Origin of the sequence: Enterococcus sp. 6D12_DIV0197, assembly GCF_002174385.1 — a bacterium.
Lineage (GTDB): Bacteria > Bacillota > Bacilli > Lactobacillales > Enterococcaceae > Enterococcus_D > Enterococcus_D casseliflavus.
The window spans coordinates 1340777-1398447 of record NZ_NIBN01000001.1; the positions used below are offsets into that span (position 1 = coordinate 1340777).

Annotated in this window: 47 protein-coding genes (2 of these 47 running past the window's edge); 34 read left to right on the forward strand and 13 right to left on the reverse strand. The window is 45.4% G+C overall.

From position 1 onward, the window contains the following. The 8 genes from A5867_RS06300 to A5867_RS06335 form a co-directional block, all read left to right on the forward strand. Window positions 1–504, forward strand: partial view of a sugar ABC transporter permease gene (locus A5867_RS06300; protein ID WP_005234717.1) — the 3' portion only. The gene continues 408 nt to the left of window position 1, outside the view; the window shows 504 of its 912 coding nt (coding positions 409–912); the start codon falls outside the window, past its left edge; it ends in the stop codon at window positions 502–504. Beyond that, the gene (locus A5867_RS06305; RefSeq protein WP_087627142.1) at window positions 504–1364 is read left to right on the forward strand and encodes a carbohydrate ABC transporter permease; all 861 of its coding nucleotides are present in this window, start codon (window positions 504–506) and stop codon (window positions 1362–1364) included. The genes A5867_RS06300 and A5867_RS06305 overlap by 1 nt, the downstream gene beginning before the upstream one ends. After that, a complete protein-coding gene (locus A5867_RS06310) occupies window positions 1361–1963 on the forward strand; it encodes a hypothetical protein (RefSeq protein ID WP_087627143.1) in 603 nt (200 codons plus the stop codon). The genes A5867_RS06305 and A5867_RS06310 overlap by 4 nt, the downstream gene beginning before the upstream one ends. Before the next feature lie 141 nt (window positions 1964–2104). Next, window positions 2105–3139 (forward strand): LacI family DNA-binding transcriptional regulator, encoded by a 1035-nt coding sequence (locus tag A5867_RS06315; RefSeq protein ID WP_016621049.1) that lies wholly within the window; start codon window positions 2105–2107, stop codon window positions 3137–3139. A 100-nt stretch (window positions 3140–3239) separates the two neighbouring features. After that, window positions 3240–4574 carry a PTS transporter subunit EIIC gene (locus tag A5867_RS06320; protein ID WP_015509292.1) on the forward strand — a complete coding sequence of 445 codons (1335 nt, stop codon included), beginning with the start codon at window positions 3240–3242 and terminating at the stop codon, window positions 4572–4574. 52 nt (window positions 4575–4626) lie between these two features. Next, window positions 4627–5115 carry a hypothetical protein gene (locus A5867_RS06325; RefSeq protein ID WP_087627144.1) on the forward strand — a complete coding sequence of 163 codons (489 nt, stop codon included), beginning with the start codon at window positions 4627–4629 and terminating at the stop codon, window positions 5113–5115. Beyond that, window positions 5102–7339 (forward strand): alpha-galactosidase, encoded by a 2238-nt coding sequence (locus A5867_RS06330; RefSeq protein WP_087627145.1) that lies wholly within the window; start codon window positions 5102–5104, stop codon window positions 7337–7339. Before A5867_RS06325 ends, A5867_RS06330 begins: the two co-directional genes overlap by 14 nt. Beyond that, entirely contained in the window at window positions 7336–9390 is a 2055-nt protein-coding gene (locus A5867_RS06335; RefSeq protein ID WP_087627146.1) for a beta-galactosidase, read from the forward strand. The genes A5867_RS06330 and A5867_RS06335 overlap by 4 nt, the downstream gene beginning before the upstream one ends. Before the next feature lie 74 nt (window positions 9391–9464). Here A5867_RS06335 and A5867_RS06340 read toward each other — a convergent pair whose 3' ends face one another. Then, on the reverse strand, window positions 9465–10301 hold the full coding sequence (locus tag A5867_RS06340) for an NAD(P)H-hydrate dehydratase (protein ID WP_087627147.1): 837 nt from the start codon (window positions 10299–10301) through the stop codon (window positions 9465–9467). 159 nt (window positions 10302–10460) lie between these two features. Here A5867_RS06340 and pepV point away from each other — a divergent pair, with 159 nt between their 5' ends. Further along, window positions 10461–11885 (forward strand): dipeptidase PepV, encoded by a 1425-nt coding sequence (gene pepV / locus A5867_RS06345; protein WP_005225493.1) that lies wholly within the window; start codon window positions 10461–10463, stop codon window positions 11883–11885. Between the two features lie 172 nt (window positions 11886–12057). Continuing rightward, window positions 12058–12351 (forward strand): hypothetical protein, encoded by a 294-nt coding sequence (locus A5867_RS06350; RefSeq protein WP_087627148.1) that lies wholly within the window; start codon window positions 12058–12060, stop codon window positions 12349–12351. A gap of 143 nt (window positions 12352–12494) precedes the next feature. On the opposite strand, the gene A5867_RS06355 is transcribed toward A5867_RS06350, so the two are convergent. Continuing rightward, a complete protein-coding gene (locus A5867_RS06355) occupies window positions 12495–12701 on the reverse strand; it encodes a hypothetical protein (RefSeq protein ID WP_015509297.1) in 207 nt (68 codons plus the stop codon). A gap of 128 nt (window positions 12702–12829) precedes the next feature. Beyond that, complete coding sequence (locus tag A5867_RS06360) at window positions 12830–13138, reverse strand: DUF5960 family protein (protein WP_008378984.1); 309 nt, start codon at window positions 13136–13138, stop codon at window positions 12830–12832. Window positions 13139–13298: 160 nt separating this feature from the next. Between A5867_RS06360 and A5867_RS06365 the strand changes: the two genes are divergently transcribed. After that, window positions 13299–13649 carry a hypothetical protein gene (locus A5867_RS06365; protein ID WP_087627149.1) on the forward strand — a complete coding sequence of 117 codons (351 nt, stop codon included), beginning with the start codon at window positions 13299–13301 and terminating at the stop codon, window positions 13647–13649. Window positions 13650–13768: 119 nt separating this feature from the next. On the opposite strand, the gene A5867_RS06370 is transcribed toward A5867_RS06365, so the two are convergent. After that, complete coding sequence (locus A5867_RS06370) at window positions 13769–14512, reverse strand: NADPH-dependent oxidoreductase (protein ID WP_005225498.1); 744 nt, start codon at window positions 14510–14512, stop codon at window positions 13769–13771. Window positions 14513–14861: 349 nt separating this feature from the next. On the opposite strand from A5867_RS06370, the gene A5867_RS06375 reads away from it, so the two are divergent. Next, window positions 14862–17513 (forward strand): cation-translocating P-type ATPase, encoded by a 2652-nt coding sequence (locus tag A5867_RS06375; RefSeq protein WP_016608271.1) that lies wholly within the window; start codon window positions 14862–14864, stop codon window positions 17511–17513. A gap of 58 nt (window positions 17514–17571) precedes the next feature. Here A5867_RS06375 and A5867_RS06380 read toward each other — a convergent pair whose 3' ends face one another. From A5867_RS06380 to A5867_RS06400, 5 genes are all read right to left on the reverse strand, one after another. Beyond that, a complete protein-coding gene (locus tag A5867_RS06380; protein WP_087627150.1) occupies window positions 17572–19710 on the reverse strand; it encodes a transglutaminase-like domain-containing protein in 2139 nt (712 codons plus the stop codon). After that, entirely contained in the window at window positions 19707–20750 is a 1044-nt protein-coding gene (locus A5867_RS06385) for a DUF58 domain-containing protein (RefSeq protein WP_087627151.1), read from the reverse strand. The genes A5867_RS06380 and A5867_RS06385 overlap by 4 nt, the downstream gene beginning before the upstream one ends. Before the next feature lie 2 nt (window positions 20751–20752). Continuing rightward, the gene (locus tag A5867_RS06390; protein ID WP_005225502.1) at window positions 20753–21691 is read right to left on the reverse strand and encodes a MoxR family ATPase; all 939 of its coding nucleotides are present in this window, start codon (window positions 21689–21691) and stop codon (window positions 20753–20755) included. A 191-nt stretch (window positions 21692–21882) separates the two neighbouring features. After that, window positions 21883–23724 carry an FAD/NAD(P)-binding protein gene (locus tag A5867_RS06395; RefSeq protein ID WP_087627152.1) on the reverse strand — a complete coding sequence of 614 codons (1842 nt, stop codon included), beginning with the start codon at window positions 23722–23724 and terminating at the stop codon, window positions 21883–21885. Between the two features lie 37 nt (window positions 23725–23761). Beyond that, window positions 23762–24757 carry an ROK family protein gene (locus A5867_RS06400; RefSeq protein WP_087627153.1) on the reverse strand — a complete coding sequence of 332 codons (996 nt, stop codon included), beginning with the start codon at window positions 24755–24757 and terminating at the stop codon, window positions 23762–23764. Window positions 24758–24929: 172 nt separating this feature from the next. Here A5867_RS06400 and A5867_RS06405 point away from each other — a divergent pair, with 172 nt between their 5' ends. Beyond that, window positions 24930–25736 carry a Cof-type HAD-IIB family hydrolase gene (locus A5867_RS06405; protein WP_015509304.1) on the forward strand — a complete coding sequence of 269 codons (807 nt, stop codon included), beginning with the start codon at window positions 24930–24932 and terminating at the stop codon, window positions 25734–25736. An 85-nt stretch (window positions 25737–25821) separates the two neighbouring features. On the opposite strand, the gene A5867_RS06410 is transcribed toward A5867_RS06405, so the two are convergent. Together A5867_RS06410 and A5867_RS06415 are read right to left on the reverse strand one after the other, a co-directional pair. Further along, window positions 25822–27972, reverse strand: coding sequence for a GH92 family glycosyl hydrolase (locus A5867_RS06410; protein ID WP_087627154.1), 2151 nt, complete (start codon window positions 27970–27972; stop codon window positions 25822–25824). A 5-nt stretch (window positions 27973–27977) separates the two neighbouring features. Next, window positions 27978–29030 carry a GntR family transcriptional regulator gene (locus tag A5867_RS06415; protein WP_087627155.1) on the reverse strand — a complete coding sequence of 351 codons (1053 nt, stop codon included), beginning with the start codon at window positions 29028–29030 and terminating at the stop codon, window positions 27978–27980. 155 nt (window positions 29031–29185) lie between these two features. Here A5867_RS06415 and A5867_RS06420 point away from each other — a divergent pair, with 155 nt between their 5' ends. The 17 genes from A5867_RS06420 (at window position 29186) to A5867_RS06500 (ending at window position 50184) form a co-directional block, all read left to right on the forward strand. After that, on the forward strand, window positions 29186–30475 hold the full coding sequence (locus A5867_RS06420) for a glycoside hydrolase family 125 protein (RefSeq protein ID WP_087627156.1): 1290 nt from the start codon (window positions 29186–29188) through the stop codon (window positions 30473–30475). A 73-nt stretch (window positions 30476–30548) separates the two neighbouring features. Next, a complete protein-coding gene (locus tag A5867_RS06425) occupies window positions 30549–33227 on the forward strand; it encodes an alpha-mannosidase (RefSeq protein ID WP_087627157.1) in 2679 nt (892 codons plus the stop codon). Between the two features lie 3 nt (window positions 33228–33230). Continuing rightward, a complete protein-coding gene (locus tag A5867_RS06430) occupies window positions 33231–34106 on the forward strand; it encodes an ROK family protein (RefSeq protein ID WP_081091708.1) in 876 nt (291 codons plus the stop codon). Beyond that, complete coding sequence (locus A5867_RS06435) at window positions 34099–35490, forward strand: glycoside hydrolase family 1 protein (RefSeq protein WP_016608260.1); 1392 nt, start codon at window positions 34099–34101, stop codon at window positions 35488–35490. Before A5867_RS06430 ends, A5867_RS06435 begins: the two co-directional genes overlap by 8 nt. A 240-nt stretch (window positions 35491–35730) precedes the next feature. Continuing rightward, window positions 35731–36612, forward strand: coding sequence for a sugar ABC transporter permease (locus A5867_RS06440; protein WP_086294872.1), 882 nt, complete (start codon window positions 35731–35733; stop codon window positions 36610–36612). 13 nt (window positions 36613–36625) lie between these two features. Then, window positions 36626–37546 (forward strand): carbohydrate ABC transporter permease, encoded by a 921-nt coding sequence (locus A5867_RS06445; RefSeq protein ID WP_005225516.1) that lies wholly within the window; start codon window positions 36626–36628, stop codon window positions 37544–37546. 27 nt (window positions 37547–37573) lie between these two features. After that, window positions 37574–39043 (forward strand): ABC transporter substrate-binding protein, encoded by a 1470-nt coding sequence (locus A5867_RS06450; protein WP_005225517.1) that lies wholly within the window; start codon window positions 37574–37576, stop codon window positions 39041–39043. Between the two features lie 278 nt (window positions 39044–39321). After that, the gene (locus A5867_RS06455) at window positions 39322–39942 is read left to right on the forward strand and encodes a DUF624 domain-containing protein (RefSeq protein WP_074535016.1); all 621 of its coding nucleotides are present in this window, start codon (window positions 39322–39324) and stop codon (window positions 39940–39942) included. Beyond that, window positions 39935–41683 (forward strand): sensor histidine kinase, encoded by a 1749-nt coding sequence (locus tag A5867_RS06460; RefSeq protein ID WP_087627158.1) that lies wholly within the window; start codon window positions 39935–39937, stop codon window positions 41681–41683. Before A5867_RS06455 ends, A5867_RS06460 begins: the two co-directional genes overlap by 8 nt. Continuing rightward, window positions 41676–43160: a response regulator transcription factor gene (locus A5867_RS06465; protein ID WP_005225520.1), complete on the forward strand. Its 1485-nt coding sequence runs from the start codon at window positions 41676–41678 to the stop codon at window positions 43158–43160. Before A5867_RS06460 ends, A5867_RS06465 begins: the two co-directional genes overlap by 8 nt. Before the next feature lie 107 nt (window positions 43161–43267). After that, window positions 43268–43867 carry a YitT family protein gene (locus A5867_RS06470; RefSeq protein ID WP_005225521.1) on the forward strand — a complete coding sequence of 200 codons (600 nt, stop codon included), beginning with the start codon at window positions 43268–43270 and terminating at the stop codon, window positions 43865–43867. 188 nt (window positions 43868–44055) lie between these two features. After that, window positions 44056–45276 (forward strand): MFS transporter, encoded by a 1221-nt coding sequence (locus tag A5867_RS06475; protein WP_010747782.1) that lies wholly within the window; start codon window positions 44056–44058, stop codon window positions 45274–45276. A gap of 123 nt (window positions 45277–45399) precedes the next feature. Continuing rightward, on the forward strand, window positions 45400–46731 hold the full coding sequence (locus tag A5867_RS06480; protein ID WP_087627159.1) for an amino acid permease: 1332 nt from the start codon (window positions 45400–45402) through the stop codon (window positions 46729–46731). Further along, the gene (locus A5867_RS06485; protein ID WP_087627160.1) at window positions 46728–47687 is read left to right on the forward strand and encodes a D-2-hydroxyacid dehydrogenase; all 960 of its coding nucleotides are present in this window, start codon (window positions 46728–46730) and stop codon (window positions 47685–47687) included. Before A5867_RS06480 ends, A5867_RS06485 begins: the two co-directional genes overlap by 4 nt. 168 nt (window positions 47688–47855) lie before the next feature. Continuing rightward, window positions 47856–48887, forward strand: coding sequence for a YibE/F family protein (locus A5867_RS06490; RefSeq protein WP_087627161.1), 1032 nt, complete (start codon window positions 47856–47858; stop codon window positions 48885–48887). Beyond that, the gene (locus A5867_RS06495) at window positions 48884–49645 is read left to right on the forward strand and encodes a YibE/F family protein (protein ID WP_087627162.1); all 762 of its coding nucleotides are present in this window, start codon (window positions 48884–48886) and stop codon (window positions 49643–49645) included. The genes A5867_RS06490 and A5867_RS06495 overlap by 4 nt, the downstream gene beginning before the upstream one ends. A 17-nt stretch (window positions 49646–49662) precedes the next feature. After that, window positions 49663–50184 (forward strand): GNAT family N-acetyltransferase, encoded by a 522-nt coding sequence (locus tag A5867_RS06500; protein ID WP_087627163.1) that lies wholly within the window; start codon window positions 49663–49665, stop codon window positions 50182–50184. Between the two features lie 82 nt (window positions 50185–50266). On the opposite strand, the gene A5867_RS06505 is transcribed toward A5867_RS06500, so the two are convergent. After that, window positions 50267–51265 carry a LacI family DNA-binding transcriptional regulator gene (locus A5867_RS06505; RefSeq protein ID WP_010747788.1) on the reverse strand — a complete coding sequence of 333 codons (999 nt, stop codon included), beginning with the start codon at window positions 51263–51265 and terminating at the stop codon, window positions 50267–50269. Window positions 51266–51518: 253 nt separating this feature from the next. Here A5867_RS06505 and A5867_RS06510 point away from each other — a divergent pair, with 253 nt between their 5' ends. The 4 genes from A5867_RS06510 (at window position 51519) to A5867_RS06525 (ending at window position 57097) form a co-directional block, all read left to right on the forward strand. Beyond that, entirely contained in the window at window positions 51519–52790 is a 1272-nt protein-coding gene (locus A5867_RS06510; RefSeq protein ID WP_087627164.1) for an extracellular solute-binding protein, read from the forward strand. Window positions 52791–52929: 139 nt separating this feature from the next. Next, window positions 52930–54165 carry a sugar ABC transporter permease gene (locus A5867_RS06515; RefSeq protein ID WP_087628164.1) on the forward strand — a complete coding sequence of 412 codons (1236 nt, stop codon included), beginning with the start codon at window positions 52930–52932 and terminating at the stop codon, window positions 54163–54165. A gap of 1 nt (window position 54166) precedes the next feature. Continuing rightward, the gene (locus A5867_RS06520) at window positions 54167–55021 is read left to right on the forward strand and encodes a sugar ABC transporter permease (RefSeq protein WP_081116596.1); all 855 of its coding nucleotides are present in this window, start codon (window positions 54167–54169) and stop codon (window positions 55019–55021) included. A gap of 9 nt (window positions 55022–55030) precedes the next feature. Then, window positions 55031–57097, forward strand: coding sequence for a beta-galactosidase (locus tag A5867_RS06525; RefSeq protein ID WP_087627165.1), 2067 nt, complete (start codon window positions 55031–55033; stop codon window positions 57095–57097). An 83-nt stretch (window positions 57098–57180) separates the two neighbouring features. Here the strand turns inward: A5867_RS06525 and A5867_RS06530 are convergent, their stop codons facing one another. Then, window positions 57181–57671, reverse strand: partial view of a flavocytochrome c gene (locus tag A5867_RS06530; RefSeq protein WP_010747793.1) — the 3' portion only. 1024 nt of this gene lie beyond the right edge of the window; 491 of the gene's 1515 nt are visible here — the last part of the coding sequence; its start codon lies off the right edge, out of view; its stop codon occupies window positions 57181–57183.

The window sequence follows — 57671 nt, forward strand, 5'->3', positions numbered from 1 at the left end:
GGATTGATCAATACCTTCTTGAGCTGGTTCAATATCAAAGGTCCAGCATGGCTGTTTGATCCCGAATGGACGAAACCAGCGTTGATTTTGATGAAGATTTGGAGTTCGGGGGGCGCGATGCTCTTGTATCTAGCTACCTTGCAAAATATTTCACCGACGCTGTACGAATCGGCTGAGATCGATGGGGCGGGAGTCTGGGCGAAATTCAAAAATATTACGATCCCTTTGATCACGCCAATCATCTTCTATGATGTGATTACTTCAACGATCGGTTCTTTTCAAATTTTCCAAGAAGCATACGTGATGACCAAAAATGGTACCGGCGGTCCTGCAAATTCGCTGCTCTTCTATAATTTGCATATGTGGAACAAAGCCTTCGTCGCCTTTGATATGGGCTATGCGATGGCCATGTCGATGATCTTGTTCTTGATCGTCTTAGTCTTGACCTTTATCAATCTCAAGCTGGCACCACGCTGGGTTCACTATACCGGAGGTGGCAGCTAATGGAAATGACGACAATAACACGAAGCAAATCAAGCCAACAGCGAGTCAAAAAAATCATCAGCTATGTGGTGATGTCGATCATCGGGATCGTGCTGCTGATTCCGTTGCTATGGATGGTCTTTACGTCATTGAAACCGATGGAGGAGATCGTGCGTTACCCGCCGACCTTTTTCCCAGAAGAAATCAATCTTGGCAATTATTTGGAGACCATCAACGCCTTTCCTTTTTGGCAGTATGCAAAAAACACCTTATTCATTACTGTCTTAGTAGTCTTCGGGAATGTCTTATCAAATTCCTTCATTGCCTACGGGTTTGCAAAATTGGCCTTTCCAGGAAAAAATCTGATCTTTGCCCTCGTCTTGTCTACCATGATGATTCCTGGCTTTGTGACGATGATCCCGCAATATGTCTTGTTTTCCAAAATCGGCTGGGTCGGCACCTATCTGCCGCTGATCGTTCCAGCGTTTTTCGGCAACGCCTTTAACATTTTCTTGATGCGGCAGTTTTACTTGTCTGTCAACAATGAATTGATCGAAGCCGCTAAGATCGATGGCGCCAATCATCTTTATATTTGGAGCCATCTAATGATCCCATTGACGAAACCCGCGCTGATCACGATTGCCATCAACTCCTTCAATGGGGCGTGGAATGATTTCTTAGGACCATTACTGTATATTCAAAACCAAGAAAAGTACACGCTGCAGATTGGCCTGCAAGTTTTCCAAAACCAATCAACGACCCAGTGGAACTACTTGATGGCAGGAGCAACGCTTGTGCTATTGCCGACGATCTTGCTGTTCTTCCTCGCTCAACGCTACTTTATTGAGGGAATGGATCTGACGGGAGGCTCCAAAGGATGAGAACAAAAGTTACCCCGCAACGCTTAAACCAAGCGCTGTTGACTGGCATCAACTGGCTTCCGCATTTACTGGTTTTACAAGGCATGTGGCTGTTGTATTCCTTGCCTTTGATCACGAGTACCACCGCTAGTCGAGCATTGATCGAGACGTTGACGGAACTGCGGAACGATGGCTTGGAGGCAAGCAGCAAAGCTCGTTTTCAGCAGGCATTTCATCAACAGTGGACAACAAGAAAAGGGCAAGACCGTTTGCTCAGTCTATTCTTCCTGCTGCTTTTGGCGGACAGCTTTATCTTTAGCCGTTTGCAGCACCCGCTGTTTCAGATCGCTAGTTACGCGTTAGCGTTCACCTTTGGCTTGTTTTGCTTGGTCTTACTTTATCAAACGAGGCTGCTTCACACCTATCCGCAGCAGCCCAGCTCATTGTTTTATAGTTTTTATCAGTTTACTCGTTCACCCAAACGAGTACTGGCGCATCTTTTAGCAACAGTGACGCTTGTCTTGACCTTTTTGCTGTTTGGTCCAGTCTACTTATTGGTCTTAGGAATCAGCACCTTGTATTTAGTCAATGTCGTGCTCTGTGACCAAGCGCTCAAATAGAAAACAAATGGGTATCCCGAAACTTCCTTAGTGAAAAGCTAAGGAGTTTCGGTTTTTTTGTGAAAAGAAGGTTGACAGAGCCAAAAATTATGCCTATGCTGAATGTAAATTTAGTAAACAGTAAACAGATGAGGTGCAGCTATGGCAAGTATGAGAGATATCGCGAAATTAGCCGGGGTGTCGGTAGCAAGCGTTTCTAGAATCCTTAACAATGATGAAACCTTCAGTATCAATGAACACACGCGTCAACGAGTCATTGAGATCGCCAACCAAATGAATTATTCAAAAGAAAAAAATCAACCCCATTCCCGTGAAGTCGGCGACCAAAACACGATTGCCATCATTACCCGCCACGATCGAGAGTCGGAAAGAAACGATCCGTATTTTATGATGATCCGCAATGGGATCGAAAAAGAAGCGGCGAAGTGGCGCTTAAAAACGATTCGGGCCTTTTCCATGCGGGAGCCTCAAAAAGATTTGGCACAATTGGCGAAGTATGGCGCAGTCATTATTATTGGAGAGATGACCAGCGATGCTTTGGCAGAGATCAGTCAGCAAAATGCCAATATTATCCTGGTGGATAATTATAGTGAAGCACCCAGCTACGATTGCATCCAAACCGATTTTGCCCAAAAGACTCACCAGATCCTCACGTTGTTAAAAGAGAAGGGCCATGAGAATATTGCCTTTGTGGGCGGTGTTGCCAGCCGAGTGACGATTTCTGGCGAAGTCGTTTACGATGAACAAGAGATTCGAGCAGAAAATTATCGCCAATGGATGCTGCTCAATAAATTGGAAAAGTTCACAACCGTGCTGCAGGGGAAATGGTCACCAGAGACTGGTTTGCATTTTGGTCAGCAGATCGCGCAAATGAATCCTCGCCCCACAGCGATCGTCGTTGCCAGCGATCCTATGGCTGTCGGGGTTTACAAGGCACTCGCTGAAGCGGGGCTATCGATTCCTAAAGATGTGTCAGTCGTTAGTTTTGATGATATCGAAATGGCGCAATTTATGACGCCCGCACTGTCTTCCGTCAAGATGAAAGCTGAAGAGATGGGGCAGATGAGTGTCGAATTAGCGAAAAATAAAATCCTTGGGGTGCGGACGATGCCTGTTCGCGTCGTTTGTGGCAGTGAATTGATCATTAGAGAATCGATTGCCGAAAAAGATCAGTGACGTCTGATCTTTTTTTATTTTAGGGGTTGTGTAAACATTAACTAAACAACTATACTGATTGTAGTAAACGTTTACAGTTAAAAATAAAGGAGAAAACGAAATGAAGTTTATTGATAAATTAGCCGAAAAGATGGTGCCTTTTGCTCAGATCATTGCCAACAACAAATACTTGTTAAGTCTTCGTGATGGGTTTATGGTCGCTTTTCCTGCAACAATGTTTGCGTCAATTATGATTATTATTCAAAATCTGCCTGCTACTTTCGGACTCTCGGAAAAACTTCCAGAGGGATTCATCACGTTTCTAAACGACTTTTTTGGTCCTATCGGAAATGCGACCATGAGTATCACCGCTATTTTCGTTGTTTTTGGGATCGGCTATCAGTTGGCTGGCAAGTATGGACAAGCCAAATTATTTGCGGGTGCCATCTCACTGTCTTCGTTTTTGATGCTGCTGCCTTTTGGCTCATCCGAAGAGTTAGGTACAGTGATCCCCTTGTCGAAATTAGGGGCTGAGGGAATGTTTGTCGGAATCATCACGGCCATTATCGCTACGCAGATCTATTGCAAAATCAGTGCGGCTGGGCTGACGATCAAAATGCCAGATTCGGTTCCGCCAATGATCGCAGAATCATTTGTCGCCATCATTCCTGGGGCGGCACCGTTGTTCCTTTTCAATTTGATCCGCTACTTGTTCACCTTTACTTCATGGGGCAATGCCGTTGATTTCGTTTATGAGATTTTGCAAAAACCATTGATGGGCTTAGGCGGTACGTTGCCAGCAGTACTGATCGCCGTCTTGTTCACCCAATTCTTCTGGTGGTTTGGGATTCACGGGACACTAGTGGTCAATGCGGTGATCGATCCAATCATGAATGCGTTAGCGATTGAAAACTATGAAGCTTACAAAGCAGGGGCTGAACAATTGCCCCATATCATTAACACTACGTTTATGGGCGTGTTCGTCAATCAAGGAATGCAGCTGGGGATCTCGATTACAATGGCCTTCTTTATCGCTCGTTCGATTCGGATGAAAAAATTAATGAAGACGGTGATCGCTCCATCTGTTTTCAACGTATCTGAACCGATGACCTTTGGTTTGCCGATCGTCTTGAACCCGATCGCTTTTGTCCCATGGATCTTAGCGCCATTAGCCAGTACGACGATCTCTTACTTTGCGATCGCCGCAGGCTTGGTGCCGCGGCCAATCGGAGCAACGGTGGTTTGGACGACCCCTGTTTTCTTATCTGGTTGGTTAGGCACGGGTTCTGTTGCCGGCGCAATCTTACAGTTAGTGACGGTTGCCGTAATGACCTTGATTTGGGTGCCATTCTTGATCGTAATGGATCGCGGGTACTTGAAAGAAGAAAAAGCGGAAGCGGCATTAAATGAACAAGCGACATCTGAAACGATCAATCAAAGGGTAGAAGAAAGATAAGCCCAGAAACGGAAAGGAATGCAATAGCGCACCCTTTAGAAAGGAATTTGTGATGAGAACCGATACATTGTCTTGCAGTTATCAAATGAATACCACACCTACGGACTTTTCCCGTGTGTTATTGGCGGAACAAGAGAAATTCTTTCTAGCCAAACAAGCCCAAGAACCGTTCGGGGAAGGCTGCCGTATTGAAACGATGATCCAAACCAAAACCGCCCCGCGGTTGGTACCTGCCGTCATGACGGTCAAAAAAATTGCCTCGGATGAGCTGTGGCTTCGTACGACCCATGAAGAAGGAGTGATCGATCAACGGTACAGTTTTGCTCCAGGACGAAAAGGGAAGCTGCAAGTCACGTATTCGGAACAAAGCCGTTTTGAGCAGCAGAAAACAACCTACAGTTTTATGCTGGCGGCGCTGTTTTATAAATTCTTTTTCAATCGCGGCGTCAAAAAACGCTTGCGTTATCTTGAAGCAGCTTGTCAACGAGCAGGGACAAATGAAAAAAATGGGGAAATTGAGGATAGCAATGATAGAAATTAGGAATGAACAACTCTTTCACTTATACAATGAAAAAATCAGTTATATCATCAATGTGTTACCAAATCAGCAACTGGGTCATGTCTATTTTGGGCCATCTCTAGGCACACTGGCGCCATTTGATCAAGCGTACCTTGAGAAAAAAGAGAATAAATCGGCAGGAACCGTCAAATTTTTTGAAGCAGACAATCTTTTTACCTTGGCGGACCGTTTTCAAGAATTGCCAACGTATGGGACTTCTGATTTTCGAGAAGGGGCAGTGTCGGTTTTTGAGGAAGAAACCCCACTTTATGTTGATTTTAAACTTGTGGCTTTTCACTGTTTTGAGGGCAAAGAACGAAAGCTGGCGCAACCAGCCAGCTTTGCTTCTGCTGATGAAAGCCAAAGCATCGTCTTTGAATTAGTAGATCAAGAGCGGCAGCTGGAAATGGCGATCACCTATACGATCTTCAAAGGATCAGGAACCATCACGCGGCAGCAAACACTGACCAATACGGGGAGCAAGCCTAGAACCATCCAGCGCTTTTTGAGTGGTGTCTTGGAGCTGAAAAATCGCGATTTTGAACTGCTGCATCTTTCAGGCGCATGGCTGAAAGAACGGCATATCAAGACGGTCCCTTTGACCCAAGGGACGATCAGTGTCGGCTCGTTAAAAGGAGCGTCTGGTCATCAGCACAATCCTTTTGTCGCCTTAAAAGAACAGCAAGCCACCAATGACACTGGTCACGTCTATGGTGCCAACCTGATTTATTCGGGCAACTTTTTGGCGCAAGCGGAAATGGATGAATGGGACAACGTTCGATTGATGTTGGGGATACATCCTGAGCATTTCAGCTGGCAGCTTTCACAAGGAGAAACTTTTGAAGCCCCAGAATGCCTCTTCACCTTCACCGCTGCTGGTCTGAATGGCTTGAGTCAAGAATCCGCCCAATTTATCGAAAAGCATGTGATTGCCCCTTATTGGCAAAAGCGGCAGCGGCCGATCGTCTTTAATAATTGGGAAGCGACTTATTTTGATTTTAATGAAGAGAAGCTGTTGACCTTAGCCCATGAAAGCAAGGCGTTAGGGATGGAGTGCTTTGTGCTTGACGATGGTTGGTTTGGAAAACGCAACGACGACCGCAGTTCATTAGGCGATTGGGTGGCGGACCCTGCCAAATTTCCAAAAGGAATCGGGTCTTTTGCTGAGAAAATTCATGCCATGCAGCTGCAACTGGGGATTTGGTTTGAACCAGAAATGGTTTCGCCAGATAGTCAGTTGTACCAAGAGCATCCTGAGTGGGTAGTCAAGCATCCTTATGAGCGGATCTCTGTGGGGCGCGGGCAATACGTGTTGGATTTTGCCAATCCAGCAGTGGTTGAGGCGATTTTCGAAGCGATGCAAAAAGTGATCCTTGAAACCAAGCTAGATTACATCAAATGGGATATGAACCGCAATATCACTGAAGCTTACTCTCCCTATTTAGCAGAACAGGGTATTTCTCAGACGGAGTTTTATCATCGCTACATTTTAGGTCTTTATCGCTTATATGAAAAAATCTTAGCTGCGTTTCCGACCCTTTTGATCGAAGGCTGTGCTGGCGGCGGGGGCAGATACGATTTAGGGATCTTATTTTACAGTCCGCAGATTTGGCCTAGTGATGATAGTGATGCAGTGGAACGTTTAGCCATCCAAAGCGGAACGTTGTTAGGATATCCTTTGTCCTCCTTCAGCAATCACGTGTCGGCGGCACCAAACCACCAAGTCGGCCGGGCAACGTCTTTAGCCTTTCGGCAAACCGTCGCAATGTTTGGGCCTTTGGGGTATGAACTCGATCTCTTTCACTTGTCTGAAGCTGAAAAGCAGGCGATCAAATCCCAAATCGTCTTTTATAAAAAACAGCGGCAATTGCTGACCTTTGGCACTTTTTACCAGCTGCAGCAGTTGGACCATGCCAATGAAACGACTTGGGCAGTGTATGATCCGCAAAACGAAGAAGCCTTGATTGCTTTCTTTCGCGTGTTGGCACAAGCCAATCCGACGGCGGAAGACTTTTTGCCCGCAGCCTTTCTTAATGCCCAACAGGTGTATCAGATAAATGGCGAAACTGTCTCTGGTCAGCTGTTAAGGCAATTAGGGTTGCGTAAACCCTATCAGTTTAATGCCGTCAACCATGGAACAGCGCAAGTCACTGGCGATTTTCAATCATTTGTCTACCATTTACAAGCCAAAAAAGGAGTAGAATGATGAGCAATCAATTGTTTGATCAGCAGTTTATGCATGGCGGGGATTACAACCCCGATCAATGGCTGGCTTATCCAGAAATCTTGCAAAAGGATCTTGCCTACATGCAGCAAGCCCATGTCAACACCGTCACATTAGGGGTGTTTGCTTGGAGTGCCTTAGAGCCGCAAGAAGGCGTTTATCAGTTTGACTGGTTGGATCGAGTGTTTGATCAGATCCATGGCATCGGCGGCAAAGTCATTTTGGCCACTCCTAGCGGTGGGCGGCCTCAATGGCTAAGCCAAAAGTATCCTGAAGTCAATCGGACCAACGCCCAAGGGCAAAAACATACCCATGGGTTTCGCCACAATCACTGTTACTCTTCACCGATCTATCGGGAAAAGGTGACGCAAATCAATCAGCAGTTGGCAAAACGTTACGGCAAGCATCCGGCATTAGCCATGTGGCATATCTCCAATGAGTACTCTGGGGAATGCTTTTGCTCCTATTGTCAGGAAAACTGGCGCAGCTGGCTGCAAAAAAAATATGGTGATTTAGCCACGTTGAATCATGCCTGGTGGACTTCTTTTTGGGGCGGTACGTACTCTGATTGGTCGCAGGTTTTACCACCTTCACCTTTAGGGGAACACAAAGTGCATGGCATGGATCTTGATTGGAAACGATTTGTCACAGATAGGACGATCGATTTTTATTTGCATGAATGTGCGCCGATCCGTCAGCTGACACCGGACATTCCTGTGACGACGAATTTTATGGCGGAAGGACATGCTACTCAAGATTTTATTCCTTTAGAAGGCATTGACTACAGCAAGTTCGCTCGTCATGTGGACATCGTTAGCTGGGATAGTTACCCTGATTGGAACAACAACTTTGAATCCTTGGCAGCGACAGCGATGAAATCCGCCTATGTACATGATCAATACTGGTCATTGAAGAAACAGCCCTTTTTAGTGATGGAATGCACGCCGAGTTTTGTTAACTGGCATTCCTTTAATAAAGCGAAAAAGCCTGGTGTCCATCAGTTGAGTGCTATGCAGCAGATCGCTCACGGCTCAGATAGTACCTTGTATTTTCAATGGCGCCAATCCCGCGGCAATTCAGAAAAATTCCATGGAGCAGTCGTGGGACATGATGATTCCACGGAGAATCGGGTCTTCAAAGAAGTTGCGGCTTACGGCAAGCGCTTGGAAAAAATCAAAGAGATTCAAGGAACCACAAGAAAAAAAGCAGTGGCGATCCTTTTTGACTGGGAAAGCAACTGGGCATTGAAGCGAGGCGGCGGGTTTGGTCGACCAACCAGACGGTATCCGCAAACGTTGCAGGAGCATTATCGTTATTTCTGGGAACAAGACATCGCTGTCGATATTTTGACGCCAGAGCAAGATTTTTCTGACTATCAGTTGGTGATCGCTCCAATGCTTTACTTGATGACATCAGAGACGATGGCAAAACTTTGCCAGTATACACAAGCCGGTGGTACCTTGATTTCCAGTTACTTTAGCGGCATGGTCAATGAAACCGACCTGTTGTATCTGGGGGGCTTGCCACAGCCGTTGCGAGGGTTATTAGGCATCAACGTGCTGGAGCTGGAAACTCTTTTTGACACTGAACACAATCAAGTGGTTTTTCAAGGACAGCCCTTTGAAACACGGGACTATTCTGCAATCATTGAAGCCGAAACAGCGGAGGTGCTAGGGGAGTATCAAGCGGATTTTTACCAAGGAACACCTGCGATCACCAAAAATGCCTTTGGTGCAGGCACTGCCTACTATCTGGCGGCTCGCACCAACTATGACTTTTTCGAACAGTTTTATGCCTCTTTGGTCGGTGAGCTGTCCTTGGCAGAGGAAAGGATCGCGCATGCCAATCCTGCAGTCTCGATCCAAGGCAGGATCAGTCCAGAACGAACGTACTTTTTCATCATGAATTTTTCTGAGAAAGAGCAGACATTGGACTTGATCAAAGAAGTCGTTGATTTAGAGACCAATCAAGCAGTCCCTCAAACAGCAACCTTGGCGCCGTATGAAGTGCGAGTGGTTTATTTTAACAATTAGCTGACCATTGGAAAAAACGTCCCTTTCGATAAATGCAGAAAGGGACGTTTTTTTGATGAATGGTTTATCAGAAATCATTCTAGATCGGATGCTTGGTGCTTTTTCATCCATTGAGGCAATGCGGCACTGATTTGTGTCGGCAAAACGACATAGTGCTCTTTTGCCAATGCTTCGCCAATCAGGCTATGGAGATAGACAGCCGCGTGGATCGTTTCCTCTGTTTTTTCAAACTGTGCCAAAAAGCTGGTGATCATGCCTGCCAGCGTATCACCCATGCCGCCAGTCGCCATTGCGGGTGTTCCGAGGGGATTTTGGGCGATGCTGCTGCCGTAAATTTGTGTGCGATGGCTTTTTAAGACTACCAGACTTCCGAGTTTTTGTTGGGCTTGCTGGTTGTTTTCCTCTGTCTGGTCGGCAATTGCCAGTCCGCTGAGCCGTTGCCATTCCATCTGATGCGGCGTGAAGACGACTTGTTCAGGAAAGGGGATGATCAGCGGATATTTGGCAGCCAAATTGATCGCCGAACCATCGATCACCAACCATTGGTGTTCTTTTTGGGCAGAAACGATCCGCTGCAGCAGATCAAAATTGCTTTTTCCTTCGCCTAATCCAGGACCAATCAGTAGGACGTCTGCCGATTCGGTGACCGTATCGATCAGTTCTGTTTGCTGCCAATCGACAAACATCGCTTCAGGCAAGCGGGCGTGTAGGGCGGTTCGGTTGACGCCATCGGAGATCACGGTGGTCAAACCAGTTCCCCCATACACACAGGCTTGCGCAGCCATTAAGATCGCCCCACCGAATTGGCGGTTGCCCCCTACTAAAACGGCTCGGCCAAAAGTGCCTTTGTGGCTTTTTGTCGGGCGCTGTTGGATCACTTTGGATAAAATTGCAGAATCAAGTTGCTCCATGCAATGACTCCTTTCGTTAATCAAAATCGAGTTATATTTATTATACCTGTTTCCTAGAAATTTCATAGAAAAGACCCATGGAAAAAGGCGCAATTTTTTTTCCTTTTTTGGTTTAAGAGTGTTATCATAAATAGCGAGAACAGAAATGGAGGGAACACTATGACAATCGATTGGAAAAAAGAGGTCGAAGCCCGCAAAGACGATTTGCTGAACGACTTGATTGATCTATTGAAAGTGAAAAGTGAAAGAGAAGATGATAAAGCGACTGCGGATGCGCCATTTGGTCCTGGACCTCGTGATGCGTTGCTACACATGCTAGCTTATGGCGAACGTGATGGCTTCACAGTCAAAAACGTCGATAACTACGCTGGTCACATCGAATTTGGTGAAGGAGACGAAACATTAGGGATCTTCGGCCACATGGATGTTGTTCCTGCAGGTGACGGCTGGTCAACCGATCCTTATGATCCAGTCATCAATGACAACAAAATCTATGCTCGTGGTTCTTCTGATGATAAAGGTCCTTCAATGGCTGCCTATTATGGGATGAAGATTATCAAAGAATTAGGCTTGCCATTATCGAAAAAAATCCGTTTTGTCGTTGGTTCTGATGAAGAAAGCGGCTGGGCAGATATGGATTACTACTTTGAGCATGAAGAAAAGCCTGATTTTGGCTTCTCACCAGATGCCAATTTCCCAATCATCAATGGAGAAAAAGGAAATGTGACATTAGGGATCCATTTCCAAGGCAACAATGAAGGAGACTTCACGCTGCAAAGCTTTACTGCTGGCTTGCGAGAAAATATGGTACCAGGAACGGCAACAGCAAGCTTCATTGCTCCATCAACAGAAGAAGCACTAGCGATCGAAAAAGCCTTTTTCGATTACGTTGAAGCCAATCCAGTGACGGGCACAATTGAAACAGAAAATGAACAAGTGACGATCGAATTAGTCGGTAAAGGTGCCCATGGTGCCAGCCCACAATCAGGAATCAATGCGGGAACCTTCTTAGCTGTCTTCTTAGATAACTATGCCTTTGGCGGCGGCGCAAAACAATTCATCCATGCAGCAGCAGCCTATGTCCATGAAGATTTCTACGGTGAAAAATTAGGTGTGGCGTACGAAGACGAAAAAATGGGTAAATTAACTATGAATGCTGGCTTGTTTGCTTTTAAAGCGAACCAAGCAGGAACGCAAGCAGACAATTTTATCGCCTTGAACTTCCGTTATCCTAAAGGTGTAACTGCGGAAGGACTTGAAATCGGTGTGGAACGCACCGTCGGTATGGAAGGGGCCACCGTTACTCGCAATGACCGCAACATGGAACCTCACTACGTGCCAGCAGATGATCCATTGGTAGAAACTTTATTGGCGGTTTATGAAGAACATACCGGCGAAAAAGGCTTTGAACAAATCATCGGCGGCGGCACATACGGCCGTCTATTGAAACGCGGCGTTGCCTATGGCGCAATGTTCCCAGGCTATGTCGACACCATGCACCAAGCCAATGAATTCATGAGCTTGGATGACCTATTCAACGCAGCGGTGATCTATGCAGATGCTATCTATCGTTTGGCGAAATAAAGAGACATTGATACCGTCTATTCTTTTTTAGCGGAGTCGATTTATTGATACTTAGATGAATAGAGTCAATAAAGGAATAGCAGTACGACTGATTGTTTTAATCATTGTCGTACTGTTATTTTTGACATCAAATCATCCGAATGATTTACTTTTTGTAAGGAGTTGAAAAGTGATGCCTGATTTAGTGAAATTTATTTTGGTTATTCTGATTATTTGGGTGGTTTATCAAGTATTTACGACGATTTTATTTACCCTTTCCCAAAAAGCAGTTGCCAAACGAATCAAAAGCGGGAAGATGTCTGATCAGCAGTTGGCGAATTTGTACCACGCTGTAGCACGAGCAAATCAAGGAAGCAATTTCCAAGCGATTTTCTCTTATGGGCTCTTTTACCGCAGCCATGCAAAGCAAAGTGATGCGGTCTATGAACTGTATCGCGCAGAAATGGCGAAAAGAAATCTGTTGTAACCAACTGTGAAGCAGCTGCTTTCGAGAATATTGCTCGAAGTAGCAAAAAAGCCTAGGTCCTGCACAACAAGTGCAGAACCTAGGCTTTTTTGGTATTTACTGGGCAGCAAGCTGTAACAGATAAACACAGCTCCTTGCTGCAGCTATTTCTTGTCTTTGCTGCTTTTTTGATCCATGCCCGCACCGATCGCTACCCCTAGTGCGATGCCTAAACCCATGCCTAATGCTAGATTGTCAAAAAACAGCATCCCAAACGCAGCACCTAATGCCATTCCGACACCGATCCCCAGTCCCATATTGTTAGAAGCGGCTTCCTTTTCTTCAGACGTTTGCGGCGGTTTTTTCGTCATTGTGAAAAACCCCTTTCTTTTTAGTATAGAGGGGTTTCGTTTGGATGACAAATATTCGAACTGCTGCTCAGTGATATGCATCAGGAGAGTGTAGCCGCTAAGTATAGCAAACGGGTTGAACCATTGGTCTATCTTCCGCCGGGCAAATAGTTACGCTCGGGGTTGTAGCGGCGAATGATCTTATTTTCAGCGAGTACGTGCTCATAATAATAAACAGGCGCATCCTTAGTCTCTAGTCGAAAAACAAAGACGAGCGGAACCTTTAAGACGGAATAGCGCGCGGGGATCGCAATATACGATTTTTGATTGCGCTCCATCGTCAGTGCGAATTCATCAAACAAAAGCGCCACTGGTGTGGGAAAGTTTACCAATTCATAATAGTGTTTTTCAAATGCATAGGTTTCTTGTTTTGCATAAGCGATTTTTGCAGCTGGCATACACATTCACCTCACTTGAATTATACGAACGTTTGTTCTGCTTGTAAAGTGAAAAATCACCGAGCGAGGAAAAAGGAGGCGTTCTCTATGAAAAAGATGTTTTGCTAACAAGAAATTTGCTACACTAGAGAAAAGAAGGAATCAAAAAGGAGCAGATACCATGGATTACGAACGTTTCGCACGATTACAGGCACGCTTTGCCGATGAAAAACTGCTGACCAAAGATGGGGTCTATCGGTTGCGTTTGTCAGGGAAGGCGCAGTTCGAACTAGCCTTTATCAAAACCGGACCCTGTGGCGAGTCTGTCTACCAGCCGCTGATCAAGGGCACTTTTGCTGAAAAAGAAGCAATCCCTACCTATTTGCTGGATCTTGCGGCGCAGCCTATGACGCAAATCAGTCAGCGAACCTCCGAAAATGAAGCAGTGTTAGATAAAGCGTTAGTAGAATTAATGGAAAAATGTGAGCAGGCAGTTGCCGTCAACGAAGCCGCACAAGAAGCCACACGTTAATTAGCATGACAAAGATACAAGAGCCGCCTGAACCTGATTTTTTACACCAAGCAAAAAACGATCCTGACAAGATTCCTTGTCAAAGATCGTTTTTTATTTTCCCGTGGTAATTAGTGTCCTCATTCACCGAAGTGGTCTGAGAAGCCTTGTTGCTTCATAAAGGCCGCGACATCTGGACGTCGCGGTTCACGGAAAAATTCCGTCATTTTCGTTTGCCAATTGGTTTGCTGTTGATTGCTGCTGCGCTGTGCATAATAGGCTTCTGTCGTTTGATTGTACTGGGCTGTTTGCTCCTGCGTCAGCGGTTGATACTGATCGACACTTACGATCGCTTCTTGGGGCAAGCGGACTTTCGGCTCATTTCTGTGTTGCGGATAGCCGATCGTTAAACCGAATAACGGAAACGTCAATTTTGGTAAGCCGACAAGTTCTGCGATACGAGGCAAATCATTGCGGATGCCGCCGATGTAACAAATTCCTAAGTCTTGCGCTTCAGCGTAAGCTACCATGTTTTGGGCAGCGATGGTCGTATCAACGACAGACACAATAAATGGTTCCATCGTGGTTAAGTGGGTATCAGGCACCCCTGCTTGGGTCAGCAGCTGCTGGTGTTTATGTAAGTCGGCGACAAAAAGATAGAAGACGCCCGTTCGAGTGATGTAATTTGGGGCACCGGCAATTTCTTCGATGGCAGCCAGTTTTTCAGGATCACTGACCTCAATGATCGAATAGGCTTGAACAAAGTTCGAACTGGAACCGCTCTGGGCAACCGTTACTAATTTTTGCTTGAGTTCCTTTGATAGTGGCCGGGGTTGAAAATCTCGGACAGAGCTGTGGCGGGTAAAAGTATCAAAAAGATCCATCGTTTTTCCTCCTGTAACGTACAAATTTCTTTCTTCCTTAGTGTAACAGAAAAAAAGGAATGGGAACAAAAAGAATGTTTTCAAAAAATTTTCAAATTGATGTTTTATAGTTGCCAAGCACAAAAGTTTCCGTTATGATAATGATACATTCTTATTATTATTCCTTAGGGGAGTAACCGGTGGCGCAAGCTGCGATAATATCAACAGTAAGTAAGCTGGCGACAGCTTTCTGGTATTATTTGAAATGGTGAGACCTAAGACAAGCGTATACTTGTCTTAGGTCTCTTTTTTTCTAGCAGAGTGCCTAAGGAAAATAAAATTAAAAGGGGCAAAAAAATTGGCGAAAGAAATGTATCAAAAAGAAATCTCGGAAATTATGGCAGAGGTCCAGAGCAGTCCAGAGGGGTTGACGCAGCAAGAGGCAGCCAAGCGTTTAGAAAATGGCTTGAACCAGCTGAAGGAAGCACCTAAGAAATCTAGCTTTGCCTTATTCTTAGATACCTTCAAAGATGCGATGGTGATCGTCTTGCTGATCGTGGCAATCATCCAAATGGTTATGGGTGCCCACGTTGAGTCGATCGTTATCTTCGCAGTACTCTTGTTGAATTCCGTCGTCAGTGTGATTCAAACGAAAAAAGCCGAAGGGTCGTTAGACGCTTTGAAAAGCCTGTCGGCACCAGATGCTAACGTCATTCGGGATGGCAAAGAACAAAGTGTGCTGGCGAAAGAATTGGTTGTCGGCGATATCGTTATTTTAGAAGCTGGGGACTATGTACCAGCAGATGGTCGATTGATCGAAGAGGGTTCTTTGAAGGTCGATGAAGGAATGCTGACTGGGGAATCAACGCCAGCGGAAAAAGAATTAGGTGTGATCGATCGTACCGCACCGATCGGCGACCGTGACAACATGGTCTTCAGTGGAACGATCGTCACTTATGGACGTGGTCGGTTTATCGTAACTGCGACTGGTAATGTGACGGAAATCGGTCAAGTGGCTGGCTTATTGGAAAGTACAGTTGAACACAAAACACCATTGCAAAGAGGATTAGACAGCTTCAGTAAAAAACTGAGCTTGGCGATCTTAGTCCTTTCATTGATTATTTTAGGGGTTCAAGTCGCACGGTTGTTCTTAGGTGACGGAACAGGTGATATGACACAAGACTTAGTCAACGCCTTTATGTTTGCGGTAGCCGTAGCCGTTGCAGCGATTCCAGAAGCCTTGCAATCGATCGTGACGATCGTTCTTTCGATCGGAACAAAACAAATGGCGAAGCGTCATGCCATCATTCGAAAACTACCAGCGGTTGAAACATTGGGTTCAACGAGTATCGTTTGTACCGATAAGACAGGGACTTTGACCCAAAACAAAATGACCGTTGTTGACTACTATTTACCAAATGGGCAAACGGGCACGTTCTCCGATGAACCAACTACCTGGACATTGCCTGAAAAACGCTTAGTAGAGATCAGTGTCTTGGCCAATGATGCTGCCATCAGTGAAGATGGGGCGAAGCTAGGAGACCCTACTGAAATTGCTTTTCTGGATTACAGTGAGAAACTAAATCAGCCTTATCGGGCAATTCGTCAACAGTTTCCTCGTTTGCAAGAATTGCCTTTCGATTCTGATCGTAAATTGATGTCTACCTTACATGAGATCGATGGCGAACATTTATTGTTGACCAAAGGTGGTCCAGACATCGTCTTTGGCCGCAGTACCAAAGTCTTGATCGATGATCAAGTCGTGCCTTTAACAGATGAAATCAAGCAGAAATTGCAGCATCAAAACGAAGAATTCTCAAAACGGGCATTACGGGTCTTGGCGTTTGCTTACCGTCCATTGACCGATGCCCAATCACGAGAATTGACACTTGAGGATGAAAATGAGCTGATTTTGGTTGGTTTGATGGCAATGATCGATCCTCCTCGTAAAGAAGTCAAACAAGCCGTAGCGGATGCTAAATCTGCTGGTATCAAAACAGTAATGATCACAGGGGACCACAAAACGACAGCCGTGGCGATCGCACAAGAGATCGGTATTTCAGCCGAGGGCGACTTAGCCTTGACTGGTACGGAATTGGATGCTCTTTCAGAAACCGAACTAGCGGATCAATTAGACAAAATCACAGTCTATGCTCGTGTTTCGCCAGAAAACAAAATCCGTATCGTGCGGGCTTGGCAAGACAAAGGCAAGATCTCTGCCATGACCGGGGATGGGGTCAATGATGCACCCGCCTTGAAACAAGCGGATATCGGGATCGCAATGGGAACCGGAACGGACGTTGCCAAAGACGCAGCGGCGATGGTCTTGACGGATGACAACTTTGCCTCGATCATTCGTGCAGTAGAAGTTGGCCGAAACGTCTTTGACAACATCAAAAAAGCTATTTCGTATTTGTTTGCTGGAAACTTAGGTGCGATCATTGCGATCGTCTTTGCCTTAGTGATGGGTTGGGACAATCCATTTACTGCCTTGCAGCTGCTCTTTATCAACCTAGTCAACGACTCATTACCAGCGATTGCTCTAGGAATGGAAAAAGCCGAACCAACGATCATGCAGCGCCAGCCAAGAGATCCAAATGCTGGTATCTTCACTGGAAAAACATTGATCTCAGTAACGTATCGTGGTATTTTGATTGCCGCTGTCGTGATTTTGGCACAATGGTTAGGAATGAACCAATCACCTGAATTAGGTGTAGCGATGGCCTTCTCAACACTTATCTGGAGCCGAACATTGCAAACATTACCAGCACGCTCAAACACTGAGACTGCTTGGCAAGCTGGCCTTTTTGCCAATAAAATGGTATGGTTGGCAATCGTCGTTTGTGGTGGACTATACAGCATTACCTTGATTCCTGGCATCCGTGAAGTCTTTGCGATTCCAGCAACCTTCACTTTAGGACATGTCGGTCTATGTATCGCAATGGCTGCTGTGGCAGTTGTTTTGATGGAAATCACGAAACTGATTATTATTGCCGTTCAAAAACGTCAAGGAAACGCCTAAAGCAAAAAACGTATCGATCCTTTGATCGATACGTTTTTTTGTCGTTTCTCCTCACTGCTTAGTTGATTTTTTTCAGCTGACTGATTTGGGCAGCGACTTGCTTCAAGAAGGCTTCTTGACCAGCCGGCTGTTCTTGGCTGTAAAGGTAGGCTTCGTATTGCTGCGTCAAGCGGATAAAATCACCATGGAACAGTGGATAGAATGCTTCGAGTCGTTGGGCATAATCGATCAACGGCTCCGCCTCGTTACGGTACAGAACTTTCGTCGTTTGCCGTAAAAACAAAGGATAGGCAGCAACTAGCGGCTGTTTGGTAAAGCGGCAGATCAACCATAAATGAATACGGAAAAACGAATGGCGGAAATAGAAAAGTAGGCCAAGTCCTAGGATAGCTAAGCCTCCAAAGAAGCCATTGCGCAGCGTTTGTTTCAACTCCTCAGTCAACCAAACGTCATCGGTAACCGCGGCTGTTGCAGAACTGCTGGTCGTGGTTTCGCTGCTTTCTGTTTCCCTGCTGCTCGATGGTGTTGTTTCGCTGCTAGCGGTCGGCGTTTCTTCGGAGCTAGTAGATTCTTGCGTCAACACGGGACGATCTGGATTTTGGAAACTAGGGGTCGGTTCAAAAGGCACCCAACCGTATCCGTCAAAGTAGACCTCCACCCATGAGTGGGCATTCAAGTTGCGAACGGTATAGGTAGTGATGCCGTTTTCTGTCGCAGGAGATCCAGGAGAAAAGCCTTTTGCCCAGCGAGCAGGGATCTCTAAACTCCGTAGTAGCACGACCATTGCCGTGGAAAAATTGTCGCAGTAGCCGACTTGTGATTCAAATAAAAATTGATCAACATAATCTTGCTCTTCTGCAGGCACGACGGCATCGGTTTTGGAATAGCGGAATACGAGCGGATCTTTCAAATAGCTTTCAACCGCCGTGACTTGATCAAACAGACTGTTGCTGTCAGCGGTGATCTCAGCTGCGAGATCTCGTACCCGCTGCGGCAAAGAATCGGGTAACTGGATATAATCGATCGGAGAATCCGGATAGATCAAAGGCAGATTTTGGAGATTTTCTGCGGCAAAATCTGGATGGTCCCAATCGAGGGTCAAGGTGGTGTCTGGGAGTGGATCAATGAGATCGACCCGCTGGATGGCGTCGCTGATCTGAAAACCGCGAGCACCGTTTTCAAGGGACAACGTGCTGCGTCCATAGGGCAATGGGACATAGTCTCCATGGTTTTGAAATTGGACCCGAACAGACTCGTTCTCAAGATAGGCTTGCTGATAGCTTTGATCCGCGATCGTGACGGCCTCTGCTTCTAAGCGAGCCTCTTCGCGGCTCGTACTGATCCAGCCCTTACCAGAATAAAAATCTTTGCTTTCCACCCGCCAGTAATGCGGGGTTTCTTGTTGCGCTTCAAATAAAATCGTCGCATCATCCAGTAGTGGTCCACCTAATTGACGGTCGTTTTCACTGAATCCAGTGCGAGAGCCGCTGGGCGTGCCATGTTCTTCAATAAATTGATAAAAACCCAGCTGATTCAGATTTGTCCGTATAGGCGTGGAACGGGCTGCCAACTGTTCCCGCAGGCTCGTTTGCGGCAAGTAGACAGCAGTGACGGCTAATCCACCAATCAATAGCATCACAGCGAACCAGGGAGCGATCGTTTGACTGGATTGAAAGACGCTGCGCTGGATCAGTGAAGAAGCCAAGGCACAAAGAAAAATACCCATCAAATGCCACGTCAGATCAAATTGATTAAAAATCACGACTGTTAGCAAGTAGCCGATCATGGTAGCGTAAATCAAGAAAAAGCGTTGATATGCGATCGGTAAGATCGCTAAAAACAAAACCCAACTAACGATCAATGTCACCGCCGCCAGTTCGGTGATATAGCCGACTTCACCGCTGAGGATCTCTTGAAAGGCACGGTGCAGGTCTAGCCAAAAACGCAACAGCCAATCAAAAGAAAAGGCAGTCCCATAAGGAAAGATCCGATACAAGACGATCAGCCAAGCGGCTGCCAGCAAAGGCAAACTGTAACGGACTTTCGGCACCACGGTCAAAATCAAACAGACACTAAAGGCATAAGTTAAAAGGGTGAACTGATTGCCAAGGTCATAAACTGCGATAAACGGCAAGATCACCAGTGATAGACTGAGAAAGGTCAGAAGACCAATCAGCGCTTTCTTAATAAATCTCATCCTACCGCCTCCTCAAGTTTATTCAACTGCCTCATTAAATCAGCGTAGGTAAACACTTGGCAGCTGTTTTTTGCTTCCAACTGACTGAGGTAGTCTTCCAGTTGTGGGGTAAAAACCGGGGTAATGAAGACAAGATGGCTGCCAGTCAAAAGCGGTACCCCTTCAGGAACTTTCTCGAAGGGAAGGATCTGGGCATAGGCAGCGGCATCCGTTTGGTAAGGAGAAGTCAATCCGTCACCAATCAAGAGCGGCTGAAAAAGTCGTTGATTTTGCGAGAAATGGTGGATCGAATAAAACAGTGTCAAAGTCTCTTCAAAAGCAGGATGATCTTCTCCCCAAAAGAGCAGAACGATGTCTTGTTCTTCTTCATGTTCTCGTTCGCGATAGATCAATTCCTGTTGTTTGCTGGATAATTTCCAATCGATATTTTTTAAGGAATCCCCTAACTGGTATTGACGGAACTGTCGAATAGAAAAATTGGGTTCTCCGTGGGTTTGGCTGCGGACTTGCTGTTTAAAAAATGGCAGCAGGGTAACGGCTTCTGGCGCCAATTTAGGCAGGATCAAAATCGATTGTTTCGCAACTGCAGCGTAGCTTTTTTCAAAAAAGCCAAAGAGATCATGGCTGTACAATTGAACGGGCAATTCTTCATAGATGCCTCGCTCCTTTGGGGTCCAAGGCAGCTGCAGCCGAATCAGATTGCCTCGATAAAAGGCGCTGTGATGACTTTCCTTGAAACGATCGTCAAACTGTAAGGTGAAATCGACCAGCGGCAGCAGCGTCGGGCGATACTTGAAGACTTGCAGCGGTAAGGTGATCGCTGTGTGTGTTTCAGCTTGGATCGATTCTTCTAAAATGATTTGAACCTTCTTGAGGGAGGGGAGCAAGAATACTGCATCAAGCAACAATAACAAAGTCAGTAAAAACCAAAGGCTCCAGCCAGCATTATTATTGAAGATCACACAGTAAGCCAGCAGCAGAAAATAGGCAGCGCTAAACAACATGAGGCGCAGCAGGCGTTCAAGCTTCTTTTTCTTCATCGCTATCTCCTCGTTGGGACAGGCACTCGTTGGATCATCTGTTTCATCAAGTCTGAAAGGGTCTCCGTGCTGGCATGAACGCCACCTTTCAGTAATAAACGATGACCGAAGACTGCTGGTAAAATTCGCTGCAAGTCTTGCGGCGTGACAAAGGTCCGACCTTCCGTCAATGCTAACGCTTTGGCCCCTTTTAAGAAGGCGATCCCACCACGAGGGCTGATACCAAGGTCAATGGCATTATGCTGACGGCTCGCTTGAACCAGCTGCAATGCGTAACGGGCGACCCGCTCATCGACATACACGTCATCGACCATCGCTTTTAAAGCGGTCACTTCATCAGCATGTAAGATGGTTTGGATCTGATCCAAGCTTTGCTGTCGTTTTCCAGTCAAGAGGGCGAGCTCATCTTGAAAATCTGGGTAACCGATATGCAGGCGGAACAAAAAACGATCCAATTGGGCTTCAGGCAAAGGATACGTTCCTTCATACTCGATTGGATTTTGCGTGGCTAAAACAAAAAAGTGGGGACTCAATGGGTACGTTTGATTGTCGATGGTGACATGATTTTCTGACATGGCTTCTAAGAGTGAGGCTTGCGTCCTTGGTGTGGTTCGGTTGATCTCATCTGCCAAGAGGACGGAGGTGAAGATCGGGCCAGGACGAAACTCGAACTGGTGGCTTTGGGAATTAAAAATCGACACACCTAACACATCGTTAGGTAAAAGGTCTGGGGTAAACTGTACCCGTTTGTAGTCACTTTGAATGGCTTTGGCTAACGATTTGACCAACATCGTTTTCCCAACACCAGGGATATCTTCGAATAAAACGTGTCCGCCAGCAAGCAGCGCAGCCACGGTAAATTGGATCACATCTCGTTTGCCTAAAATCACTTTTTCCACTTCGGCGATCAAGGCATCTATTTTTTGTAATTCAGCGGTCATCTGATAACCTCCCTACGTTCGTTTCTTCCATTGTAACGGTTTTCTAGGACTGTCGCAATTTTCGTGTAACAATTAAAGAAAATTTCAAGAATATTCAAAAAAGAGAAATCCTTTCTGCGGATTTGCGAAAGAAAAACAAAAAACTTCCGAAGCGTTTCCTCGGAAGTTTGCGTTTGATAGAACAGAAGCGACTAGAAGGTGTGGTGCAAGAGGTCAGCGGCGATCTGGTCCGCCTGCCGTAAATTCCAAGCATCGGTTTCTGGCTGAGCAGTGGCAGCCGTCAGCCAGTGGATGCCTTCTGTGGGAATCCCAAAACAATAGAGGGTAGGGTAAGGGCGGTCATCTGGTCCAAGGATCTGATTGGTCTCAGGATCGATGGCGATCGCACCCGTCTCAAAAGGCACCTCATTGGGGATCGCCAACTGGTGCGGGTGAATAATCCGATCGTTTAGCAGTTGCCGCAACAAGGAATTGTTGGTTCGACGAATCGCTGTCGATGGAATGCGAGCCTCAATTAGTTGCGTCGCGTGATAGCGTGTGTCGTCAAATCGCTTTGAATACGTACAGTAAGCCTCCTCGATCGCAACAGTCATGTCAGGACCTAGTAAGGTCACCACTCCCGCTTCCATCAAGGCGACCAGTTCCTGCAGTCGCTGAACCGGCGGACCGATCGATAAAAAGCTGTTCAAGGGAACGAAAGACTGCCAAAAGAGTGTTTTCAAGTCTTGTACTGGCATTAGCTGATGATCGAGAACAAACCGAATCGGGTCCCGCAGGTCTTTGAAGACTTCCAAGGCACTGCTGATAGGTCCTGTTAGATTGCCTTTTTCGGCATCTTGGATTTGGGTACGTAATAGTGCAATGAAAAAGTCTTGCAACGACTGTTGCTTTTTCTGAGCAAAGGGGTCGGCTAGTTGTTGCCATGACCACCACTCCGTCGTAGGAAGCTGCCATTTTTTCAGCAAGTCTTCAGATCCTTCAGAGGCAACAAAGGCGGCGGTAAAAGCGGCAAGCTGATCTTTGTCCAGCAGCTGTTTTTCTAAAAGCAGCGTCTGATAATAGACGAGTTCTGCCTCTTTTTTTAAATAGAAGAGCAGGGTCTTGCCAGCAACCGTTTTGGCTGCTTGCCAAGCAGCGAGGCGTTCAGGGGTCAAAAAAACGGGCTTTCGCTGCTGCGTCGGTGTTTTTTGATTGCGGCCACGAGGATGATACGGGACACCCCGACGAGAACCTGCGATGATTTGTGGTTCTTCACCAGAAGGTTGATAGACGAGGGATCCATTGACTTTGACGAAGGTGCCGCCCCGACCGCTGGTCAAGCGGGTGACGTAATCGTAAAAGGCAAGTCCTAGTCCCCGTAAAATCACAGGTTCGCCAGCTTTCACCGCCGTTAGATCCGTATCTGCCGCATTGGCTGGCGGTGCATAAAACCAGCCATTATTTTCTGCGGCCGCCGCCAATCGTTGTTCTGCTGCTGACAGTTGGGCTTGTGAATGGCCTGTAGCTAAGACGACGGCATCAACAAGAAATGTTTGGTGAGCCGTCGTCAACTGGTAGCGATTTTTGGAAAGAGGGGTCAAGGAGCTGACACTGTCTGACAGATGGTTGACGGTAATGGATTCAGGCAGCTCTTTTAATAGCTGCTGATAAAACCACTGCTGATAGAGGCCATATAACGCCCGCGAGCAATGCCTGTTAGGATCAAGTGAATCAAGTGCTGTGCATTCCGCAACGAGCTCAGGAGCATGCGTGGCTGCGAAATGTTTCCCTTCTGTCACTGCCCATTCGTATAAGGTAGGTCCTTTGACCACGGGACCGCCGGTGCTTAATGTGTCATCCGTGAAAAGGGTGACTTGACTGGTTACAGAATTCAATAGCAGATCCGCCGATTGGTCCGTGCGCCAAACTGCCCCAGGAAGAAAGGGATCAAACAGCAGCAAGTCGATGGCTTGTTTGTTTTGTTTGCTATGAGCGATCAGTCGTTCTGAAAGTGAAAGTCCACGAGGACCAGCACCAATGATAGCTATTTTCATATCACACCGCCTCAATTATTCTATGGTCTTTGTGTCATCAACGGGCTAAGTCAAAAGGTGTCTTGCGGAAAATCAGCCAGTGCATGCCTAGCACCATGGCTTCCTCGATAGCATCGATATAATGGAAAGCAGGCTGATTGGGTTGTTGCTGCAGCAATGGATTTTTTTGGATCGCGTCTAAGAGATCGGTTTTTACTGCATCACTGCTGGCTAAAATGATACAGTGGGGGGCAAAAGCTGCATTGTAAAATGGCAGTAAGCTTGTCAGGCGCTGAACCAAAGCCGTGCGGTCTTGCGGTGCCCCTTGATCCAAGTAGCCGGGCAAAAATTTTGCCTCTCCCGCTAGGGCATCTTTTCCTTCTAAAAGCGCACCATTGACCAGGAGCGTGATACCAGGCATGCTTTTTTCGGGATTGTACATGCCGACGATGGTTTGCTGCAAGGAGATCTGTTGGGCGATGCAATAGCCGATCGTTAAAATATGGGCATCGTTTTGACAGTAGAAGGGCAGTGCAGTGACCTCTGCCACGAGGGCTGCCAGCTGCCAGCCATTAAATTTTTCATACCAGCTGGAAGTCACGGTTCCTCCACTGATTTTTCCTGGTAAAAAGAGGGCGATCTGTTCCACAGAGGGAAATAATGCTAGCTCGTTCGTTACACATTCTTGAAAGCGATGAGGGGCAACATCAGGAAAGGGCTGGTCGTGTTTTGCCAAAACCTTTCCCTTGCGGTCGATCAGCATGGACCAAAGAGCCAAGGAACCATCGTGATCGATAAAACTAAGCAAAAGAGAATGGCCTCGCTCTTGGTTTAGCTGATAGGTCACGGCAGGCCGCCCTAGCTCTTTTTGCTCCAGCGGACCTTTAGTGATTTCCCCCTCTGCCAACAATTCTTTTAATAATGAGTTAGTGGTGACCATGCTGATGCCGGTTTTCTTTACTAAATCGGAGGCGAATAATGCCCCGTTTTGAAATAAGGTTTTTAAAACCAGCTGTTTGTTTTGCTGACGAATGGAATGGGTGGTAGAAGCCATAGGTGTTCTCCTTAATGAAGTGATTTAATTAAGTATACCGACGGGATGAAACGATGTAAAGTTTTTAAAAGACTGACTTGACGAAAAACTTGAAAATAAGTATACTTAATTAACAATGTTAATTAAGTGATTCGCCATAAAGAGGACACGAGGTAGAGGGGAAGAGAAACGTATGATCAAATTAGTCATCACAGATTTAGACGGCACATTTTTGAACAGCCAAGGCAGTTTTGATCGGCCTTATTATGAACAAGTCAGCCAACAAATGAAAGAAGCGGGTGTTGCTTTTGCTGCGTGTACCGGCAAACAGTGTGAACGAGTGGAAGAACTGTTTGGTGAAGCAGCAGCGGATGTTTGGATTCTTGGGGATAGCGCGACCCGCATCAAACATCAAGGCGAATACATCTTTGAATCACTGCTGCCAAACGAATTAGGGCGGCGGATCATTGCGAAGCTCGCTGCGATTGCGCAAGATCATGTGATCATTGCCTGTACACCGACTGCGGCGTACATTGCGGAAACGACCAATGAAGCAGATGCCCAGAAAGTTCGGGGCTCTTATCGGGTGGTCAAAACGGTGACGGATTATCAAACCATCACCGAAGATTTTGTGAAGCTCACTATTTTTGATCCCAAACTACGTTGCTTTGAGCATGTCCAACAGTTAGGTGAGTTTACAAACGACGCCTACATCGTGGCTTCGGAAGCCGCTTGGATCGATATCACCAATCAAGGCGTCCACAAAGGAACGACTGTGGCACACTTGCAAGAATTGCTGCACGTCACACCAGAAGAGACTATGGTCTTCGGCGATGGCTTGAACGATTTGGAGTTGATGGCAGCTGGCACGTTTAGTTTCGCCATGAGCAATGCCTTTGAGGAAGTCAAGGCAGCGGCAGCGTTTGTGACCAAGTCAAACGATGAAAATGGCGTGCTGAAAACCATCGAACGTCTGTTACCGCTACAAATGAACCAATAAAAAAACCGCTCCCTAGCAGGGATAGCACGTACTTTCATTTGACTGAAAGTAGACTGCTGCCTGTTGCTAAGGAGCGGTTTTTTCGTTATGCATGTGGTTGACTGACGCTATAAGGATAGGCATCGGCTGACCACTCTTTGCTGCGAGGGACGATACCTAGCTGGAAGTTCAATGTACCACCGGCAGTCAATTCTTGGTGGGTGAAAAACAATCGCTCGAAGGGTTCTTCGTTCAATGTGATTTTATCCACGAAGAGCTGTTGCGGCGCATTGGGCGTGCTCTTGATCACTAAGTCTTTGCCTGAAGCAAGATGTAGTGTTGCTTGATCAAATAATGGCATGCCGATGACATATTCCCCCGTCCCTGGTGTGACTGGATAAAAGCCCAAGGAGTTGAAAATGTACCAACCAGCCATGCTACCGTTGTCTTCATCGCCAGGAAAGCCTTTGGGCGAGTCATTGAAGCATTGTGTCAATAGCTGCTTGATCAAGGGCTGTGCCATTTCTGGTTTGCCCAAATAGCTGAATAGATACGGATAGTGGAAGCTTGGTTGATTGGAGATCGCCAGCTGACCAAAATCGAGTGCAGCCATCTCGCTCATTTCATGGATCTCAAAGCCGTAGCCTTCTGTCGTATAGCGAGGTTCTTGATTGCACAAGTCGATCAGTTTTGCTTCAAAGGCCGCTTTGCCGCCGTGTTCGGCGATCAAGCCAGCGAAATCATGGTAAACAGCAAAACTGCTTTGCCACGCACTGCCTTCTGCATAATCTAAGCCCCAGCGTATGTCACTGAATTCTGGACGAAAGGCACCATCGGGATCTTTTGCCCGCATAAAGCCAGTTTCCTGATCGAAAATGTTGCGGTAGTTTTGCGATTGCTGCTGATAATAGTCTGCTTGCTCGTCACCCAGCTGTTGCGCGACTTGTGAAATACAAAAATCACTGTAACAATAATCAAGGGTGTGATTGACCGATTCATGATGCGTCAATGGCACATACCCGTAAGTCAAATAGTCCGTCGTGCCGCGCCGACCATAATTGGGATTTTCACTTTGGACGGTGGCGCCTTTTTTCATCGCTGCTAAAAATTTGGGCATCAAATCAGGACGAATGCCTTTTACTGCGGCATCAGCGATCACGGCATCGATCAGCGTCCCTGGCATCAATCCACGCTCATCTGGCGATAGCCATTTTGGTAAAAAGCCGCTTTCGCGATAACTGTTCAAAAAGCCTTCCAGCATGTCTTCCAATTGTTCGACAGCCAAGAGTGAAAAGAGCGGGTAGACAGTTTTATACGTATCCCAAAAGCCGTTGTTTGTATACAGTGGTCCTGGTTTGATTGCTTTTGCCAAGGTATCCCAATGCATTTTGCGGCCCTCTTGATCGATTTCGAAGAAGGTTTGAGGAAACAAGAATAAGCGATAAAAATTATGATAAAAAGTAGAAACTTGTGTTTGATCGTGATGCTCGATCTCGATTTTTTGCAAAAAATGATTCCATTGCTGTTGGACAGAAGCCAGATAATCGGCAGGAGCCCATTGCTGTTCCCGTTGCAAGTTCAAACAAGCTTGTTCGCGACTGAGAAACGAGGTCGCAAAACGGATCGTCTGTGTTTGGCAATCATTAAAGCGGAGAACGACGAAGGCTTCTTTGCCTGTCAAGGCACCTTCGATCGCCGTGATGGGTGTTTCAAAACGATAGACGAAATGGAAGGTGAAGCGTTCATCTTCGCACCCTGAAAATACGATCAGTTGACCAGCCACTGTTTGTTCATCCAACTGTTCTAAGACATAGTCACCCGGCAGTGACAAGCCAAGACCTGGCTGATCCCCGCAGTTTTCAATAGTCAGCACACCGCCATACATACTGGGGATCAAAGTCGTTGTTGTTAAATACCGCTGCGTCTTGATTTTAAGAAAGGCTGGATTAAAGGTGCTTTCTTCGGGACGATACGAGCTTTGCGCATGGAAAAGGGTATTTTCAGAAAGCGTGCCGTTTATCGGCAGCATCGTCAGATGGCTGAAATCCCCCATCCATGGGCTAGGCTGATGGGTGATGCGAAAGCCCTGAAAGGTTCGATCTTCTGGATGAAACCACCAACTGCCGCGTTGATCGCTGGTTTGCGGGGCAAAGTAGTTCATGCCAAAAGGAACCCCTGTATAAGGCAGGCAGTTGCCGTGGGAAAAACTATATTGGTTGTCTGTTCCGTGTCGTGTGTCGATCATTGATACGTTCACTTGGTTCACTCCTTTAATTGGGTTGATTCTCTTTTGATCAAAGAAACCGCCACTAGATGGGTGGTCGTCTCCGTTGGTACTGGGGTTGCTGCCTTCGCAGCGTTGATTTTCTCAATCACTTGGTTTCCTGCCAAGCGCCCCATCTCGGCAAAATTCTGCCCGATAGTCGTTAGTGCTGGATCAACGAGGGCTGCGGCTTGGATATTATCGAAACCAACTAGGGAAATGTTGGCAGGGACGTGCAAATCTGCTTGGCGCAAAGCACGCATCAATTCGATGGCGATCAAGTCATTTTCACAGACGGCTGCCGTGACCTGATGTTCTTCCAAGTAGGCGAGCGCATTTGCGATGCTGGCAGCCGTGTCGTCGAGCTTGGTGCGAAAGGTTCTTTGGGCTTTTTTCAGCGCATCGATGTAACCTAGATAACGCTGACGGACGGATTGCGGATGATGGGTATCACCAAAAATATAAGCGATCCGTTGATGCCCCAACGCAAGTAAATGCTCCGTGGCTAGCTGTCCACCTTGAAAGTTATCTGGCATCACCGCTGGAAAATTAAACTCATGCAGCTTTTTATCTAAGGTCACTATAGGAAAGTGCTTTTCAGCACATTCGAACAGCAAGTCATAGTAAGAAAACGTATTGCTGGCGTAATAGATCAGGCCGTCGAATTCTTGCATCAGCTCAGCTGCCGTCGTTTTTTCCAAATAATCCACTGGTGTCATCAAAAGTTCAAAGCCGTGTTCTTGCATCACGGGGTAAATGCCTTCGGTAAAGTTTCCTAAAGAGAGATCATTGGCAAAGGGCAAGACAAACAAAATTCGTCCAGTCGCTTTTTTTTCCTTCAATTCTCGGACAAAGCTGCCGCTGCCTTGCACGCGATAGATCAGCTGATTTTGTTCCAGTTCCGTCAAGGCTCTTTTAGAGGTGATCCGACTGACTTGGTATTGTTCAGATAGTTCTTTTTCAGTAGGGACACGACTGCCAGGCGCTAATCGCCCTTCAACGATGGCTTCGTGAAGCTCCGCGTAAATTTTTTTATATAATGGTTGTTTCATAAGAAAACCCCTTTTGATATATCATATTTGTTAGCATACCATAAATCAATAAAAATGAAAACCCTTTAATTATTTTGAAAAAGCGCTAGACATTCAATTAATTCATGATATACTAGGTTCGTAAATTGATATATCAAATCAGGGAAGGTGATGGAATGGTTTATAAAGAAATACCAACTTCAGTAGCAACATTTATGGAAACGATTACGGATCTATGCGGAGAAACGCATGCCGATTGGGCGAAAAATTTTAACGCAGCCTTTGCCAATACATTATTAACGACGGTCAAGCGTCATGAGGATGGCACGACCTTTTTACTGACGGGGGATATTCCAGCCATGTGGCTGCGAGATTCCACTGCACAAGTTCGTCCGTATTTGGTGATCGCCAAAGAAGATGAAGACTTAGCAAGCATGATCAGCGGGTTAGTCAAGAAGCAATTCTACTATATTACGATCGATCCTTACGCAAATGCCTTTAACGAATCAGCCAATGGCGCTGGCCACCAAACAGACGATACAGAAATGAACGATTGGATCTGGGAACGCAAATATGAGATCGACTCTTTATGCTATCCGATCCAACTGGCCTATCTGCTATATAAAAACACAGGCAGAACCGATCAGTTCAATGATGATTTTGTAACAGGCATCAAAAAAGCCTTGGAAGTGTTTGTGACAGAACAAAATCATGAGGAATCTCCATATCGCTTTGAACGGGATACCTGGCGAAAAGAAGATACCTTGACTCATGGCGGCAAAGGCGCACCAGTGAAACCTGTCGGCTTGACTTGGTCAGGCTTTCGACCAAGTGATGATGCCTGCAAATACGGCTATTTGATTCCCTCCAATATGTTTGCGGTGGTGGTCTTAGGCTATATCCAAGAAATCTTTACGACGGTTTTAGAAGACGCAGCGATCGTGGCACAAGCGAAAAAACTACAAGCAGACATTGAAGCAGGGATTAAAGCATACGGGTTGACCACGAACCAAGCTGGCGAAGAAGTCTACGCCTATGAAGTGGATGGATTCGGCAATGGCACCCTGATGGATGACAGCAATGTGCCGAATTTGATCGCCGCCCCTTACTTGGGGTATGGCAGCATGGAAGATCCCCTTTATCTTCAAACCCGTAAAACGTTGTTGAGCAGTGAAAATCCGTATTTCTATGAAGGGAAACACGCCAAAGGCATTGGTAGCTCTCATACGCCAGAAAATTATGTGTGGCCGATCGCCATGGCAATGGAAGGGATGACCACCACTGACAAAGAAGAAAAGAAACGAATTTTGGATCAGTTAGTGGCGACAGATGCGGGTACAAATTTGATGCATGAAGGGTTCGATGTCGATGATCCTTCGCAATACACGAGAGAATGGTTCTCGTGGGCGAACATGATGTTTTGTGAATTGGTCATGGATTATTTCGATATCCGAGTGGAAAAATAAGCAGCACGACCCACCACCATTCGAGTGACACAAAAAGCAGTCCAACGACGCAAACAGCGAGGAGTAAAAATCAATGAAGAAACAAGTTTATATCATTTCACACAGCCACTGGGATCGGGAATGGTACATGCCTTACGAACAGCATCACATGCGGCTAGTGGAATTGATGGATGATCTTTTAGAATTAATTGAAAATGACCCTGAGTTTCACAGCTTCCATCTAGATGGACAGACGATCATCTTGGATGACTATTTAGAAGTGCGGCCTGAAAAACGCGAGGCGGTCAAAGCGGCCATCAAACAAGGGAAATTACAGATCGGTCCGTTTTATATTTTGCAAGATGACTTTTTGATCAGTGCCGAATCAAACACCCGTAATATGCTGATTGGAATGGCAGAAAGCAAAAAGTGGGGCCCCCCCGTTATGTTGGGGTATTTCCCAGATACCTTCGGCAATATGGGACAAACTCCGCAAATGATGCTGCAAGCCAATCTTGAAAGTGCTGCATTTGGGCGTGGCGTCAAACCGATCGGCTTTGACAACGAAGTTTTACCCGATGATCAATTTACTTCCCAATATTCTGAAATGCATTGGGAAGGTCCAGATGGCAGTCAAATCTTTGGTCTACTTTTTGCCAACTGGTACTCCAATGGCAATGAGATTCCAGTGGATAAAGCAGAAGCCAAAGCTTTTTGGACACAAAAACTGCAAGATGTAGAAAAATTTGGAGCCACCAATCATTACTTAATGATGAATGGGGTCGATCATCAACCCGTCCAAAAAGATATTTCGGCAGCGATTCGTACAGCCAACGAGCTTTTCCCAGAGTATGAATTCAAACACGCCAGCTTTACCGAATACCTTGAAGCGGTGCAAGCAGATCTGCCAGATGACCTAGGAACTGTCACCGGTGAATTGACCAGTCAAGAAACCGATGGTTGGTATACTCTAGCCAATACCGCCTCTTCCCGAGTTTATCTAAAACAATGGAATACAAAGGTTTCCCGCCAATTAGAAAATGTTGCGGAGCCATTAGCAACTATGGCTTATGAAGCAAGCGGCAGCTATCCTCACGATATGTTGGATCATGCGTGGAAAACCCTGATGCAAAATCATCCTCACGACAGTATCTGCGGCTGTTCAGTGGACGAAGTACACCGAGAAATGATGCCGCGCTTTGAAAAAGCCAATGAAATCGGCAAGTTCGTGGCAGATGAAGCGTTACGCAATTTAGTAGCCGCCATCGACACGAGCCAGTTTCCTGAGGAGAGTCGCCCCTTCGTGGTCTTCAACACCACTGGCAGCACCCGTTCTGGTTTAGTGGAAGTCGTGATCGAACTTGAGCGTAAAACATTCCGTGAAGGATTGCCAAGCAAGCTTTACCACGAATTGTTGGCGAAGCCAAAAGGTTCTTATTCGGTGATCGATGAACAGGGGAACCCTGTTGCTGCGATCATCAGTGAAGAAGAGGTCCTTTTTGACTATGAATTGCCTAAAGATGCTTTTCGGATTCCTTTCATGAAACGCTTTGTCAAGGTCCAAGTTGAAGCAAACCAGTTGCCAGAATTTTCATGGCAGACCTTTGCCCTAGTAGAAAAAGCCGCTACGCCAGTAGAGAGCGCCCCGATCGTTTCAGAAGGAGGGCGCAAACTTGCCAACGCACATTTGGAAGCCGTCATTACTGAAAACGGCAGCTTGACGATTACAGACAAAGCAACCCAAAAAACGTATCGCAATTTACTGGTTTTCGAGGATGTGGGGGATATCGCCAATGAGTACATCTTCAAACAACCAGAAGGGGATCAAGCAATCTTATCGACACAATTTCCGCATCACGTGACGATCGAACAAAACGATCCACTGGTGGGGATCGTGCGACTGACGCAAGAATTGCAGATTCCCGTTTCAGCAGATGACCGTTTGTTAGAAGAACAAAAAGCTGTCGTCGATTTCCGTTTCCGTAAGGCACAGCGGAGTCAAGAATTGGTTGCTTTCAAGATCGAGACGGAGATCCGTTTAGAACGAACCAGCAACCGCCTGGCATTTAAAACCACCGTCAACAACCAAAGCAAAGATCACCGACTGCGAGTGTTATTCCCAACAGGGATCATCACGGATTTCCATGAAGCTGACAGCATTTATGAAGTCGTAAAACGGCCGAATCAGGTTTCCAGTCATTGGGAAAACCCAACAAATCCGCAGCATCAGCACGCCTTTGTCAACTTGCATGATGAAACTAGCGGCATGACGGTTTCTAATTTTGGTTTGAACGAATATGAAATCGTGAAGGATCAGATCTGCTTGACCTTGTTGCGCTGTACGGGAGAGCTAGGCGATTGGGGCTACTTCCCAACACCAGAAGCGCAATGCTTAGGCAGCCACACCTTTGAATACGGCGTAGCCTGTCATGGGGCTCCTGAAGAACGTTATGAAACGTATCGCCAAGCACAAGCTGCCCAAGTTCCTTGGACGGCAAGTCAGACCGACAAGCATCAAGGCAAGCTAGCCAGCAGCAACCAATACATGGAAGCTCATGGATCGACGGTAGCTATCACCGCCTTAAAACGCAATCGCCAAGACCAGCAGATCGTTTTGCGGGGCTATAATTTGGCGAATCAAGCCACTGCCTTTCACGTGCAAAAAGAGCAGGCGACGCTCTGTCTGTTGAACCTTTTAGAGGAAGAACAAGCATCGACCGTCAATGAGCAATTACACCCATATGAAATTCGTACCATTGGAGTAAAGGAGTGAGTAATGATGGTTTATGGAGGAATTGAAGCCGGCGGCACAAAAATGATTTGTGCCGTTGCCGATGACCAGCTGACGATCATCGCCCAAGAGTCGATCCCAACGACAACACCGGAGGAAACGTTAGCGGCGATCTTTGCCTTTTTCGATCCCTACGATCTCGTGTCATTAGGGGTCGGTTCCTTTGGTCCGATCGGGATCGATCCAACCCAAGCGACCTATGGCCACATACTAGCGACGCCGAAACAGGGCTGGCAGCAGTTCGATTTTCTCGGTGCATTGAAGAAGCGCTACCCAGAGACAGCATTTGCTTGGACAACAGATGTCAATGCTGCCGCTTATGGGGAATTACGCCAAGGAGCGGCGCAAGGCAAAGACAGTTGTGTCTATTTGACAGTAGGAACCGGCATTGGCGCAGGAGTCGTTCGTGAAGGAAAGATTTTCGAGGGGATCGGTCATCCAGAAATCGGTCATACCTATGTCAAACGCCACAGTGAAGATACGTATGCTGGCACCTGCCCGTATCACGGCGACTGTCTGGAAGGATTAGCCGCAGGGCCTTCTTTAGAAGGACGTACGGGGATCAAAGGACAAGACTTGCCGCAAGCGCACGAGATTTGGGGGTTGCAGGCCTTTTATCTAGGGCAAGCGCTGGTCAATATCACGTTGACCTTAGCACCTGAGAAAATCATTTTAGGCGGTGGGGTCATGAATCAGCCGCATCTACTCGCTCAAATCCAACAAGCCTTCCAAAAACAAATGGCAGGCTATATGGAGACACCACCAGTGGAAGACTACATCGTCACTTGGGGCTTGCCGAACAAAAGCGGGATTATCGGCTGTCTCTTGTTAGGCAAAGAGCAGGTGACTGCCCATGACTAACCTGCATTTTCCTAAAGATTTTTGGTGGGGAGCCGCTGCCAGCGGTCCGCAAACTGAAGGACGAACGGCCGATGATGGCAAAGGTGATTCGATTTGGGACTATTGGTACGCAACGGAGCCAGAACGTTTTTATCAAAAACGGGGACCAAAAGATACCGTCCAGCTGCTGCAGCGTTACCCAGAAGATGTGGCGTTGATGAAAGAGATCGGCTTTAATTCTTTTCGAACCTCGATCCAGTGGAGTCGCTTGCTGCCAGAAGGAAGAGGAGCGGTCAATCAACAGGCGGTGGCGTTTTATCGCGAGTACTTCGCCACTTTGATCGAAAATGGTATCGAACCCTTCATCAATTTGTATCATTTTGATATGCCGATGGCACTGCAAAAAGAAGGCGGCTGGCTCAATCGCGAGACTGTCACAGCATTTGCAGATTATGCTGCTTTGTGTTTTGAGTTGTTCGGTGATCAAGTCCGTCATTGGTTCACGCAAAATGAACCGATCGTGCCAGTGGAGATGGGGTATTTGTATCAACAGCATTACCCAGCAGAAATCAACTTGGCACATGCGGTGCAAGTCGGCTACCATGAAGCACTCGCCAGCGCCTTAGCGATCCAACGCTTCCGTCAATCTCAGCAATCAGGCGAAATCGGCATCATCTTGAATTTGACACCGACTTATCCGAAAGATCCGAACGATGAAAAAGATGTCCAAGCGGCGCAACTGGCAGATGCCTTTTTTAACCGATCCTTCTTAGATCCAGCGGTCAAAGGCACCTTTCCTGTAGAATTGATCGCTGTCTTAAACGAGTTGGCGATCATGCCAGAAACCAGGGCAGAAGATTTGCAGATCATTAAAGAAAACACGGTCGATCTCTTGGGGGTCAACTATTATCAGCCACGGCGGGTGCAGCAAAAGCGTTCTGCCAAAACAGCGGACACACCAATGCCAGAAGATTACTTCGACGTGTATGATTGGCCAGAAAAGAAAATCAATCCCCATCGAGGCTGGGAGATCTATGAACGAGGCATCTATGATACCTTGATCAACCTACGAGACAACTACGGCAATATCCCCTGTTATATTTCAGAAAACGGCATGGGGGTCGAAGATGAGACACGCTTTATCGATGCCAGCGGTCAGATCCAAGATGAGTACCGCATCACCTTTATCAAAGATCATTTGCGGTATGTTCACCAAGCGATCCAAGAAGGCAGCCAGTGCCGCGGGTATCACATGTGGACCTGCATGGACAATTGGTCTTGGCTGAATGAATTCAAAAATCGTTACGGGTTTATTGCTGTCGATTTGGCTACCCAAAAACGGACCATCAAAAAGTCTGGTGAGTGGTTCCACGAAGTGATTCTACAAAACGGTTTTGTCGACTGATCATTCATAAAAAACAAATCAATGAAGCGTCCTATCTTGCAAAAGGTAGGACGTTTTTCAGGTTTTTAGAGAATAAAAACAAAATATAAACAAAGACCTTTAATTTGTTTCATTTTATCTTTAGTTTGTTCCTTATTTTTTAGGGATGAAAGCGTTATTCTAGTAGCATGAAGGAGATGATGAGATGTGAAGAAAAAGGGGTTTTGGAGGAATGTCTGGCAATACAAAGCATTGATATTGATGGCTTTGCCAGGTGTTGTCTGGTTTATCTTTTTTTTCTATATACCTGTATTCGCAAATGTGGTGGCGTTCAAAGATTTCCACATTTCACCAGACGGCTTTTTTGCCAGTTTGAAACAAAGCCCATGGGTCGGCTTTGATAACTTTAAATTTTTATTTGCATCCAATGATGCTTGGCTGATCACTAGAAATACCCTACTCTACAATATCGTATTTTTAGCATTCAACCTATTCTTTGCGATTGCCTTTGCCATTATTATGAGTGAGCTGCGCAATAAGCGCTTGGTAAAAGTGTATCACACGATGTCTCTGTTGCCGTACTTCCTTTCTTGGGTGGTTATTTCGTACTTTGTCTATGCCTTTTTGAGTCCAGACAAAGGGATCATCAACCAATGGATCACGGGTATGGGCGGTGAAGGAATCAACTGGTATGCTGATCCGAAATGGTGGCCGTTTATTTTCGTCTTTATGAATGTCTGGAAGAGCTTAGGCTACAACAGCATCATCTATTATGCGTCAGTGGTCGGGATCGATCAAACGTATTACGAAGCCGCGATGGTCGATGGTGCCAGCAAATGGCAGCAGATTAAAAATGTGACGTTGCCACAGCTGATTCCAATGATTTCCGTCCTGTTGATTTTGAACATCGGTGGGATCTTCCGTGCCGACTTCGGACTTTTCTATCAAGTCCCACGAAACTCTGGGGCGTTGTACCAAGTCACCTCCGTTTTAGATACGTACATTTATAATGGACTGACTGCCACAGGCGACTTCGGGATGACCGCAGCTGCCGGCCTTTATCAATCAGTGGTTGGGGCATTATTATTACTAACAGCGAATTTGGTTGTTCGTAAACTAGAACCAGATTCAGCATTATTCTAAGGAGGATGGATAAATGAAGAAAAAAGTAACGAAAGTCGAGATCCGCTCCTTTAACCCAACGGTCAATCTGATTTTTAATATCGTGATCGGTCTGTTCGCGATTTCCTGTGTCTTGCCGTTTCTCTTTGTGATCGCGATCTCATTGACCAGTGAAACCTCTTTGGCAGAAAACGGTTATCGCTTTTGGCCACAAGAATTTTCGTTCGCAGCATATACCTACCTGTTTAGCGGACAAATGAGCAGCAAAATTTTCCAAGCATTTGGCGTATCTATTTTTATCACTGTTTTTGGTACCTTCGTCAATGCAACGATGACTTCGCTATATGCCTATGTCATCTCTCGCTCAAATTTTCCATTCCGTCGTTTCTTTACGATCTTCGCTTTGATCACCATGTTGTTTGCGCCAGGGATGGTTGCCAATTACTTAGTGATGGTCAACTTGATCCAATTGAAAGACACGATTTGGGCGTTGATTTTACCCCTTGCCTTAGGGCCTTTTAATATCCTTGTTATGCGGACCTTCTTTAAAAAGACGGTACCAGATAGTATTATAGAATCTGCGCGCATCGACGGTGCCAGCGAAATGAAGATTTTTCTGTCCATCGTGTTGCCGTTAGCCGTTCCAGGGATCGCAACGATCAGTCTATTTGCCGCTCTTGGCTATTGGAATGACTGGTTCAATGCATTGTTGTATATTCAAAAAGACTCTTTAGTGCCCTTACAAGCACTTTTGATGCGGATTCAAAGCAACTTGGACTATCTAGCCAAAAGCTCTGGTATGGCTGCCCAGATCCAAGGTGGTTTGGCCGCTTTGCCAAGCGAAACTGCTCGCATGGCAATCGTTGTTGTTGCAACCTTACCGATTGCGATCACCTATCCATTCTTCCAACGGTATTTTGTCGGTGGTCTGACAATTGGTGGCGTCAAAGAATAATCAAATAAGTATAGGGAGGAAACAAAAATGAATTTGTGGAAAAAAACAGCTTTTGCTGGGATGGCCGCAGCGGCAACTTTGGGAATGGCTGCCTGTGGATCGAACGGCGCAACATCCGATTCAGAAAACAATGCAGACGGCGTAACGACTTTATTGATGTATCAAGTCGGGGACAAGCCAGAAAACTTTGATCAATTAATGGAGATCGCCAATAAACGCATTGAAGAAAAAACCAACGCTCGCATCGATCTGCAGTATATCGGCTGGGGTGATTGGGATCAAAAAATGAGTACCATCATTTCATCGGGTGAAAACTACGATATTTCCTTTGCCTCAAACTATGTTGCGAATGCGCAAAAAGGCGCGTATGCAGATTTGACGGAGTTAGCACCAAAATATGCCAAAGAAGCGTATGATCAATTAGACGAATCTTATATCAAAGGCAATACGATCGACGGAAAATTATATGCCTTTCCAGTCAACGGCAATATTTATGCCCAACAAGTCTTGACCTTCAATAAAGAGTATTTAGATAAATATGATTTGGATATCAGTGGGATCGAATCTTATGCAGATGCCGAAGACGTGTTGAAGAAGTTTAAAGAAGAAGAACCAAACATCGCACCGTTTGCGATCGGACAAACCTTTAATGTTTCTGGAAACTATGATTATGTGATCGGGAAAGATTACCCATTTGCTGTTAAATTGGACGGCGATACAACGAAGATCATCAATCAATACGAAGATGATGAACAAATGGAAAACTTGAAATTGATGCACAAATGGTACAACGAAGGCTTGATCCCAACTGATGCAGCCACTAATACGACTGGTTACCCATTAGAAGGCAACACATGGTTCATGCGTGAAGAAACCCAAGGACCAATGGATTACGGCGATACGATCTTAAGCAATGCCGCAGGTCATGAATTGGTTTCACGTCCAATCACGAAACAATTAAAATCAACAGGCCAAGCGCAAATGGCAAACTTTGTCGTAGCGAATGTTTCGAAAAACAAAGAAAAAGCAGTGGAAGTGTTGGGCTTGTTGAACAGCGATCCTGAATTGTTGAATGGATTGGTTTGGGGTGTTGAAGGCGAAGCATGGGAAAAAATCGAGGGCGAAGACAACAAAATCCGTCTCCTTGATGGCTACTTGCCAAATACCCGCATGGCTGCTTGGAACACTGGGAACAACATGATCCTTTATACACAAGAATCCATCACAGACGATATGATCAAAGAGCGTGATGAAAATATTGCTAACGCTGAAGCATCACCAATCTTAGGGTTCAACTTCAAGACTGATAATGTGAAAACAGAAATCACGAATATCGCCAATGTCATGAATCGTTACAAAGCAAGTTTAGCAACCGGAACGATCGATCCAGAAGAAAATGTTCCGAAACTAAACGAAGAATTAAAAACCGCTGGCTGGGAGAAGGTCCGCGATGAAATGCAAAAACAATTTGATGAGTATCGTGCAAGCCAAGAATAAGCAATAGGCGCCGCTCACCAATCAATAGATCAAGTAAGCCGGAGGCTAAACGCATCAGGACCAATGGTTCCCACGTCTAGCTTCTGGCTGCTTTTTCTTTAAAGTAAATAGCGAAATCTTTGATGAAAAAATAACGTTACTTTTGTTTTTTAACCTTCAAGCAGCAAGCATGGAGCATCTAAAACGTACATAGCATTAAAAGATTCTCAGGTAGCTTGAGTAGGAAGCTAAAATCATGCTACATTTTCGATAGGGAACAAATAAGGGAGGAATTTTAAATGGAAGAAACAGCAAATAGTGGGTTGGTCAAGGGCTTTCGCTTGATTTGGGCGATCGTGAAGTTGAATTTGTTTTTCGTCGTCTTGACATTGGCAGGTGGCGGAATCTTAGGGATCGGTCCAGCGTTTCATACCATTAGTACTTTGATCCATGAAGACGGACTAAATTATGAGCATCAAAGCTTTCGCAGCGCATGGCGCATTTGGCGCAGCGTCTTTGTCAAAGCCAATAAACAGTTTTATCTTTTCTTCCTACTGACAGGTTTCTTAGTGTATAACTTGTATTTAGCTACCCAGATCCAAGGCTTGATTTGGCTGATGATCTCTTTTGTTTTAGTTGTCGTCAGCGGATTGAGTATCTTACTGTACTTACTAAGTGTGGTTTTTGACACATCCTATGAGATTTCCTTGTGGAATAACCTGAAATTGTCCTTCGTGTGTCTGTTTCTTCATATGGCGACCTTTCTAAAATTGTTAGTGGGGATTGCCAGTATTTTCGCTTTTACTTGGATGATGAAAGGGCTCTTGCTCTTTGGAACCTTCAGTCTATTGATTTTGTGGTGCCACGTGGCGATCAGTCAGGAAAAAACCGTCATAGATCGGGACTTGGCACATGACTAAGCAGCGCTTTCGTTTGTTTAAACATGACTTTTTGATCAATCAGTTGATGCAGTTGTATAGCGTCCTTTTGGTGATCATCTCGATTATTATCATGCTGGTTCTGACGGCATATACTGGGGCAGACCGCTTCAATAGCAGCGAACGCCTCGTGGAAGCTACCAGTATGCAGCTGGATGCATACGTGCAGGATCAAAACGCGGTCGTTTCAACGGTGTTAGGCGAATTTACCAGTTCGGATACTGCTTTTGAATCGCTGCGCAATTATTTACAGCTTTCATTGCCAGACTATTTTTCCTATAGTAATGATATTTTTCGCCAGACGGGACAAAGTGTGTATTTGCCAAACATCCTCTATCGCTTGATCCGTAATCATCCTAGTATCGAAGAGATCATTATTCAACTAGATGAAAGCAATGAGACATTAGTGGCAACCCCAGATACCCCTTATGGAGAAAAACGCAGCGGCAAGCAGATCGATTTGAAAAATCGTCTGTTTTTTGTTCGTTCGATCGCCCAACCAAGTAATTATGCGCAACCGTTAGGGCAAGTCTACGTGATTTTTCACTCAGACGATGTCTTAGCCAATCGACAAGAAGACAACCAAGCGCATGGTATCAACAGTTTTTTGTATACCTCCAATGGTCAGCGACTATACAAGGATGCCGCGAACCTTAGCAAGCAGACCTTAGCGAAAATTGATCAGGCGGTGGCTCATGGAACTATTCACGACACTCTGTCGAAAGACTTTTATATCAAAAAACAAACGACCGTCAGCGGAGAGTTGTCACTGATCTTGTTGTCGAAAGGTGTGATCTGGCGGGATATTTTTTCTAGCGCCATTTGGATCTTTAGCTTTGGGATTGGGATTCTCTTATTGGTCCTATGGGTGCTCCATCGGACCTTCAAGCGCTATACCTCGCAAGTACAGCAGATCGTCTATGCGACGAAAGAAGTCAGTCAAGGGAATTTTGATAAGCGGATCGATACCGCCAATGTCCAACAAGAGCTGAAAGAAATCGCAGAAGCCATCAATCAAATGACTTACAGTATCAACGAGTATATCAAAGATATCTACACGTTAGAGATCAAGCAGCGAGACGCCGATATGCGGGCGCTGCAAGCACAGATCAATCCGCATTTTCTGTATAACACGTTAGAATACATTCGAATGTATGCCTTGAGTCGCAACCAAGAAGAGCTGGCGGATGTCGTCTATGCCTTTTCGGCACTGCTACGGAACAATACGACGCAAGAAAAGACGAAGACCTTAAAAGAAGAAATCGATTTTTGTGAAAAATATGTCTACTTGTTTCAGATGCGCTACCCAGATAAGATCGCCTATCATGTAACCATCGATTCGGCATTAGAACAGTTGGAATTGCCGAAGTTCACGCTGCAGCCGCTTGTCGAAAACTATTTTGTTCACGGCATCGATTATCAGCGCAATGATAATGCCATCAGTATCAAGGCTTATAAAGAAGTCGATCAGATCGTGATTGAGGTCAAAGACAACGGCAAAGGCGCAGATGCACAGCAGTTGTCGATGATCCAAGAAGAACTGCAAAATCAGGAGATCGGAGCCCAAACCTCGATCGGGATCAAAAATGTTCACGAACGGTTGCGAGGTATGTTCAACAGCGCCTATCAAATGGACGTTACATCTCAGGCAGGTGCTGGGTTTACGGTCAAGATCCGCTTAGATGAGAAACGTTTGCAAAGGGGGCATGAGACAGATGTATAAAGCAATGTTCGTTGATGATGAATACATGATCTTGCAGGGGCTGCAAATGATCTTGCCTTGGCAAGAACTGGGCTTTGAGGTGGTGCATACAGCGAAAAGTGCTAGTGAAGCCCTCGAGTACTTGCAAGAGCATTCCGTTGATTTGCTGATCACGGATATTCGGATGCCAGAAATGAACGGCATCGATATGATCCGCCAAGCACAAGCGTTTGGGAATCGATTTTTCTCGATCATTCTATCAGGCTATCAGGAGTTTGCCTTTGTCAAACAAGGCATGGCGTTAGGTGTGCGTAATTATCTCGTCAAACCTGTTAACAAAGAAGAACTACGCAGCAGTGTACAAGCAATTGCAGCTGAGTTAGAGGAGCAGCAAAAACTGTTGGCAGAAAAAGAACTGTATCAAGAATCAAGCCTGCTGCTTTGGTTGAATGATGAATTGAACGAAAGCGAGTACCTCCATTTGCTGGCGCAACAGCGGGTGCCACTAGCAGCACCCTTTACCGTTTTGCAGTTCAATGGGACTGCTGAGATCTTACAAAAAATCACGACGTTTTTTCAGCAACACGATCAGCCATTGATCTTACCAGGGCGATTAGATGAAAACCAAGTGATCATTACTGCTGCTGGACCAAGGCAGCAAATCAACGCTGATCTAAAAGCACTGGCACAGCAGCTCAATAGTACTGACTGGCAGTTGATTATGAGTGAGACCATCAACGAGTGGGAGAATTTGTATAAAGCCTATGAAAAAATCAAACAGGTTCAGTCACTGCAAGCCTTCTACCCAGATCTGTTCTTACAAGAACAGACGATCCACGTGGATATTTTAGAGCGAAACGAAGAACTCCCGTTTCTGTCTTTTAACAAAGCACTGACCATTGGGGATGTCAAAACGATCCAACATGAGCTGGATAAAATGTTCGCTATTTTGGAACAAACCCAAGCAGACCCTGAGCATGTTCGCTATGTTTCGTTCTTGTTGTTCAACGATATTTATCGGCAGTTACCAGTACTTTCTCATGAAAACCATGAACAGATTTTGGCACGGATTCGTGAGTCTAATACACTGGCAGATTTGCGGCAGCTCTTTGATGATGTGCTGGAGCTGGCGAAATCGCAGCCACCGCAAAAACGCTATTCGGAGATCGTTCAAAAGACGATCCAACTGATCGAAGAAGGCTATACCCATGATTTGACGGTCAAATCAGCGGCAGAAGAACTGCATGTCAGCGTCGTTTATTTGGGCCAGCTCTTTAAGAAAGAAACGGAAATGAGTTTTAATCAGTACGTCAATCTGGTGCGGATCAAGCAAGCCCAGCAGCTGCTGCTTCATTCGAAAGCCACGATCAGTGAGATCGGCGATCGTATTGGTTACAACAATACCAACTATTTTTCCAAAATGTTTAAGAAATTGAATGGTCTGACCCCCAAAGAGTTTCGCGATACCTATGAACAGCATTATGAATCCCTTGATTGAATTTAGATTTCTTCAAAAAAAATCTGGTTTTTGTGATTAAATGATAGTAATTGTGACGCTTTCACGGTAAACTAAGAGAGGAAAAATAAAGAAGAGAGCGTGATGTTGTGAAAGAAACCAAAAAATTTGCACAAGTTTTGATAGGTACCGGGCTGATTGCGTTGGCCATTTCCTTATTGATCACCGCCCATCAAGGTTATGATACGATCAGTACGTTTTTACTAGGAATTTTGAATTTCGTCGATGTCCCTTTTTGGATTGCCAGTTTGTGTTTTAATATTATTGTTTTGTTGATCGTTGCAGTCTTTGATCGTGCTGAATTAGGCATTGGCAGTTTTATCAATGGGATCGGATTAGGCCTGTTGATTGGGATCTTTGAACCAGTGATGGACAAAGTATCGATTCATTTGCCTTTTTATCCTTGGATCGCTATTTTCGCTGCACCGATCTTATTTGGGATCGGCGCTGGTATCTACGTTTCTTCCAACAAAGGATCAGCGGCTTTAGAAGCCTTGACGGCCTTAATCTACAAACGAAGCAAATTGACGCAAAAAACGATCCGTATCGGCTTGGATGCTGCCATGGTCTTGATCGGTTTTGCGTTAGGCGCCAGTGTTGGGTTAGGTACTCTCTTGTGTATCGTCTTTATTGGCCCAATCTTTGAAGCCACCATGAAAACCATCGCTGCTCGGAAGAAAAACGCCTAGCCTTGAGAATAAGTCGGAAAAAGCTGTCTGTGAGGACAGCTTTTTTGCTGCTTCCATTTAAGGGAATTATCTGAAGGAAGAAAAATGCTGATTTCCTTAAGATTCTCTGGGTAAAAAAAGTGTTTTCTCCATGGTTACTGTCTTATTGGACTTGGTATACTGATAAGACGAGTAAAGGAGAAGTGAAAATGAAAAGTTATCGTTCGACGATTGCGGCTTGCTTTGTAGGGTACATCGTTCAAGCCGTCATCAATAATTTTGCCCCCTTATTATTTTTGACCTTTCAAAGCCAATACCAGCTACCGATCAGCCAGATTACTTTGCTGGTTAGTTTTAACTTTTTGACCCAGTTAGCCGTCGATTTTGCAGCAATCTTTTTTGTAGACCGCATCGGCTATCGAGTGTCGATCGTAGCCGCGCATTTTTTTGCAGCGATCGGCTTGATTGGTCTAGCCGTTTTTCCCTTATGGTTTCCGACCCCGTTTAGCGGATTGTTAGCAGCGGTTTTGTTGTATGCCATTGGCGGTGGCTTGCTGGAAGTCTTAGTCAGTCCCATCGTTGAAGCCTGTCCAACGGAACATAAGGAAAAAACGATGAGCATGCTGCACTCGTTTTATTGCTGGGGGTACGTGGGGGTCGTTTTGTTCTCAACTGCGTTCTTCATGGTGTTCGGTATTCAACAGTGGCCGATTTTGGCGATCATCTGGGCGCTGATCCCGTTGGTCAATTTGTTTTTCTTTACCAAAGTCCCGTTGGCGCCAATCGTTGCCGAAGGAGAACGAGGGTTGACCACTCGGCAGCTCTTTTCCTTGAAAAGCTTTTGGCTGTTTCTGGTGATGATGGTCTGTGCTGGAGCCAGCGAACAAGCAGTCAGCCAATGGGCATCGACCTTTGCCGAACAGGGCTTAGGCGTTAGTAAGACGCTAGGCGATTTAGCAGGGCCAATGGTTTTTGCCTTGATGATGGGGATCTCCCGCTTGCTTTACGGCAAGTTTGGGGAACGCATCGATTTGAAACGCTTTATGTTTTTGAGTGTTTTGCTTTGCCTACTGGCGTATATGATGATCGGCTTTGCTTCATTGCCATTGATCGGGTTCCTTGGCTGCGGCTTAAGCGGTTTTGCCGTAGGGATCATGTGGCCAGGGGTCTTTAGTCTTTCTGCGCAATACATTCGCAACGGCGGAACGGCGCTATTTGCTTATTTGGCATTAGCAGGAGATTTAGGGTGTTCAATCGGACCCGCTGTCGTCGGCAGTATCGTCGAATGGACGGGACAACAGTTGCAGGTTGGGATTCTAGGGGCGATCGTTTTCCCGATCATCTTGCTGGCAGGAATTTATTTGGTTCAACAAATGCACAAAAAACGACAGCTTCCGTTGCTGGTTTTTCAAGAATCCACAAAAGAATAAAAAAATTTTGGAGCAAATGCCGTCTTTTCATGGTATTTGCTTTTTGTTTTCTGAAATTCCTCTAGTCAAGATAGTTTCTATCCGCTATACTTTGACTTATTCATTTAAAAAGGAAGTGATGTTGTGAAAAGTCAATTGAAAAAAGAAATCAGTTTTTTTGGGGCATTATCGACAGTAATGGGAACGGTGATCGGCGCCGGCGTGTTTTTCAAAGCAGCGGCTGTGGTCCAGCAGACCCAATCCACCGGTTTGACATTGTTGGTCTGGCTGCTTGCCGGCTTTCTAACGATTTGCGGCGGTTTGACGGTGGCGGAGTTAGCGACGGCGATTCCTGAGACTGGCGGACCCATTCGATATATTGAAAGAATTTATGGGAAATTACCCTCCTTTTTATTAGGCTGGGCACAAAGTATCATTTACTTTCCAGCAAACGTGGCGGCTTTAAGTATTATTTTTGCGACCCAGTGTTTGAACTTATTTCATCTACCCAGCAATTATTTGCTTCCTTTATCGATTTTGACCGGAACGAGTGTGACATTGATCAATCTTTTGGGAACAAAAGCCGCTGCTCAAGTCCAGTCCGTCACGTTAGCAGTCAAGCTGATTCCGATTGCGGTGATCATCGTGGCGGGCCTGTTGACACCAGGGCAAGTATCGGTCTCATTGGTGAATTTTTCTTCCAATACTCAAGGATCGCTTGCAGCTGGCATCAGTAGTGCCCTCTTAGCAACCCTTTTTGCTTATGACGGCTGGATGGGAGTCGGTAATGTCGCTGGGGAAATGAAGCGACCCGAAAAAGATTTACCAAAAGCCATCATCTTTGGATTGAGTTTTGTTACCTTGGTGTATGTGTTGATCAATGTTGCCTTTTTAAAAACATTGCCGATCGATCAAATCGCTGGTAATTTGAACAGTGCCTCAGAAACTGCGATGGCCTTGTTTGGCAGCTTTGGCGGAAAACTGGTCACGATCGGTATCCTGATCTCTGTGTATGGCGCATTGAACGGCTATACAATGACTGGCTTGCGGGTCCCATATGCCATGGCGTTGGAAGATGAGATTCCTTTCAGCAAGACCTTTGCCACTTTAAGTAAAACCACCAATGCACCCTATGCGGCGGCTTTTTTACAATTAGGGATCGCGTGTATCATGATGCTTTTAGGCACCTTTGATCTCTTGACCGATATGCTGGTTTTTGTTATGTGGTTCTTTAGTGTATTATTGTTTGTAGGAGTTTTTCGTTTGCGAAAAACAGAACCGCAGATGAAGCGTCCGTATAAAGTTCCCTTCTATCCAATCATTCCCTTGATTGCGATCTTAGGTGGCTGTTTTATCTTGATTATGACCTTGATCACTGACACGTGGTTAGCAGTCGTGGGAATTGGCGTGACGTTACTAGGAATTCCCGTTTTTTATGGAAAAGCAAAAGGAAAAGCGAGAGGAGCGAAAGAATGAAGATCGTTGTACTTGATGGCTATGCGTTGAATCCAGGAGATTTGTCTTGGCAAGGGTTTGAAGAATTAGGAGAGGTGACGGTGTATGATCGTACCTCGTATACAGATAAACAAGAAATTATTGAGCGAATCGGCGATGCCGAAGCAATTTTGACAAATAAAACACCGATCACCGCAGATGTGCTCAAAGCATGTCCGCAATTGACCTACATTGGGGTCTTGGCAACTGGATACAATGTCGTTGATTTGGCAGCAGCGAAGGAACAGGGAATCACCGTGACCAATATTCCTAGCTACAGTACCAATGCAGTGGCACAAGCGACCTTTGCTTTGCTGCTGGAAGTGACGAATCAAGTGGGACACCATAATCGTTCCGTGCATCAGGGCGACTGGCAAACCAGCAAAGATTTTTCTTATTGGCAGACACCGTTGATGGAATTGGCAGGCAAAACGATTGGGCTGATTGGATATGGTGCGATTGCTCAAGCAGTTGCCACGATCGCTCATGCGTTTCAGTTGAAGGTGATCTACTTTAATCATCGACCAAAACCAGCACAAGCGGATTGGGCAAAACAAGTTTCGCTGGCGGAATTGTATCAAGAAGCAGATATCATCAGCCTTCATGTTCCGCAGTTTCCTGAGACAGAAAAAATGATCGATCGCACAGCATTGGCACAAATGAAATCTTCTGCGATCCTGATCAATACCGCCCGTGGCGGCTTGATCGATGAAGCGGCAGTTGCTGAAGCGCTGAAAACCGGGCAGATCGCAGCCTTGGCGGCAGATGTCGTTTCAAAAGAACCGATCGCAGCTGACAATCCCTTATTACAGACGCCAAATTGCTATTTGACACCGCATATCGCTTGGGCACCCGTCGAAACGCGGCGTCGTTTGATGGGGATCGCTGTGGCGAACTTAAGCGGTTTTAAAGCAGGTACACCGCAAAATGTCGTGTAAGCAAAACGAGCAAGTAAAAGGACTTTGACAAAGCAGGCGACTAACAAAGCAGTTAGTCTCGCCAACACAGTAACCATTTCGACCAGTCATCCAGCCTCACAAGGTGATTGGTCGTAGGACTGGTGGTTTGTCTAAGTCTTTTTTTGCTGAAAATGAAAGGAGACGGTCTTGAAAAAGTATTTTTATCTAGCGGCCTTTGTTAGCGTGCTGGTCTTGAGCTGGCTGATCCAAACCCAAAGCAGCCGCTTTTATGCACAGCCGATCATAGAAGTACAAACGGTTCAAGTCACCGCCGACCAGCAGCAGATCCAAGGGATCGTTCGTAACGGAGAAGAAGCTGGGGTACTACGGACAGTCACTACGCAATACACCCCCAACGGTGCGATTCATCCGTTGTATCAGACCGGACAACAGCTGCTTTTGCAAAAAGAAGGGGATGGCTGGCAGGTACAAGCACAAAAACGGGATGGGTATCTCTTTTTCTTCCTTGCCTTATTTTTGATGGCAGTAGTCGCAATTGGTGGCAAAAAGGGCTTGCGGGCTTTACTTAGTATCTTTGTGAATACTTGCTTGCTGCTCCTTTTTCTTTGGTTTCACAAAGGCAACAGCTCCTTTTCATTGGTCTTTTTGATGATCGTTTTTACGATCGTCTCGTTGGTTTTGACGATGGGGATTTCCTATGGCTTTCGTACGATCGACAGCCGCAAAATCATTGCCTCGTTAGCCAGCGTCCTCTTGGCGTTTTTTCTCTGTCGGTTCGCCATGGATCTTTTGCAAGATCATGGGTTGCGCTATGAAGAAATGTCGTTTCTGACCCGTCCGTATCGCAGTGTCTATCTAGGGAGTCTGCTGATTGGCGCGATTGGTGCCAGCATGGACAATATTGTCATGCTGATTGCCAGTCTAGATGAGATCCAGCGCATCAATCCCCAGACTAGCCGCAAGGAACGATTAGCGATCGGTCGGTCCATCGCGCAAGATACGACTTCTTCGATGATCAATGTCTTGTTGTTTGCTTATTTAAGTGGGAGTATGCCAGCGCTATTGTTTTACCTAGCAAATGGCTGGCTTCTGTCGCAAGCATTGCCGATGCATCTTTCTTTAGAAATAGTGCGTACATTATGCGGCGGCTTTGCGCTGGTTTTATCGGTACCGTTGACGCTCCTTTGCTTTGAACTACAAAGGAGGAAAGCAAAATGAATGTTTTGTTTGTGTTGATCTTGCTTTTTCTCTTGCTGACTTTCGCTGTTTTTCGGATCGAAGGGCTGTTTCAAGTCACTGGTCTGTTTATGAATGTGGCTGTCTTTCTAGCGCTGCTGGTCCTGATTGACCGAGGGGCACCGATCTTACCAGCGGCTTGTGTTGCCTTTTTAGCCGTGGCGGCGATCACCTTGTTTTTCGTGAACGGCGTCAATCAGAAAACCAAAATTGCCTTTGTCTGTGTGTTGGTCTTTCTAGGGCTTTTTCTACTACTATTTCCGCTTGTGCTCTCTGCAATGAATCTGCATGGGTTTTCGGCAGAGGAACTGGATGAGTTGGCGATGTATTCTTTTGATGTAGCCATCGATTTTAAGACATTGATGACTGCGATCATTTTGATGAGTTTTTCGGGGGCGGTGGCAGATGGGAGTATGGCGATCAGCACTGCGACCTATGAACTTTTTCAAGCAAACCCGCAAGTCTCGATCAAGGCATTAAGTAAAAGTAGTATGACCGTGGTATCAGACGTATTGTCTTCAACGATCAATACCTTATTGTTTGCCTTTATGGGAAGTAATCTGGCGTTGATTGCGTGGTTTCAAGATTTGTCGATCTCCTTTGGTGCAATGATCAATTCGAAGGCGTTCGTCTCAGAATTGGTCGTTTGTTTGATCACGGGTCTGGCAGCGGTGATTATTTTACCCATCACCGCATGGGCAGCAAGTTGGTATTTTTTGAAAAGAAACCGAATGGAATAGGAAGGGGCGCAACCACCATGGAACCACTAATTGAAACTAAGCGATTAGTCCTGCGAGAAATGAGTCATGACGATCGACCAGCGATTGAAAAGATTTTGCAAGATCCAGAAGTCATGATTGCCTATGAAGGACCCTTCAGTGAACAAGAAGTCACTGGTTGGATCGACAAACAGCTGCAACGCTATCAAAACGATCACATTGGCTTGTGGCTAGTGATTGAGAAAGCATCCGGGCAAGCGATCGGTCAATGCGGGTTGACATGGCAAGACGTCAAGGGAGAAGCCGTTTTAGAAATTGGGTACTTGTTTCAAAAGAACTTCTGGCATCATGGGTTTGCCACAGAAGCCGCCCAGGCTTGTAAAGACTATGCGTTTGCAACGCTGAATGCCGCCATTGTTTATTCGATCATTCGTGAGACCAATCAAGCCTCCATGAATGTGGCATTGCGCAATGGAATGAAGCTGGTGGATCGCTTTGTCAAACACTATCGGCAAGTGGACATGCCGCATCTTGTGTATGCTGTGGCGAAAGAGATGTGAAAAACGAAAGAATGCTTTTTTCGATTTAGACAATGAAACGCCCTTAGAAAGTTAGCTTTTTCTAACTTTCTAGGGGCGTTTTTTATGCTTGCGTAAAGCTTTTTCGTTCGATGAGTTCAGCCCCTAAAAGGACTGTTTTGGTGATCGCTCGAGGATGAACGATCTGATCCACCAATAAATCGATCGCGGTTTTGGCGATTTCCTCCACATCAATTTTAAACGTTGTTAGAGGGGGAGCCACAAATTTTGCGATCTCATTGTCGTTAATACTGATTAATTCCAAGCGATCAGGAATGATGATGGATCGTTCATTTAACGCTTGGAGCACACCAACTGCGATGGTGTCAGAAGCCACAAAGAGCGCCTCTGGCAAATTGTCACCAAGGGATTCCACCATTTTTTTCGCCAAACGATAGCCGGTTTCAACGGAAAAATTGCCACCACTAAATAAGAACGCCTCATCGAGCGCATCTCGACGAGCCAGCGTTTGACGGAAGATGACCTCGCGACTATCCATTTCTGCACGTTGGGTATCAGGATTTAGATAAGCACCACCAATAAAGCCGATCTTTCGGTATCCTTTTGTTAAAAATAGATCGATCGCCAGTTGCGTCATTCGATCAGTATCAGGTTTGACCGTATCGAACAGCTCTGGACAGGGGTTGATTTCCAAAAGGACGCCATAGGGGCAAACGGATTTGAACTGCTGCGTTTCTTTCTCAGTGAAAGAGCCAATCCCAATAAATCCGGCGACTTCTTGCAGTATTTCTAAAACATCATCTTCATGGGTGATCAGTTGAATTTCCAAATTGTTGATTTTCGCATATTTTTCTAAAGAGATACGCAATTGTCGAAAATAGACATCTTGCAGCTCTTCTTGTTCTGTCAGCCAGAAAAGGACGGCGATTTTTTCTAGTGTTGTTTTTATTTTTGAGCGATCATAACCTAGTGATAAAGCGGTATGAATAATTTTTTGACGCGTATCGGCTGCGATCGACAACGATTCGTCGCCTTTCAATAATCGGGAAACAGTCGCTTGTGAAAAGCCTGATTGCTCGGCAATTTTTTTTATTGTAACCAATCTTCTTCACCTCTTTCTTCTAGTATACGCTAACAACTTTACCAAGTAAATGAATTTACTAAATATATTTACTGAATAGTGAAATTTTAGAGCGTGGAGGTATTTTGAAAAATTATTTGTGAGATAAACCTTGATTTTATCCGATTTTTTACTTCATTGAAGAAATTAATTTAGTAAAACTATTTACATATTAAGTAAAATAATTTATTATAAACAAGAAGATAGCGTTTGCAAAATAAAGAAAAGGTGGAGAATGATGATGAAAAAAATGTCTCGGGTTCTTTTTTTAAGTGTAGCAGCTTTAGGATTAGGTGCTTGCGGTCCACAAAGTGAAGGGACAGATAGTACTGCAGCAAATAGTGGCAGCGATAAGGACTATGATCTATTGGTCTGGGAAGACCAAGCAAAATCAGTTGGGATTGAAGAGGCAGTCAAACAATTTGAAGAAGAACACGATGTGACGATCAAAGTGGTCGAAAAAGCCTATGGTGGACAGATCGAAGATTTACGATTGGATGGCCCCGCTGGTACAGGTGCGGATGTCATCACGATTCCTGGCGATCAAATCGGTACAGCCGTTACCGAAGGGTTGTTGAAAGAATTAACAGTCGATCAAACGCTACAAGATCTGTATACAGAATCAGCAATGCAATCGCAAATCGTTAACGGCAAAGTCTACGGCTTACCAAAAGCGGTTGAAACACAAATTTTGTATTATAACAAAGAACTAATTTCCGAAGAAGACTTGCCTCAGACAACGGATGAGTGGCTGGAGTATTCCAAGTCCGTTTTAGGTGCTGACAGTTATGGGTTACTGGCATTGTGGGATCAAATTTATTACGCACAAGGTGTATTGAGCGGTTATGGCGGTTATGTTTTTGGGGAGAATGCCGATGGATCCTATGACCCTGAAGATATTGGATTAGCTAATGAAGGTGCGATTGAAGGGGCAGACTATATCCAACAGTTTTATGATGCAGGTGTTTTTCCATCCGGATTGGTGGGTGAACAAGGAATCAATGTGCTGGACTCTTTATTTACGGAAGGAAAAGCTGCAGCTGTCGTCTCTGGTCCATGGAACTTGTCTCCTTATAAAGAAGCGGGCATCGACTATGGTGTGAAAGAATTGCCATTATTAGGCAATGGTGAACATATGGGCTCCTTTATCGGTGTCAAAAGCTACAACGTAAGTAGCTATTCCCAAAACCCTGAATTAGCTGAAGCGTTCGTGAAGTTTATCAGCAATGAGGAAAATTCAAAAGTCCGTTATGAAAAAACACAGGAAGTACCAGCGGTTGCTTCTTTGGCAGATGATCCAGCAGTTCAAGAAAGTGAAAGTGCTGCAGCCATCGCCGCTCAGTCCCAACACGCAGAACTAACGCCTGGGATTACTGAAATGAATTCAGTATGGGAACCAATGGATGCCGCATTGCAAACCATTGCTACTGGAAAGGCTGAACCGAAAACAGCTCTACCACAGGCAGTCGATCAGATCAAATCAGCCATTGCAGCAATTCAAAACTAAAAAGTCGTTACGAGGACAAACGTTTCGGATGGTGATTCAGCACTAGGAATCAAGTAATGCCGAACGAAACGTTTGTCAGCGGCTTTTTCTTACAGGGGGCGAAAATGTGAAAAACACACAGTCGTATGCAAAACGAGCAATGCTATTCTCGATAATACCAGGATTCGGTCAATTTTATAATCGGCAAAAAATCAAAGGCGCTTTATTTTTCTTCTTTTTTGCTATGTATCTTGTCGTCTTTAAAGATTTATTTAATATGGGACTTTGGGGCATCGTGACATTAGGCGTGGAAGTGCCGAGAGACAATTCCATCTTTTTATTAGCAGAAGGATTAGTTGCCTTGATCGTCATCGGTTTTGGTCTGTTGTTCTATTATTTAAACATCCGTGATGCCTATAAAAACGGCGAATTAAGAGACAATGAGCTACCAGTCAACTCTATCCGTGAAAGCTACCAGGCACTATTAAGAGAAGGCTATCCTTATTTAATGAGTAGCCCAGCATTTTTCTTACTCGTGTTTTCTGTTATTTTTCCGATTCTCTTTAGTATCGCGTTAGCTTTTACGAACTATGATCTGTATCATTCTGCACCTGCCAATTTAGCAGATTGGGTGGGATTAGAGACCTTTAAGAAGATTTTTACTGTCGATATTTGGCGTAGTACCTTCTTCAATGTTCTAGGCTGGACAGTTATCTGGACCTTGATCGCCTCAACGTTACAAGTTTCTATCGGAATATTTTTAGCGGTGCTGGTGCATCAAAAAGAACTACGATTCAAAAAGTTCTTTCGAACAATTTTGATCCTCCCATGGGCAGTTCCGGGATTTGTTACGATCTTGGTATTTTCAGGAATGTTCAATGATTCCTTTGGTGCGATCAATAATACGATTTTGAATTTCTTCCAGATTTCACCGATTCCTTGGCTAACGAGTGCGAATTGGACCCGCTTAGCTTTGCTACTGATTCAAGGCTGGCTAGGCTTTCCGTATATTTTTATCGTGACTACAGGGACGCTGCAATCCATTCCTGATGATTTGTATGAGGCGGCGACCATCGATGGTGCTTCAGCTTTACAAAAATTTCGCCGAATCACATTGCCATTACTGCTTTATGCAATGGCACCGATTTTGATTACGCAATATACGTTTAACTTCAACAATTTCAATATTATTTATCTGTTTAATTCTGGTGGACCAGCAGTTCCTGGTTCGACCGCTGGTGGTACCGATATTTTGGTTTCGTGGATCTATAAGCTAACGATGCAAAATAGTCAATATGCACTGGCAGCAGCGTTGACGATTCTCTTATCGATCGTCGTGATTGCGATTGCTTTATGGCAATTCCGCCGAACAAATTCATTCAAGGAGGTTGGATAACATGAAGGCAGCAAGTATGAAGAAACAAAAATTTGTCCGCCTATCCTTGACGTATCTCGTACTGATTTTTACGGTAGTAGTGATCGTCTACCCTTTACTTTGGACGATCGGTGCTAGTTTTAATCCTGGGAACAGTTTAGTAAGTACGAGTTTGATTCCGACGAGTCCGACATTAAGTCACTACACGAAATTGTTTGCTGGTGACAACTCGCTTTATTATAGTCAATGGTATTTGAATTCATTAAAAATCAGTGTATGCACCATGTTCTTGTCACTGATTTTTGTCTCCATGACGGCGTATTCCTTTTCACGATTTCGTTTTGCAGGCCGTAAAAATGGGTTGATGCTGTTCTTACTCCTACAAATGATCCCGCAGTTCTCTGCCTTGATCGCAATTTTTGTATTGGCGCAAATGCTCGGCTTGATCAATAGCCATTGGTTGCTGATCTTGATTTACGTTGGGGGCCAGATTCCCATGAACACGTACTTATTGAAAGGGTATTTTGACTCGATCCCGTTAGATTTAGACGAGAGTGCCAAGATAGATGGCGCAAGCAATACGCGAATATTCTGGCAAATTTTGATTCCTTTATCACGACCAATGCTGGCAGTCGTTGCCATGAATGGCTTTACTGGACCACTTGGAGACTTTGCCCTGTCTTCTGTGATTTTACGTAATCCTGAGTACTATACATTACCCATCGGGTTATACAAATTAGTCACGGATAAAATGGGAGCCAGCTATACAACTTTTGCGGCAGGGGCTATTTTGATCAGTATTCCGATCGCGCTCGTCTTTATTGCATTACAAAAACATTTTGTCTCCGGTTTGACCGCTGGTGGCACAAAAGGATAGGAAGAGAAGATGACAAGATATAACTTAGAAGAACGCTTTTTACATGGTGGGGATTATAATCCTGACCAGTGGCTAAATTATCCCGAGATCTTAGCCAAAGATTTAGAACTAATGGAAAAAGCTCATGCTAATACATTTTCCCTTGGTATTTTTGCTTGGAGTGCCTTAGAGCCAGCAGAAGGGGTGTTTCAATTTGAATGGTTAGACAAAATCATGGATGAGCTCGCCGAACGAAACAGCAACGTCATTTTAGCGACGCCAAGCGGCGCGCGTCCTGCCTGGTTGTCTAAAGCATACCCTGAAGTTCTACGGACCAATGAAAAACGGGAAAAAATGTTACACGGCGGGCGTCACAATCACTGCTTTTCTTCACCGATCTATCGTGAGAAAGTGGCGATCATCAATCGGAAATTAGCTGAACGCTACCACGATCACCCAGCACTATTGATGTGGCATATTTCCAATGAGTATTCTGGAGATTGTCATTGTCCCATTTGCCAAGAAAACTTTCGTCAGTGGGTCAAGCAGAAGTACCAAACATTAGCAGCCTTGAATGAGGCCTGGTGGGGACCTTTCTGGAGTCATACCATCACCGATTGGTCGCAAATCGAATCTCCTTCACCGATCGGCGAAATGCAAGTTCATGGACTAAATCTAGACTGGCATCGTTTTGTGACCGATCAGACCATTGATTTCTATGAACATGAGATCAAAGACATTCGTCGTTTGTCTCCAGATGTACCGATCACAACGAATTTCATGGCAGATACCCGAGATTTGATTCCCTTTTATAGCCTTGATTATGGAAAATTTGCCCAGCATGTAGATGTCATTAGTTGGGATTGTTATCCTGCTTGGCATAATGATTGGGGAACGACCGCTGATTTGGCAAGTAAGGTTGGGTTTATCAATGATCAGTACCGTAGCTTGAAAAAGCAACCCTTTTTGATCATGGAATCAACCCCTAGTGGTGTGAATTGGCATCCAGTCAATCGCACGAAACGCCCCGGGATGCATCTGTTGTCTTCTATGCAATTTATTGCTCACGGTTCAGATAGTAATCTTTATTTCCAATGGCGAAAATCTCGAGGCTCATCTGAGAAGTTCCATGGGGCCGTCGTGGACCATGACAACGACGAACAGAATCGTGTTTTTCAAGATGTAGCAGAAGTGGGAAAAGCCTTAGAAGAAATCAAAGAAATCAAAGGATTGCACAAAAAAGCCAAAGTGGCGATCATCTATGATTGGGATAACAATTGGGCGCTCAATGATGCGCAAGGTTTTGGTTTGGAGAGCAAACGCTACCCACAAACGTTGCAAGAGCATTATCGCTATTTTTGGGATCATGACATCGCGGTTGATGTCATCACGAAAGACCATGACTTTGACTCTTACCAATTGATCATCGCTCCGATGCTTTACCTTTTACCAAAAGAAACTATGAAAAAGTTTCAACAGTATACGAAAAATGGCGGGACGCTGGTTTCCACTTATTTGACGGGGATCGTGAATGAAACGGACTTGACCTATTTAGGGGGCTGGCCTCAAGAGTTAGAAGAACTGTTTGGTGTGTCTGTGAAAGAAATCGATACGTTATATCCGAAACAAAAAAATCTGCTTTTAATGAAGGAGCAGCAGTACCAAATTCATGATTATTGTAGTGTTGTTCAAACAAACACTGCCCAAACGTTAGGGGTCTACGGTGCTGATTTTTATCAAGGTCAAGCTGCAGTGACCGTAAATGATTATGGTGAAGGAAGTGCCTACTATCTTGGGGGACGGACGGATCAAGCCTTTTTGGAAGACTTCTATCAAGAAGTAACACAACAGCTTCGCATACAAAATGAGTGGGTCCGTCAAGGTTCAACGAACGTGTCGATCCAAAGTAGAGAAAGTCAGCAAGAGCAGCTCGCTCCGACCACCTATTATTTTGTGATGAATTTTTCCGAAGAAAATCAAGAAGTAGAGGTAGCAACTACAGGAATCGATTTGCTTACTGGAAAAACGACAAACCAAAAGCTTCAGTTGGCGCCTTATGAGGTGCAGATTATCAAAGTGACAGCACCAGATCAATAAAGACTATTGTGTCAATTATATGAAAAAAGAAGTACTTACGTTGATGAAAAAAACGTAAGTACTTCTTTTTTATAGAGAGTGTTTTAATTTTCTTGCGCAAATTCGGCAGCTTTTGTTCCTGCTTGGCGTCCGAAGATGATGATATCGGCAACGGCATTACCGCCAATTCGGTTTTCACCATGCAACCCACCAGTTACTTCACCAGCTGCAAAAAGACCTGGAATGATCTCGTTATCCGTAGCGATCACTTCTGTGTTGGTGTTGATCTTCACGCCGCCCATCGTGTGGTGGATACCAGGAGCGATGGCAATAGCATAGTAAGGTCCTGTTGACAAATCGTTGTCCATTGCTGTGCTGCGTCCAAAGGCTTCGTCTTCACCAGCAGCTACACTGCTGTTCCAGGTAGCGATCGTTTCAGCAAGCGCTGCTTCAGGCATGTCCAATTCTTTTGCTAATTCTTCGATCGTGTCAGCGGATTTGACTAACCCTTGTTGCTCGTAAAAATCAATGGCTGTCACGCGTTCTTTGACACCTGCATCAAAAACTAACGTTGCTGATTTTTCAGGTAGGGCAA

What these genes read in the sequence shown, in the direction of transcription:
- A5867_RS06305 (WP_087627142.1), top strand. Translation starts at nt 504, where the DNA reads ATGGAAATGACGACAATAACACGAAGCAAATCAAGCCAACAGCGAGTC.
- A5867_RS06310 (WP_087627143.1), top strand. Translation starts at nt 1,361, where the DNA reads ATGAGAACAAAAGTTACCCCGCAACGCTTAAACCAAGCGCTGTTGACT.
- A5867_RS06315 (WP_016621049.1), top strand. Translation starts at nt 2,105, where the DNA reads ATGGCAAGTATGAGAGATATCGCGAAATTAGCCGGGGTGTCGGTAGCA.
- A5867_RS06320 (WP_015509292.1), top strand. Translation starts at nt 3,240, where the DNA reads ATGAAGTTTATTGATAAATTAGCCGAAAAGATGGTGCCTTTTGCTCAG.
- A5867_RS06325 (WP_087627144.1), top strand. Translation starts at nt 4,627, where the DNA reads ATGAGAACCGATACATTGTCTTGCAGTTATCAAATGAATACCACACCT.
- A5867_RS06330 (WP_087627145.1), top strand. Translation starts at nt 5,102, where the DNA reads ATGATAGAAATTAGGAATGAACAACTCTTTCACTTATACAATGAAAAA.
- A5867_RS06335 (WP_087627146.1), top strand. Translation starts at nt 7,336, where the DNA reads ATGATGAGCAATCAATTGTTTGATCAGCAGTTTATGCATGGCGGGGAT.
- A5867_RS06340 (WP_087627147.1), bottom strand. Translation starts at nt 10,301, where the DNA reads ATGGAGCAACTTGATTCTGCAATTTTATCCAAAGTGATCCAACAGCGC.
- pepV (WP_005225493.1), top strand. Translation starts at nt 10,461, where the DNA reads ATGACAATCGATTGGAAAAAAGAGGTCGAAGCCCGCAAAGACGATTTG.
- A5867_RS06350 (WP_087627148.1), top strand. Translation starts at nt 12,058, where the DNA reads ATGCCTGATTTAGTGAAATTTATTTTGGTTATTCTGATTATTTGGGTG.
- A5867_RS06355 (WP_015509297.1), bottom strand. Translation starts at nt 12,701, where the DNA reads ATGACGAAAAAACCGCCGCAAACGTCTGAAGAAAAGGAAGCCGCTTCT.
- A5867_RS06360 (WP_008378984.1), bottom strand. Translation starts at nt 13,138, where the DNA reads ATGCCAGCTGCAAAAATCGCTTATGCAAAACAAGAAACCTATGCATTT.
- A5867_RS06365 (WP_087627149.1), top strand. Translation starts at nt 13,299, where the DNA reads ATGGATTACGAACGTTTCGCACGATTACAGGCACGCTTTGCCGATGAA.
- A5867_RS06370 (WP_005225498.1), bottom strand. Translation starts at nt 14,512, where the DNA reads ATGGATCTTTTTGATACTTTTACCCGCCACAGCTCTGTCCGAGATTTT.
- A5867_RS06375 (WP_016608271.1), top strand. Translation starts at nt 14,862, where the DNA reads ATGTATCAAAAAGAAATCTCGGAAATTATGGCAGAGGTCCAGAGCAGT.
- A5867_RS06380 (WP_087627150.1), bottom strand. Translation starts at nt 19,710, where the DNA reads ATGAGATTTATTAAGAAAGCGCTGATTGGTCTTCTGACCTTTCTCAGT.
- A5867_RS06385 (WP_087627151.1), bottom strand. Translation starts at nt 20,750, where the DNA reads ATGAAGAAAAAGAAGCTTGAACGCCTGCTGCGCCTCATGTTGTTTAGC.
- A5867_RS06390 (WP_005225502.1), bottom strand. Translation starts at nt 21,691, where the DNA reads ATGACCGCTGAATTACAAAAAATAGATGCCTTGATCGCCGAAGTGGAA.
- A5867_RS06395 (WP_087627152.1), bottom strand. Translation starts at nt 23,724, where the DNA reads ATGAAAATAGCTATCATTGGTGCTGGTCCTCGTGGACTTTCACTTTCA.
- A5867_RS06400 (WP_087627153.1), bottom strand. Translation starts at nt 24,757, where the DNA reads ATGGCTTCTACCACCCATTCCATTCGTCAGCAAAACAAACAGCTGGTT.
- A5867_RS06405 (WP_015509304.1), top strand. Translation starts at nt 24,930, where the DNA reads ATGATCAAATTAGTCATCACAGATTTAGACGGCACATTTTTGAACAGC.
- A5867_RS06415 (WP_087627155.1), bottom strand. Translation starts at nt 29,030, where the DNA reads ATGAAACAACCATTATATAAAAAAATTTACGCGGAGCTTCACGAAGCC.
- A5867_RS06420 (WP_087627156.1), top strand. Translation starts at nt 29,186, where the DNA reads ATGGTTTATAAAGAAATACCAACTTCAGTAGCAACATTTATGGAAACG.
- A5867_RS06425 (WP_087627157.1), top strand. Translation starts at nt 30,549, where the DNA reads ATGAAGAAACAAGTTTATATCATTTCACACAGCCACTGGGATCGGGAA.
- A5867_RS06430 (WP_081091708.1), top strand. Translation starts at nt 33,231, where the DNA reads ATGATGGTTTATGGAGGAATTGAAGCCGGCGGCACAAAAATGATTTGT.
- A5867_RS06435 (WP_016608260.1), top strand. Translation starts at nt 34,099, where the DNA reads ATGACTAACCTGCATTTTCCTAAAGATTTTTGGTGGGGAGCCGCTGCC.
- A5867_RS06440 (WP_086294872.1), top strand. Translation starts at nt 35,731, where the DNA reads ATGGCTTTGCCAGGTGTTGTCTGGTTTATCTTTTTTTTCTATATACCT.
- A5867_RS06445 (WP_005225516.1), top strand. Translation starts at nt 36,626, where the DNA reads ATGAAGAAAAAAGTAACGAAAGTCGAGATCCGCTCCTTTAACCCAACG.
- A5867_RS06450 (WP_005225517.1), top strand. Translation starts at nt 37,574, where the DNA reads ATGAATTTGTGGAAAAAAACAGCTTTTGCTGGGATGGCCGCAGCGGCA.
- A5867_RS06455 (WP_074535016.1), top strand. Translation starts at nt 39,322, where the DNA reads ATGGAAGAAACAGCAAATAGTGGGTTGGTCAAGGGCTTTCGCTTGATT.
- A5867_RS06460 (WP_087627158.1), top strand. Translation starts at nt 39,935, where the DNA reads ATGACTAAGCAGCGCTTTCGTTTGTTTAAACATGACTTTTTGATCAAT.
- A5867_RS06465 (WP_005225520.1), top strand. Translation starts at nt 41,676, where the DNA reads ATGTATAAAGCAATGTTCGTTGATGATGAATACATGATCTTGCAGGGG.
- A5867_RS06475 (WP_010747782.1), top strand. Translation starts at nt 44,056, where the DNA reads ATGAAAAGTTATCGTTCGACGATTGCGGCTTGCTTTGTAGGGTACATC.
- A5867_RS06485 (WP_087627160.1), top strand. Translation starts at nt 46,728, where the DNA reads ATGAAGATCGTTGTACTTGATGGCTATGCGTTGAATCCAGGAGATTTG.
- A5867_RS06495 (WP_087627162.1), top strand. Translation starts at nt 48,884, where the DNA reads ATGAATGTTTTGTTTGTGTTGATCTTGCTTTTTCTCTTGCTGACTTTC.
- A5867_RS06500 (WP_087627163.1), top strand. Translation starts at nt 49,663, where the DNA reads ATGGAACCACTAATTGAAACTAAGCGATTAGTCCTGCGAGAAATGAGT.
- A5867_RS06510 (WP_087627164.1), top strand. Translation starts at nt 51,519, where the DNA reads ATGATGATGAAAAAAATGTCTCGGGTTCTTTTTTTAAGTGTAGCAGCT.
- A5867_RS06515 (WP_087628164.1), top strand. Translation starts at nt 52,930, where the DNA reads ATGCTATTCTCGATAATACCAGGATTCGGTCAATTTTATAATCGGCAA.
- A5867_RS06520 (WP_081116596.1), top strand. Translation starts at nt 54,167, where the DNA reads ATGAAGGCAGCAAGTATGAAGAAACAAAAATTTGTCCGCCTATCCTTG.
- A5867_RS06525 (WP_087627165.1), top strand. Translation starts at nt 55,031, where the DNA reads ATGACAAGATATAACTTAGAAGAACGCTTTTTACATGGTGGGGATTAT.